Annotated in this window: 55 protein-coding genes (2 of these 55 only partly in view); 34 read left to right on the forward strand and 21 right to left on the reverse strand. The window is 67.7% G+C overall.

Annotated elements, in window-relative coordinates; translation table 11 throughout:
* Positions 1-357, forward strand: the 3' portion of a protein-coding gene (locus SMN802W_RS0105705; protein WP_026325794.1) for a penicillin-binding protein activator. Its footprint begins 852 nt before the window's first position; the window shows 357 of its 1209 coding nt (coding positions 853-1209); its start codon lies beyond the left edge, outside the window; its stop codon occupies positions 355-357.
* Positions 358-370: 13 nt separating this feature from the next.
* Here SMN802W_RS0105705 and hemW read toward each other — a convergent pair whose 3' ends face one another.
* The gene (hemW, locus tag SMN802W_RS0105710) at positions 371-1558 is read right to left on the reverse strand and encodes a radical SAM family heme chaperone HemW (RefSeq protein ID WP_019515937.1); all 1188 of its coding nucleotides are present in this window, start codon (positions 1556-1558) and stop codon (positions 371-373) included.
* A gap of 11 nt (positions 1559-1569) precedes the next feature.
* On the opposite strand from hemW, the gene SMN802W_RS0105715 reads away from it, so the two are divergent.
* The 5 genes from SMN802W_RS0105715 (at position 1570) to SMN802W_RS0105735 (ending at position 5331) form a co-directional block, all read left to right on the forward strand.
* Positions 1570-2151, forward strand: coding sequence for a CAP domain-containing protein (locus SMN802W_RS0105715; RefSeq protein WP_019515938.1), 582 nt, complete (start codon positions 1570-1572; stop codon positions 2149-2151).
* Between the two features lie 62 nt (positions 2152-2213).
* Positions 2214-3701 (forward strand): aminotransferase class I/II-fold pyridoxal phosphate-dependent enzyme, encoded by a 1488-nt coding sequence (locus tag SMN802W_RS0105720; RefSeq protein WP_019515939.1) that lies wholly within the window; start codon positions 2214-2216, stop codon positions 3699-3701.
* Positions 3702-3991: 290 nt separating this feature from the next.
* The gene (locus tag SMN802W_RS0105725) at positions 3992-4183 is read left to right on the forward strand and encodes a hypothetical protein (RefSeq protein WP_156818737.1); all 192 of its coding nucleotides are present in this window, start codon (positions 3992-3994) and stop codon (positions 4181-4183) included.
* Complete coding sequence (locus SMN802W_RS0105730; RefSeq protein WP_156818738.1) at positions 4168-4389, forward strand: hypothetical protein; 222 nt, start codon at positions 4168-4170, stop codon at positions 4387-4389. The genes SMN802W_RS0105725 and SMN802W_RS0105730 overlap by 16 nt, the downstream gene beginning before the upstream one ends.
* A gap of 57 nt (positions 4390-4446) precedes the next feature.
* Complete coding sequence (locus SMN802W_RS0105735; RefSeq protein ID WP_238560113.1) at positions 4447-5331, forward strand: alpha/beta hydrolase family esterase; 885 nt, start codon at positions 4447-4449, stop codon at positions 5329-5331.
* A 42-nt stretch (positions 5332-5373) separates the two neighbouring features.
* On the opposite strand, the gene rdgB is transcribed toward SMN802W_RS0105735, so the two are convergent.
* Both rdgB and rph read right to left on the reverse strand, forming a co-directional pair.
* A complete protein-coding gene (rdgB, locus tag SMN802W_RS0105740; protein WP_019515943.1) occupies positions 5374-6000 on the reverse strand; it encodes an RdgB/HAM1 family non-canonical purine NTP pyrophosphatase in 627 nt (208 codons plus the stop codon).
* Positions 5997-6710: a ribonuclease PH gene (gene rph / locus SMN802W_RS0105745; RefSeq protein ID WP_019515944.1), complete on the reverse strand. Its 714-nt coding sequence runs from the start codon at positions 6708-6710 to the stop codon at positions 5997-5999. The genes rdgB and rph overlap by 4 nt, the downstream gene beginning before the upstream one ends.
* Positions 6711-6824: 114 nt before the next feature.
* Between rph and SMN802W_RS16510 the strand changes: the two genes are divergently transcribed.
* From SMN802W_RS16510 to SMN802W_RS0105770, 5 genes are all read left to right on the forward strand, one after another.
* A complete protein-coding gene (locus SMN802W_RS16510) occupies positions 6825-7319 on the forward strand; it encodes a DUF6438 domain-containing protein (RefSeq protein ID WP_019515945.1) in 495 nt (164 codons plus the stop codon).
* A gap of 43 nt (positions 7320-7362) precedes the next feature.
* Entirely contained in the window at positions 7363-8418 is a 1056-nt protein-coding gene (hrcA, locus tag SMN802W_RS0105755) for a heat-inducible transcriptional repressor HrcA (protein WP_026325795.1), read from the forward strand.
* Between the two features lie 30 nt (positions 8419-8448).
* Positions 8449-8994 carry a nucleotide exchange factor GrpE gene (gene grpE / locus SMN802W_RS0105760; protein WP_019515947.1) on the forward strand — a complete coding sequence of 182 codons (546 nt, stop codon included), beginning with the start codon at positions 8449-8451 and terminating at the stop codon, positions 8992-8994.
* Positions 8995-9101: 107 nt separating this feature from the next.
* The gene (locus tag SMN802W_RS0105765; RefSeq protein ID WP_019515948.1) at positions 9102-10325 is read left to right on the forward strand and encodes a threonine synthase; all 1224 of its coding nucleotides are present in this window, start codon (positions 9102-9104) and stop codon (positions 10323-10325) included.
* A 64-nt stretch (positions 10326-10389) separates the two neighbouring features.
* Positions 10390-12168: an aspartyl protease family protein gene (locus tag SMN802W_RS0105770; protein ID WP_019515949.1), complete on the forward strand. Its 1779-nt coding sequence runs from the start codon at positions 10390-10392 to the stop codon at positions 12166-12168.
* A gap of 12 nt (positions 12169-12180) precedes the next feature.
* Here the strand turns inward: SMN802W_RS0105770 and SMN802W_RS0105775 are convergent, their stop codons facing one another.
* Positions 12181-13179 (reverse strand): Gfo/Idh/MocA family protein, encoded by a 999-nt coding sequence (locus SMN802W_RS0105775; protein ID WP_019515950.1) that lies wholly within the window; start codon positions 13177-13179, stop codon positions 12181-12183.
* Positions 13172-14137: an MDR/zinc-dependent alcohol dehydrogenase-like family protein gene (locus SMN802W_RS0105780; protein ID WP_202951006.1), complete on the reverse strand. Its 966-nt coding sequence runs from the start codon at positions 14135-14137 to the stop codon at positions 13172-13174. Before SMN802W_RS0105780 ends, SMN802W_RS0105775 begins: the two co-directional genes overlap by 8 nt.
* A gap of 253 nt (positions 14138-14390) precedes the next feature.
* On the opposite strand from SMN802W_RS0105780, the gene SMN802W_RS0105785 reads away from it, so the two are divergent.
* The 3 genes from SMN802W_RS0105785 to SMN802W_RS0105795 all read left to right on the forward strand — a co-directional run bounded on the left by SMN802W_RS0105785 (position 14391) and on the right by SMN802W_RS0105795 (position 16356).
* Positions 14391-15512: a PAS domain-containing protein gene (locus SMN802W_RS0105785; RefSeq protein WP_026325797.1), complete on the forward strand. Its 1122-nt coding sequence runs from the start codon at positions 14391-14393 to the stop codon at positions 15510-15512.
* Positions 15509-15961, forward strand: a complete 453-nt coding sequence (locus SMN802W_RS0105790; RefSeq protein WP_019515953.1) for a response regulator — start codon at positions 15509-15511, stop codon at positions 15959-15961. The genes SMN802W_RS0105785 and SMN802W_RS0105790 overlap by 4 nt, the downstream gene beginning before the upstream one ends.
* A gap of 101 nt (positions 15962-16062) precedes the next feature.
* Positions 16063-16356, forward strand: a complete 294-nt coding sequence (locus SMN802W_RS0105795) for a CsbD family protein (RefSeq protein WP_019515954.1) — start codon at positions 16063-16065, stop codon at positions 16354-16356.
* A gap of 39 nt (positions 16357-16395) precedes the next feature.
* Here the strand turns inward: SMN802W_RS0105795 and SMN802W_RS0105800 are convergent, their stop codons facing one another.
* Together SMN802W_RS0105800 and SMN802W_RS0105805 are read right to left on the reverse strand one after the other, a co-directional pair.
* A complete protein-coding gene (locus SMN802W_RS0105800; protein WP_019515955.1) occupies positions 16396-16947 on the reverse strand; it encodes a hypothetical protein in 552 nt (183 codons plus the stop codon).
* 11 nt (positions 16948-16958) lie between these two features.
* On the reverse strand, positions 16959-18776 hold the full coding sequence (locus tag SMN802W_RS0105805) for a YhjD/YihY/BrkB family envelope integrity protein (RefSeq protein WP_238560114.1): 1818 nt from the start codon (positions 18774-18776) through the stop codon (positions 16959-16961).
* Between the two features lie 196 nt (positions 18777-18972).
* On the opposite strand from SMN802W_RS0105805, the gene SMN802W_RS0105810 reads away from it, so the two are divergent.
* From SMN802W_RS0105810 to SMN802W_RS18165, 3 genes are all read left to right on the forward strand, one after another.
* On the forward strand, positions 18973-19269 hold the full coding sequence (locus SMN802W_RS0105810; protein ID WP_019515957.1) for a hypothetical protein: 297 nt from the start codon (positions 18973-18975) through the stop codon (positions 19267-19269).
* Between the two features lie 76 nt (positions 19270-19345).
* Positions 19346-19618 (forward strand): DUF1488 family protein, encoded by a 273-nt coding sequence (locus SMN802W_RS0105815; RefSeq protein WP_026325798.1) that lies wholly within the window; start codon positions 19346-19348, stop codon positions 19616-19618.
* A 41-nt stretch (positions 19619-19659) separates the two neighbouring features.
* On the forward strand, positions 19660-19824 hold the full coding sequence (locus tag SMN802W_RS18165) for a hypothetical protein (protein WP_019515959.1): 165 nt from the start codon (positions 19660-19662) through the stop codon (positions 19822-19824).
* A gap of 69 nt (positions 19825-19893) precedes the next feature.
* Here the strand turns inward: SMN802W_RS18165 and SMN802W_RS18170 are convergent, their stop codons facing one another.
* Entirely contained in the window at positions 19894-20070 is a 177-nt protein-coding gene (locus SMN802W_RS18170; RefSeq protein WP_019515960.1) for a hypothetical protein, read from the reverse strand.
* A 283-nt stretch (positions 20071-20353) separates the two neighbouring features.
* Between SMN802W_RS18170 and SMN802W_RS16515 the strand changes: the two genes are divergently transcribed.
* The 3 genes from SMN802W_RS16515 to trhO all read left to right on the forward strand — a co-directional run bounded on the left by SMN802W_RS16515 (position 20354) and on the right by trhO (position 27122).
* Positions 20354-22768: a DUF3772 domain-containing protein gene (locus SMN802W_RS16515; RefSeq protein WP_019515961.1), complete on the forward strand. Its 2415-nt coding sequence runs from the start codon at positions 20354-20356 to the stop codon at positions 22766-22768.
* A 40-nt stretch (positions 22769-22808) separates the two neighbouring features.
* Positions 22809-26237 carry an amidohydrolase family protein gene (locus tag SMN802W_RS0105835; RefSeq protein WP_019515962.1) on the forward strand — a complete coding sequence of 1143 codons (3429 nt, stop codon included), beginning with the start codon at positions 22809-22811 and terminating at the stop codon, positions 26235-26237.
* 66 nt (positions 26238-26303) lie between these two features.
* Entirely contained in the window at positions 26304-27122 is an 819-nt protein-coding gene (trhO, locus tag SMN802W_RS16520) for an oxygen-dependent tRNA uridine(34) hydroxylase TrhO (RefSeq protein WP_019515963.1), read from the forward strand.
* A 69-nt stretch (positions 27123-27191) separates the two neighbouring features.
* Here trhO and SMN802W_RS0105845 read toward each other — a convergent pair whose 3' ends face one another.
* The 3 genes from SMN802W_RS0105845 to SMN802W_RS0105855 form a co-directional block, all read right to left on the reverse strand.
* Positions 27192-27809, reverse strand: coding sequence for a glutathione S-transferase family protein (locus tag SMN802W_RS0105845; RefSeq protein WP_019515964.1), 618 nt, complete (start codon positions 27807-27809; stop codon positions 27192-27194).
* Positions 27809-28678 carry a glutathione-dependent disulfide-bond oxidoreductase gene (gene yghU, locus SMN802W_RS0105850; RefSeq protein ID WP_019515965.1) on the reverse strand — a complete coding sequence of 290 codons (870 nt, stop codon included), beginning with the start codon at positions 28676-28678 and terminating at the stop codon, positions 27809-27811. Before yghU ends, SMN802W_RS0105845 begins: the two co-directional genes overlap by 1 nt.
* A 76-nt stretch (positions 28679-28754) precedes the next feature.
* A complete protein-coding gene (locus SMN802W_RS0105855) occupies positions 28755-30617 on the reverse strand; it encodes an ABC-F family ATP-binding cassette domain-containing protein (RefSeq protein WP_019515966.1) in 1863 nt (620 codons plus the stop codon).
* A gap of 67 nt (positions 30618-30684) precedes the next feature.
* Here SMN802W_RS0105855 and uvrC point away from each other — a divergent pair, with 67 nt between their 5' ends.
* Genes uvrC through leuB form a run of 5 tightly spaced genes read left to right on the forward strand, consistent with a single transcriptional unit; the run spans position 30685 to position 36362 of the window.
* On the forward strand, positions 30685-32610 hold the full coding sequence (uvrC, locus tag SMN802W_RS0105860) for an excinuclease ABC subunit UvrC (protein WP_019515967.1): 1926 nt from the start codon (positions 30685-30687) through the stop codon (positions 32608-32610).
* A gap of 52 nt (positions 32611-32662) precedes the next feature.
* Positions 32663-33616 (forward strand): hypothetical protein, encoded by a 954-nt coding sequence (locus SMN802W_RS0105865; RefSeq protein WP_019515968.1) that lies wholly within the window; start codon positions 32663-32665, stop codon positions 33614-33616.
* Positions 33613-34494 (forward strand): GNAT family N-acetyltransferase, encoded by an 882-nt coding sequence (locus tag SMN802W_RS0105870; protein WP_238560115.1) that lies wholly within the window; start codon positions 33613-33615, stop codon positions 34492-34494. The genes SMN802W_RS0105865 and SMN802W_RS0105870 overlap by 4 nt, the downstream gene beginning before the upstream one ends.
* 58 nt (positions 34495-34552) lie before the next feature.
* A complete protein-coding gene (gene recO, locus SMN802W_RS0105875; RefSeq protein ID WP_019515970.1) occupies positions 34553-35284 on the forward strand; it encodes a DNA repair protein RecO in 732 nt (243 codons plus the stop codon).
* Positions 35285-35312: 28 nt separating this feature from the next.
* Entirely contained in the window at positions 35313-36362 is a 1050-nt protein-coding gene (leuB, locus tag SMN802W_RS0105880; protein WP_037523413.1) for a 3-isopropylmalate dehydrogenase, read from the forward strand.
* Here leuB and SMN802W_RS18710 read toward each other — a convergent pair.
* Positions 36359-36625 carry a hypothetical protein gene (locus SMN802W_RS18710; RefSeq protein ID WP_238560116.1) on the reverse strand — a complete coding sequence of 89 codons (267 nt, stop codon included), beginning with the start codon at positions 36623-36625 and terminating at the stop codon, positions 36359-36361. The genes leuB and SMN802W_RS18710 overlap by 4 nt on opposite strands.
* A complete protein-coding gene (locus SMN802W_RS16525; protein WP_238560117.1) occupies positions 36601-37611 on the reverse strand; it encodes a phospholipid carrier-dependent glycosyltransferase in 1011 nt (336 codons plus the stop codon). Before SMN802W_RS16525 ends, SMN802W_RS18710 begins: the two co-directional genes overlap by 25 nt.
* Positions 37612-37710: 99 nt before the next feature.
* On the opposite strand from SMN802W_RS16525, the gene SMN802W_RS0105890 reads away from it, so the two are divergent.
* From SMN802W_RS0105890 to SMN802W_RS0105900, 3 genes are read left to right on the forward strand one after another with little or no spacing between them, the layout of a single operon-like run.
* Positions 37711-38916: a trans-sulfuration enzyme family protein gene (locus SMN802W_RS0105890; protein WP_019515972.1), complete on the forward strand. Its 1206-nt coding sequence runs from the start codon at positions 37711-37713 to the stop codon at positions 38914-38916.
* A gap of 11 nt (positions 38917-38927) precedes the next feature.
* The gene (apaG, locus tag SMN802W_RS0105895) at positions 38928-39326 is read left to right on the forward strand and encodes a Co2+/Mg2+ efflux protein ApaG (protein WP_026325800.1); all 399 of its coding nucleotides are present in this window, start codon (positions 38928-38930) and stop codon (positions 39324-39326) included.
* The gene (locus tag SMN802W_RS0105900; protein ID WP_019515974.1) at positions 39323-40114 is read left to right on the forward strand and encodes a LysR family transcriptional regulator; all 792 of its coding nucleotides are present in this window, start codon (positions 39323-39325) and stop codon (positions 40112-40114) included. Before apaG ends, SMN802W_RS0105900 begins: the two co-directional genes overlap by 4 nt.
* A 37-nt stretch (positions 40115-40151) precedes the next feature.
* Here SMN802W_RS0105900 and SMN802W_RS0105905 read toward each other — a convergent pair whose 3' ends face one another.
* Both SMN802W_RS0105905 and SMN802W_RS0105910 read right to left on the reverse strand, forming a co-directional pair.
* Positions 40152-40529, reverse strand: coding sequence for a hypothetical protein (locus SMN802W_RS0105905; RefSeq protein WP_019515975.1), 378 nt, complete (start codon positions 40527-40529; stop codon positions 40152-40154).
* 76 nt (positions 40530-40605) lie between these two features.
* Positions 40606-41457, reverse strand: coding sequence for an ABC transporter permease (locus SMN802W_RS0105910; RefSeq protein ID WP_037523185.1), 852 nt, complete (start codon positions 41455-41457; stop codon positions 40606-40608).
* 62 nt (positions 41458-41519) lie between these two features.
* On the opposite strand from SMN802W_RS0105910, the gene SMN802W_RS0105915 reads away from it, so the two are divergent.
* The 3 genes from SMN802W_RS0105915 to SMN802W_RS0105925 all read left to right on the forward strand — a co-directional run bounded on the left by SMN802W_RS0105915 (position 41520) and on the right by SMN802W_RS0105925 (position 44525).
* A complete protein-coding gene (locus tag SMN802W_RS0105915; protein ID WP_019515977.1) occupies positions 41520-42245 on the forward strand; it encodes a GcrA family cell cycle regulator in 726 nt (241 codons plus the stop codon).
* Between the two features lie 163 nt (positions 42246-42408).
* The gene (locus SMN802W_RS16530) at positions 42409-42849 is read left to right on the forward strand and encodes a TadE/TadG family type IV pilus assembly protein (protein WP_019515978.1); all 441 of its coding nucleotides are present in this window, start codon (positions 42409-42411) and stop codon (positions 42847-42849) included.
* Complete coding sequence (locus SMN802W_RS0105925) at positions 42846-44525, forward strand: pilus assembly protein TadG-related protein (protein ID WP_019515979.1); 1680 nt, start codon at positions 42846-42848, stop codon at positions 44523-44525. The genes SMN802W_RS16530 and SMN802W_RS0105925 overlap by 4 nt, the downstream gene beginning before the upstream one ends.
* 34 nt (positions 44526-44559) lie before the next feature.
* On the opposite strand, the gene SMN802W_RS0105930 is transcribed toward SMN802W_RS0105925, so the two are convergent.
* A complete protein-coding gene (locus tag SMN802W_RS0105930) occupies positions 44560-45315 on the reverse strand; it encodes an outer membrane protein (protein ID WP_019515980.1) in 756 nt (251 codons plus the stop codon).
* 235 nt (positions 45316-45550) lie between these two features.
* Between SMN802W_RS0105930 and parE the strand changes: the two genes are divergently transcribed.
* Positions 45551-47545, forward strand: a complete 1995-nt coding sequence (gene parE, locus SMN802W_RS0105935; RefSeq protein ID WP_019515981.1) for a DNA topoisomerase IV subunit B — start codon at positions 45551-45553, stop codon at positions 47543-47545.
* 123 nt (positions 47546-47668) lie between these two features.
* Positions 47669-48796 (forward strand): MlaA family lipoprotein, encoded by a 1128-nt coding sequence (locus SMN802W_RS17535; protein WP_019515982.1) that lies wholly within the window; start codon positions 47669-47671, stop codon positions 48794-48796.
* A gap of 48 nt (positions 48797-48844) precedes the next feature.
* On the opposite strand, the gene SMN802W_RS0105945 is transcribed toward SMN802W_RS17535, so the two are convergent.
* Both SMN802W_RS0105945 and SMN802W_RS0105950 read right to left on the reverse strand, forming a co-directional pair.
* Positions 48845-50821 carry an OPT family oligopeptide transporter gene (locus SMN802W_RS0105945; protein ID WP_051083485.1) on the reverse strand — a complete coding sequence of 659 codons (1977 nt, stop codon included), beginning with the start codon at positions 50819-50821 and terminating at the stop codon, positions 48845-48847.
* Between the two features lie 48 nt (positions 50822-50869).
* Complete coding sequence (locus tag SMN802W_RS0105950) at positions 50870-51265, reverse strand: (R)-mandelonitrile lyase (RefSeq protein WP_019515984.1); 396 nt, start codon at positions 51263-51265, stop codon at positions 50870-50872.
* A 113-nt stretch (positions 51266-51378) separates the two neighbouring features.
* Here SMN802W_RS0105950 and SMN802W_RS0105955 point away from each other — a divergent pair, with 113 nt between their 5' ends.
* Positions 51379-52665, forward strand: coding sequence for a homoserine dehydrogenase (locus SMN802W_RS0105955; RefSeq protein WP_019515985.1), 1287 nt, complete (start codon positions 51379-51381; stop codon positions 52663-52665).
* A 90-nt stretch (positions 52666-52755) separates the two neighbouring features.
* Here SMN802W_RS0105955 and ctrA read toward each other — a convergent pair whose 3' ends face one another.
* The 3 genes from ctrA to SMN802W_RS16540 all read right to left on the reverse strand — a co-directional run.
* The gene (ctrA, locus tag SMN802W_RS0105960; RefSeq protein WP_026325804.1) at positions 52756-53457 is read right to left on the reverse strand and encodes a response regulator transcription factor CtrA; all 702 of its coding nucleotides are present in this window, start codon (positions 53455-53457) and stop codon (positions 52756-52758) included.
* Positions 53458-53577: 120 nt separating this feature from the next.
* Positions 53578-54678 (reverse strand): AI-2E family transporter, encoded by a 1101-nt coding sequence (locus SMN802W_RS0105965; protein WP_019515987.1) that lies wholly within the window; start codon positions 54676-54678, stop codon positions 53578-53580.
* Between the two features lie 79 nt (positions 54679-54757).
* Positions 54758-56013: the 3' portion of a hypothetical protein gene (locus tag SMN802W_RS16540; RefSeq protein WP_051083487.1), read on the reverse strand. The gene runs 202 nt beyond the window's last position; the window shows 1256 of its 1458 coding nt (coding positions 203-1458); its start codon lies off the right edge, out of view — the gene reads right to left on this strand; it ends in the stop codon at positions 54758-54760.

Below are 56013 nucleotides of genomic sequence, written 5' to 3' on the forward strand. Positions count from 1 at the left end.
TCCGATCGCGCGGTGGCGACGCAGGCCGCGCTGAACGGGGCGTGGTTCGCGAGCGTGCCCGACAATCTGTATCGCCAGTATGCGCAGAACTATCGCGCGCGGTTCAGCGCAGGCCCGTACCGGTTGTCGAGCCTGGGTTACGATGCGGTGCTGCTGGTCGTGCGGATCTCGCGCGACTGGCGCGTCGGCAGCGCCTTTCCGCAGAACCGGTTGCGCGATGCGGACGGTTTCGCGGGCATCGACGGCGCGTTCCGCTTCGGTCGCGACGGCGTCGCCGAGCGCGCGCTGGAGGTGCAGGAGGTGCGCGGCGGCACGACGGTGACGGTGTCGCCCGCGCCGACGCGGTTCGACGATTGAGGCGGGCGCGGTTCTAGGCCGCCGCCTCGTCGGCGCGGACGACGCGCGGCAGGATCGCGTCGAGCAGTAGCATGCCCGCGTCGGTGACCGTCAGGTGATCCCCGTTCAGGCGGATCAGATCGGGTAGCTGCTGGACGGCGCGGCGGTCGATCAGCGCGTCGATCGGCAATCCGGTGCGGCGCGTGATGCGCGAAAGGTCGACACCCTCCGCCAGTCGCAGCCCCATCAGCAACGCCTCCGATGCGCGCGTGGCGGGAGTGAGTGGTTCCTCGAGCTCGATTCCGTGCCGGTTGCGGTCGACGGCGTTAAGCCAGTTCTCCGGCTTGCGGCGACGCTGCGTCGCGAGATTGCCGCGGCGGCCGTGCGCGCCGGGGCCGATACCGGCGTAATCGCGGTAGCGCCAATAGGCGAGGTTGTGGCGGCTCTCCGCGCCGGGCCGCGCGTGGTTCGACACCTCATAGGCGGGAATGCCTGCGTCGGCGGTGATCGCGCGCGTGAGCTCGAAAAGGTCGGCAGCGGCGTCGGCATCGGGAATGACGAGGCGGCTGGCCGCGGCCTCGGTCGCGAAACGCGTGCCTGGCTCGATCGTCAGCTGGTAGAGCGAAAGGTGTTCGGTGCCGAACGCCAGTGCGCGGCGCAACTCCGCCTGCCACGCATCGATCGGCTGGTCGGGGCGGGCGTAGATCAGGTCGAAGCTGACGCGCGCGAAGGCGCGTTGCGCGGTGTCGAGCGCACCAAGCCCCTCCGCCACGTCGTGGGCGCGGCCGAGGAAGTGGAGCGCGCAGTCGTCGAGCGCCTGCAAGCCCAGCGAGACACGGTTGACGCCCGCTGCGGCGAGGTCGGCGAAGCGTGCGGCCTCGACCGAGGACGGGTTCGCCTCCAGCGTGATCTCGAGATCGGGCACAGGCGTCCAGGCAGCGGCGGCTGCATCGATGATCGCGGCGACGGTCTCGGGCGGCATCAGCGAGGGGGTGCCGCCGCCGAAGAAGATCGAGCCGAGCCGGCGGCCGGGCAGCGCGGCGACCTCATGCGCGAGGTCGAGCAGCAGCGCATCACGCCAGCGCGCCTGATCAACTGTTTCGCGCACGTGGCTGTTGAAGTCGCAATAGGGGCATTTGGAGACGCAGAACGGCCAGTGGACGTAGAGCGCGAGCGGTTCGTCTTGGCTCAACACGGGGGAAGCAGGATTGTCGGGCGTCATGCCGCGCCCATATGGCGTTGATGATGCCGAAACGCCACGTCGCGCTGCTTGCGCTCGCTTTGTCGGTGATCGGGCTGCCGGCATGTTCGGCGGGCACGAGCGCGCCGGCGCCCGAGCGGGTAGTGGAGGCGCGGACCAGCGGTTCCCCGGCGGCGCGGGGGAGCGGGCTGCTGCGACGCGTGATGCTCGCGCGGCACAATGCGGCGCGTGCCGAGCTTGGGCTGACACCGCTGGCGTGGGACGAGGCACTTGCGCGTGATGCGCAGCGCTACGCCGAGCAGATGGCGCAGAGCGGCCGCTTCGCGCACGCCGACCAACATGGGCAAGGCGAGAATCTGTTCACCGGCACGCGTGGCGCATACTCCTACGCCGAGATGATCGACCTGTGGCTGGCGGAGCGGCGCGACTTCGTCAACGCGCCAACGCCGGGGTTCAGCCGTACCGGGCGCGCGGGCGATGTGGCGCATTACACGCAGATCGTCTGGCGCGGCACGCGCGCAATCGGCTGCGCGCTGGCCGCGAACGCGAGAGACGACTTCCTCGTGTGCCGCTACTCGCCGCCCGGCAATGTCGTGGGTGAGCGAAGTTACTGATTTATTTTCATGACATAGGTGGAACGGTAGGACACGTCGGCATGGGGCGGCGTTCGTGCCGCATGGATCAGACCCAGGCACCCATTATCGACTCGCTGCAGCAGATCGAGCGTCGCAAGGTTCACGGTTTCGGCGCGCCGGGGCATCATCAAGGTGCAGCGCTGCCGCGTGACTTGGAGAAAGTGCTGGGCAAGCGCGTGTTCGAGGCCGATGTGATCACGCCCAAGGGGCTGGATGACCGGACCGAAGGCGCACACGTGCTGCAACGCGCGCACGAGATTGCAGCGGAAGCCTGGCAGGCGGATTTCTGCCGCTTCGTGACGGGTGGATCGACACAGAGCCTGCACACCGCGCTGGCGGCGGTGGCGGCGCCGGGCGACACGGTGCTGCTCGCCGCAAACGTCCACAAGGCCGAGCGAGCCCATGCGCTGGCCGTAGGCTTGAACGCCCGGATCGTGCCGGTGATGATCGACGACGCGTTCGACATCGAGCACGGTGTCGCGCCGGAGGCGCTCGCCGCGGCGCTCGACGCGAACCCGGATGCGAAGGCGTTCGTCGTCGTCTCGCCGACCTATTTCGGTGTGACGAGCGACATCGGTGCGCTGGCGGCGATCTGTCATTCGCGCGGAGTGCCGCTGATCTGCGACGCCGCATGGGGCGGTGCGTTCGCCTTCTGCGAGGCGCTGCCCGACGATGCGCTGACCAAGGACGCCGATGTCGCGGTCTACAGCGTCCATAAGACCATGGGCGCACTGACGCAGGGGTCGGCGCTGCTGGCGCAAGGCGAGTTGGTCGATCGTCAGCGACTGTGGATGGCCTACGAATTGTTCGAGACGACAAGCCCGTCGGTGCCGATCTTAGCCAGCCTGGATGTCGCGCGACGCGAGCATGCGCTTTACGGCGAGGCGATCTGGGGCAAGGCACTGGAGCGGGCGGCGGACCTGCGGGCGCGGCTGAACAAGATCAAGGGCGTGCGCGTGTTCGGTCGCGAAGACCTGCCGGCGGGCAGCGACCTGGACGAGACCAAGGTGCTGGTCGACGTGAGCGCGCTGGGTGCGTCGGGCTATGCGATCGATGATTGGCTGAACAAGGAATACCGTGTCAGCGTCGGACTGTCGGACGCGCGGCATCTGCTCGCGATCGTTGCGCCGGGCACGACGGCGGCGGACGTGCGTGCGTTGGCGCGCGGGCTGGCGGCGTGCGCGAAAGGCTTGCGCAAGGGCACGCTGTCGCTGGCGCCGACCGGCGATGCGCCGCCACTGCGTATGCTAAAGGTCGAAATGGCGTTGGATGCAGGCGAAGCGTTGTTTGGTGCGGTCGAGCAGGTGCCGCTCGAGCAGGCGGAAGGCCGCATCGCGGCGGAGACGATCGCGCCTGCGCCGCCGGGCGTGCCGCGGCTGGTGCCGGGACAGCGGATCAGTGCGGCGCACGTCGCCTGGCTCACCGCCAATCGCGACGCGGGCGCATTCTTCCTCGATCCGATCGACCCGAGCGAGCGGACGATCCGCGTCGTGGCGGAAGCACCGGCGCAGGCGATCGCGGCAGAATAGGTACGCCGTCGCTGTCGCACGTGTGCGATCGACGCGTCACCAGCGGGATCGTAGAAGAGGGAGCAGCGACTCCGTTGTCGACTTGGCCCGGCAAGTCGAACCCCGCCGAAAGGCGCGCGATCCTATCGATATGACGCTTAGGTGGATGCTGGGGGGGGCGCGTCGGAAGGCTGCCGGCGCGCGATGTGGCGCGGCATGTCGGATCAGCGCCAAATGTGGTCGACCCGGCATACGACAGGCGCAAACATCATCCCGGGGGACGACATATGTGCTGGTTCTTGATTGCGGGCATGACCATGTTCGCCTCCGTGTCGACGGCGCAAACGCCACTGCCAAACTTTTGTGAGCGTCTGGCGCCGCAGATCGGCCTCAAGCCGAAGCCGCCGACCGGCAAAGAGAAGGTGCCGGTATGGGAGGTGAACACGCTTGGCGGGCTGAAGACCGCGCTGCTCGGGGGGCGACGCTGGTGTCGTTCGGCGTGACCCCGGTCGGGACTGCCAGCCCCGCCGATTATCAACGATTGCAGAAAACCTGCGCGCAGGCCGGCAAGGAACTGGTGTGCCGCGTGGCAGAGCCGCTACACCTGACGGTGACGACGAAGAACGGGAATGGCGAGGTCGAGGCTGCGCCGGGAGAAACGGCGACCGTGTCGATGCGGGGAACGCGGATTACCTGTCGCAACAGCTGATCGGATGCGCGGTCAGCGCGCTTCGATCGTTGAGTAAAGTTCGCTAGGCTGATGCACATGATCGCTCGTCTTATGTACGCCTTGCTTCTGGGCATCCTGTCCATTCCGTTCGCACCTCCGGTCGCTGCCGCGCCGGTCTGTCGCGCCGGCGCGCTGGCCGCGCTACCCGAGCATGCGCTGGTGCATCTGCCGGCCACGGCGACTGACGAAGCGTTGCCGCTGGTCATCCTGCTTCACGGCAGCACCGGCACGGGCGCGCAGATGCTGCGCGACAGCGGGCTTGCCGCGACTGCCGACCGGCACGGCTTCGTCGTTGTCGCGCCCGACGGCGGGATTGCGGCGGGGCATGGCTTCGTCTGGAATATTCCGGGCGTGCAGACCGTCACGGGTGCGATGCCGCCGGCGGACGCGCGCGACGACGTTACGTATCTGACCCGGCTGATCGATCGGCTGGCCGCGACCGGCTGCGTCGATCCGGCGCGCGTTTATGCGACGGGGTTGTCGGGCGGCGGGCGGATGGCCTCGTGGCTGGGCTGTATCGCCGCGCGCCGCTTCGCGGCGATCGCGCCGGTGGTGGGGCTGCGCGCTGGGCGGCCGCTCGCCGGTGAGCCGATGCGGCCCGATCCGGCGACGTGCCGCCCAGACGCACGGATGCCGGTGCTCGCCTTCTCTGGCGATGCCGACACGACCAATCCGATCGCGGGCGGCGGCGCGCCATATTGGCAATATGCGCAGGCCGCGGCGTTGCAGCGCTGGGCGACGATCAACGGCTGCAGCGAGCCCTACGCGCGCGTGATCGACATACGGACCTACGAACAGGGCTATGCACGCTGCCCGGACGGGGCGAGCGTCGCGGCGCGGGTGGTGCGCGGCGGCACGCACAGCTGGTCGGTGGTCAACAATGAGGCGATGTGGGCGTTTCTGTCGCGACATCGCCGCTGACGGGAACGGTCGGGGCGCAGCAACCGCCGCACCCCGTTTGGATCAGAACACCGCAGCCACCATCTGGCGGAATGCGTCGCCGCGATGGCTGATCTCGTTCTTGGCCGGCTCTTCCATCTCGCCGAAGGTCACGTCATGGCCTGCGGGCACGAAGACGGGATCGTAGCCGTGGCCCTTGTGCCCACGCGGTGGCCAGACGAGCGTGCCGTCGACGCGGCCCTCGAACCACTCAACGTGTCCATCGGGCCAGGCGAGCGCCAGTGCGCAGACGAAATGCGCGTCGCGGGGCGGATCGTCCTGCGCGGCGAGCTTGTCCTCGACCAGCCGCATCGCATGGCCGAAATCCTTGTTCTCGCCGCCCCAGCGCGCGGAGAAGATGCCGGGATCGCCGCCCAGCGCATCGACGCACAGCCCGCTGTCGTCGGCGAGCGCGGGGAGGCCGGACAGATCAGCAGCGGCGCGCGCCTTCAGCTCCGCGTTCATGACGAAGGTGGTGCCGGTCTCCTCCGGCTCGGGCAGGTCGAGCGCGCCCGCGGAGACGACGTCGAGCCCGCGGCCCTCGAGCAGTGCGGCGATCTCGCGCACCTTGCCGGCGTTATGACTGGCGATCACCAGCTTGCCGGGCTGGAGCTTGCGGATCGCCTGCGGCTCTTTGCCCTCACCACTCATTGCGTGGCGCGGTCCTGCGCCGCGAAGATCTCGGTGCAGCCGATGCGGGCGAGGCGGAGCAGGCGGAGCAGTGCTTCCTCGTCGTAGGTGGCGTGTTCGGCGGTCGCCTGTGCCTCGGCGATGTTGCCGTTGCCGAGCAGGACGAAGTTGCCGTCGGCGTCGGCGTTCGAATCCTCGTCATAGTCGAGGTCGAGCACCGGCTGACCCTGATAGATGCCGCACGACACCGCCGCGACCTTTTGCGTGATCGGGTCGGCGGTAAGTTTACCCTGCGCCATCAGCGTGTTGACCGCGAGGCGAAGCGCGACCCACGCGCCCGAGATCGCGGCGGTGCGCGTGCCGCCGTCGGCCTGGATCACGTCGCAGTCGAGCGTGATCTGCCGCTCCCCCAGCAGCTTCATGTCGGTGATCGCGCGAAGCGAGCGGCCGATCAGCCGCTGAATCTCCTGCGTGCGGCCCGATTGCTTGCCCTTCGCCGCCTCGCGGCTGCCGCGGGTGTGTGTGGCGCGCGGGAGCATGCCATATTCGGCGGTGACCCAGCCCTGGCCCTTGCCGCGCAGGAACGGCGGCACGCGTTCCTCAACGCTCGCCGTGACGAGCACGCGCGTGTCGCCAAAGCCGATCAGCACCGAACCCTCGGCGTGGCGGGTGAAATGGGGCTCGATCGTGATGGCGCGCATCTGGTCGGGCGCACGGCCGCTGGGACGCATGAGAACTCCTTGGGTAGATAGTTGGCGATGGCCGTAGCGGGTGGCGGGAGGCGACGCCAGAGCGGGCGGGGATGTTCATGGCCGTGACACGATCGCGAGGGTAGGGCTGAAACGATGCGAACCCCGATTCTGCTCGCCGCCGCCGCGTTGACGCTGTCAGCCTGTGTTACCACGCGAACCGCGGCGCCTGTTGCTGCACCCACCGCGGCGATGCGGATCACCTATGACACCAGCGCGTGCTTCGGCACCTGCCCGGTCTATTCGGTGACGGTCGATACGAGCAGCGGAGCGGGCGAGTTCATCGGCACGCAGCACACGGCGGCGAGCGGCATCACGCGGTTCCAGGCGACGCCGGCGCAGGCACGCGCGTTCGGCGAGGCGGTGGCTGAGCTGCGCACGGTTGCGGGTGAGGGGATCCTTCCGGAGTCACCGCGCTGCCATACCCTGGCGAGCGACATGCCCGGACTGACGGTAATGTGGCAGGCGGGCGGTGAGCGCTCGGTCAAGCGGGTCGATTACGGCTGCTTCGACGAGGCGAACAAGGCGTTGTTCGCGCGGTTGCGTGCCGCGCCACGGCTGCTGCCGATCGCTTCGCTGATCGGGAAATAGCCGCGGCTTGTCGCGGGGCGGCGGGCGTGCCTACATCATGGCCATGAGCGCGACCCCGCCGATCGCCGAACTCTCCGACCGCGCGCGCGACATCTTTCGCCGTGTCGTCGACGGCTATCTGCACGACGGGCAGCCGGTGGGATCGAAGACGCTGGCGCAGGCCGGGCTCAACCTGTCGCCCGCCTCGATTCGCGGCGTGCTGGCGCAACTGGAGGCGATGGGGCTGCTCGCGGCGCCGCACACCAGCGCGGGACGGATGCCGACCGAGCGCGGGTTGCGGCTGTTCGTCGACGGCATGATGCAGGCGACCGAGCCGAGCGCAGAGGAGCGCGCGCAGATCGAGGCGCGCGCGGCCAATCGCGGGCCGGTGGAGGAAGCGCTGGCGGCGACCACCGCGGCGCTGTCGGGGCTGTCGGCGTGCGCGGGGCTGGTGATGGTGCCGAAGCGCGAGGCGGTGCTGCGCTCGATCGGGTTCGTGCCGTTAGGGCCTGGAACGAACGGGCCGCAGGCGCTCGCGGTGCTGGTGGCGGAGGACGGTGGGGTCGAGAACCGCGTCGTCGACCTGCCGCCGGGCGTTTCTGCGTCGGCGCTGGTCGAGGCAGGCAATTACATGACCGCGACGCTCGGCGGGCTGACGCTGGCCGAGGCGCGCACGCGGATCGAGCGCGAGCTGGGCGAAGGGCAGAGCGCACTCGATGTGGCGGCACGCACGCTGGTCGAGCGTGGTCTGGCGGTGTGGAGCGAGGACGGCGCTAGGCGATCGGTGCTGATCGTGCGCGGGCAGGGACGGCTGCTCGACGATGCGGCGGCGGCGGACCTGGAGCGGGTGCGCGAGCTGCTCGACGACCTGGAGGGCAAGCAGGAAGTGGCGGCGCTTTTGGGGGCGGCGAGCGCGGGCGACGCGACGCGCATCTTCATCGGCGCGGAGAACAAGCTGTTCGCGCTCAGCGGCTCGTCGGTGATTGCGAAGCCGTTTCGCGGTCTCGATGGGCGCGTCGTCGGTGTCGTGGGCGTGATCGGGCCTACGCGGTTGAACTACGCGCGGATCGTGCCGATAGTGGATTTCACCGCGGCGACGCTCGCCCGCCTGATGGGTTGAGCGAAGCCGGCATCTATCACAGGGGCAACAATGGCCGACGAGACGACGGAAGACCTGCGCGAACAGACCGCCGAGTCAGCACCCGAGCTGGCCGAGCACGACGGACAGGCCGCGCGCATCACCGAACTGGAAGAGCAGCTCGCTGCCGCGCAGCAGGAGACGCTGTACGCGCGCGCGGACATTCAGAACGTGCGCCGCCGCGCGGAGAAGGACTCCGCCGACGCGCGCGCCTATGCCGCGACCAATTTCGCGCGCGACGTGCTGTCGGTCGCGGACAATCTCGAGCGCGGGCTCGCCGCGATCCCGGCCGAGTTGCGCGAGGACGACAAGTTCAAGGGGCTGGTCACCGGGCTTGAGGCGACCGGTCGCGAGCTCGAAAAGGTGTTTGAGCGCAACGGCATCACGCGCATCGTCGCGATGGGCGAGCCGCTCGACCCCAACAAGCATCAGGCGATGATGGAGATGCCGAGCGACGCCGCGCCCGGCACGATCGTGCAGGAGATGCAGTCGGGCTGGATGATCAAGGATCGGCTGCTGCGCCCGGCGCTGGTCGCGGTGGCGAAGAAGCCGGATTGAGCATTCGCATTTCGAAAATTTGATGAGGGCGAGGACGATGTCCTCGCCCTTTGTCGTTTCGGCGGCAGGCATTGTTTCGGGGCGGGGGCGCTCTAGAACCTGCGCCCATGAACGAGAATCTCACCGCCGATCGCCCGACGTTTGTCACGCACCTCGAATGTTCGATGACGGGGGAGCGGTACGGGGCCGACCAGCTTCACAATCTGTCGCGTGTCGGGCGACCGTTGCTGGTGCGCTACGATTTGGAAGCGGTGGGTCAGGCACTATCGCGGGATGCACTGGTCGCGCGCGAGACAGATCTGTGGCGGTGGCGCGAGCTGCTGCCGGTCCGCCACACCCGCGACATCGTCAGCCTGGGCGAGATTGAAACGCCGCTGATCCCGGTGCCGAAAAGCGGCGGCGCCAACGTGCTGGTGAAGGACGAAGGACGGCTGCCGACTGGCAGCTTCAAGGCACGCGGGCTCGTCATGGCGGTGGCGATGGCGAAGGAGCTGGGCGTCACGCGGATCGCGATGCCGACCAACGGCAATGCGGGCGCGGCATTGGCGGCCTATGCGACGCGCTGCGGAATCGAGACGATCGTCTTCTGCCCCGAGGACACGCCCGAGATCAACGTGCGCGAGATCCAGGCGCAGGGCGCGCGGGTGTGGCGCGTCAACGGGCTGATCGACGATTGCGGCGCGATCGTCGGCAAGGGGGCAGGCGAGGGACGCTGGTTCGACTTCTCAACGCTGAAGGAGCCGTACCGGATCGAGGGCAAGAAGACGATGGGGCTGGAGCTCGCCGCGCAGATGGGTTGGCGGTTGCCTGATGCGATCTTCTACCCGACCGGCGGCGGCACGGGCCTGATCGGGATGTGGAAGGCGTTTGACGAGCTCGAGCGGCTGGGATGGATCGGGTCGGAGCGCCCGCGGATGTACGCGGTGCAGGCGTCGGGCTGCGCGCCGATCGTGCGCGCGTTCGAGGCGGGTGAGGAACATGCCGAGCGCTGGGAGGACGCGCACACCGTCGCTGCAGGTATTCGCGTGCCGCGCGCGGTGGGCGACTTCCTGATCCTGCGCGCAGTGCGCGAAAGCGGCGGCAAGGCGCTGGGCGTCGGTGATCCTGCGATCCTGAAGGCGGTCGACGAATGCGCACGGCGCGACGGGTTGCTGCTGTGCCCCGAAGGCGGTGCGACGCTGGCGGCGTACAGGCAGGCGCTCAAGGACGGCGAGGTGGACGAGGACGAGCAGGTCGTGCTGTTCAACTGCGCGACCGGGCTGAAATACCCGATGCCGGAGGCGCCCAACTGGCTCGACCGGCACGGCGCGATCGACTTCGATCAATTGTAATGTTCCGCCAATTGCGCCGTCACGTGGCGGCGCTAGGCTCTTGCCGACAAAAGGGTGAGGGCAGATGGGGCGCAACAGGGTAGCGGGCGTCGCGATCGGCGCGCTGGCGGCAGTCACGGGCGTGACGATGCCTGGGCGCGCGGCGGCCGAGTGCAAGGTCGCGGTCGCTGCGGAGCTACCGGTGACGATGGCGGGCCAACGCCCGATGGTGAACGCGAAGTTCGGCGATAAGACCGCGCGCTTCATCCTCGACAGCGGCGCTTTCTATAGCACGCTGTCGCTTGCCTCCGCGCAGGAGTTCGGACTGCCGGTCACCGATCTGCCGTTCCTTCACGTGCGCGGTGTCGGCGGATCAACGAACGCGGGTGCTGCCACCGCGACTAATTTCTCGATCGCGGGCATCCCGCTGCGCAAGGTCGATTTCGTCGTCGCGGGCAGCGACACGGGCACCGCCGGGTTGATCGGGCAGAACATTCTTGGCGTGCTCGACGTCGAATATGATTTGCCGCACGGCGTTGTCCGACTAATCCAGACAAAGGGCTGCGGCAGCACCAATCTCGCTTATTGGGCGAAGGGACGCCCGATCAGCGCGCTGAAGCTGATCGGGCGGACCGGCGGCATGTTCAAGCCGCATACGGTCGGCAAAATCCAGATCAACGGCGGCGACGTCAACGCGACCTTCGACACCGGCGCAGAATCGTCGCTGCTGTCGCGTTCGGTCGCCAAGCGGCTGGGCGTGACGCCCGACAGTCCGGGGGTGACGAGCATCGGCTTCGGCGGCGGCATCGGACGCCAACGAGTGCAGACATGGCGTGCGCCGTTCACGAACATCGATATCGGTGGCGAGAAGCTGAACCATCCTATTCTTCACATTGCCGACATGGAGATGGGCGACACCGACATGCTGGTCGGGATCGACTTCTTTCTGACGCACCGCGTGTTCGTGTCGAATGCGACCAAGACGATGTTCTTCACCTACGAAGGTGGGCCGTTGTTCGGGCAGAATCCCAGGCGTGCGGTAACCGAGACGGGAACGGTGATCGACCTGTCCGACCGCTCGCCCGCGCCGACCGATGCGGCGGGGTTCAGCCGGCGGGGTGCCGCCTTCGCCTCGAACGGCAAGCGCGCGGCGGCGCTGGCCGATTTCGACAAGGCGGTCGCGATGGCGCCGGGCGAGGGGCATTATTACTATCAGCGTGCGATGTTGCGGCTGTCGGGAAGCCGCGACGAGCTCCTCAAGGCGCGCGGCGACCTGGATCACGCGATCACGCTGGCGCCGGACGATGCCGAAGCGCGGCTGACGCGCGCGGCGGTGCGGATCAGGGCCGACGAGCGCGCAGGCGCGTTGGATGACGTGCGCGCCGCCGATCGCGCGCTCGCGCCCTCGGCCGATCAGCGGCTGCGCGTGGCGGCGATGCTGACCGAACTGGGCCAGCCCGGGGAGGCGGTCGGCAACCTCGATCGCTGGTTGAAGAGCCATCCCGAGGATAGCAGCCGCGCAACAGCGTTCAACGCGCGTTGCTGGGCGCGTGCGGTCGCGAACACCGCGCTCGACGAGGCGCTGTCGGACTGCGACCGCGCGTTGAAGCTTCGCCCGAACGTGGCGACGTATCTCGACAGCCGTGCGCTCGTCTATCTGCGGCAGGGCGCGTGGTCGCGTGCGATCGCCGACTATGACGAGGTGGTGAAGCGCGAACCGGCGAACGCCTGGCCGCGGTACGCGCGGGCGGTGGCACTGAAACGCAGCGGCGACACGGCGCGCGGCGACACCGAGCGCGCCGCCGCAATCAAGCTAAACGAACACGTCGAGGTGCGCGCTAGGCGGTACAATCTGATCTACTGAGCCGGCGCGCGCTCACGCTCCGGCGTAGATGCGGTCGAGCGCGCGCGCGGTGGCGACGAACTCGTCCGCCTGCGCGTCGAAGCGCGGATTCTGGGCGAGGCGGCGCGCCCAGTCGATCGCGGCGCGGCCGCCCCATTCCTCCGGCGGGCTGGCGATCGTCGTCGCCTGCGTGCCGGTGTTATGGGTGGTGGTGAAATCGTAGAACGAGCCGCTGACGTTGCGCATCGTGGCGCCACCGTTGGTGCCGTAGAAGCTAGCCTCGATCACCGCATCCTGCCCGGCGTGGAGTCGCCACGAGCAGGCGAGGCGTACCGCCACATCCTGATCGAGCGTCAGCGTCGCGATGGCGTAATCCTCGACCGTGTCACGCGCGCCGAGTGGCTCGCCACCGGCGAACAGCGACGACGACACCGATTTCACGTCCTGTCCGGTCAGCCACATCGCGAGATCGACGAGGTGGATGCCGAGATCCATGACGCAACCGCCGCCCGATTGCGCGCGGTCGTAGAACCATGGCTTGTCCGGGCCGTAGGCGTTGTGGAAGACGAGATCGACCGCGAACAGCCGGCCGAGCGTGCCGCCGCGGACCAGTTCGGCGATCCGCTCCATGCCCGCGGTGAAGCGGTAGGACAGATCGACGCCGAGCAGCCGGTCAGCGGCGCGCGCGGCAGCGACGACAGCCTCGGTCTCGGCGGCGTCGCGGCCGAGCGGTTTCTGGCAGAACACTGCCTTGCCTGCCTCCAGCGCCCGGATCGACTGCGCGGCGTGGAGTGCGCTGGGGCTCGCAATCACAACGCCGTCGAGATCGAGTGCCAGCATCGCGTCGAGGTCGGCAACCACCTGCGCGTTGGGCGCGAGTGCGGCGGCGTCGCGGATCATGTCGGGCGAGGGATCGCTGATCGCGGCGGCCTCGACCAGTCCGGTGCCGAGCATCGCTTCCATGCGGTGACGACCGATCCAGCCGACGCCGAGGAAGCCGAGGCGCGGGCGGCGCGTGAGCGGCTCACTCATAGGTCACCAGCGCCTTGACGAAGCCCGCCGGCTTGTCGCGCGTCGCAAGAATCGCATCGGCGACCTGCGACAACGGGTAGCGGTGGGTGAGCAGCGCGGGCAGGTCGATCTGCCCCGAGACGACCGCGGCGATCGCTTCCTCGACGCCGCGGCGCTGGACCGCGGGGTCGCGCTCGTGCGCGTTGACGACGTCGATCCCCTTCCAGTTCCACTCCTGCATGTTGACCTGCCGCGGGCCGTCCTGATGATAGCCGGCGACGATTAGCCGTCCGCCGAAGCCGACCAGCGCGGTGGCGAGGTCGAGCGGCCATTGCTTGCCGACCGCCTCGATCACGCGCTCGCACATCGCCTCGTCGGTCAGGCGCTTGACCTCCTCGATGATCGCCCAGTGGTCGTGCATCGGCACCGTCTCGGCCGCGCCGAAGCGGCGCGCGAGGTCTAGCGACTCTTCGCGGCGCGAGATGGCGATGACGCGCGCGCCGGCATTGGTTGCGAGCTTGGCAAGGACGGCGCCGAGGAAGCCGATGCCGATGATCGCGACGGTCTGCCCGGCGCGGATGTCGGCGCGGCGGAAGATGTTCATCGCGCAACCGAGCGGCTCGCCGGGGAAAGGCTGGTCGCCCAAGGCGGGGGGCAGCTTCACTACCATGTCGGCGGGGGCGACGTCGTACCGCGCGAAACTATGGCCGGCGAGGAAGGCGACGCGGTCGCCGGCCGCAAGCGTGCTCACGTTGTCGCCGAGCGCGTCGACCACGCCCCAGCCCTCATGCCCCATCCCGCCGGGCGCGCCGGGGAAAGTCGACCACGGCTGCCCTTCGAAGGGTTCGACGTTCGACGCGCAGACGCCGCAGCCCTCCAGCCGGATGCGAACCTCGCCCGCGGCGGGCACGGGCAGGTCGACCTCGGCGATCGTCATCTCTCCGGGCGCGGTCAGCACCGCGGCCTGCATCGTCGTCATGTTGATCTCCTGCGCTGTCGTTGCGCGTTGTCTGGTCGCGCTGACGCGCGTGCCGAGGGCTCGATGCCCAATCATACGGCTTGCGTCCAGCCGCGGCGATGAGGCCGACCGTATCGGCAACGAGGGAGCGCGCAGAGCGGTGAGGCGTTGTGCGACAAAACTTGGCTCGGCCACGTGTCTGGCGCATAGCGAACTAACCTAGGTTTGTTGCGCGCTGGGCCCACGTGCAACCGCGCCAGGTGCGGGGGAAATGATGGATCAACGCGACAACTGGCACCTGACCGACGTGGTCGAGCATGAGAGCGGACGTGGTGACCCGTTCGCCGCGGCGGTGCGCGCGACGCGAATGCCGATGATCATCACCGACCCGCGCCGTGACGACAACCCGATCGTGTTCTGCAACGAGGCGTTCCAGCAATTGTCGGGCTATGATCGTGCCGAGATACTGGGAACGAACTGCCGCTTCCTGCAAGGCCCCGGAACCGATCGCGCCAAGGTGGCGGAGGTGCGCGCAGCGATCGAGGCTGGAACCGATGTGGCGGTCGACCTGCTCAATTATCGCAAGGACGGCTCGACCTTTTGGAACGCGCTGTACGTCAGCCCGGTGCGCAACCGCGACGGCGAGATCGAGTTCTTCTTCGCCAGCCAGATGGACGTGAGCGACCGGATCGAGGCGCAGGAGCGGATCGCGCGGCAAAAGGCGGAGGTCGAGCGCGAGGTCGAGGCGCGCACCGCCGACCTGAAGGCGGCGCTGGACGACAAGACGCTGCTGCTCCACGAGGTCGACCATCGCGTGAAGAACAACCTGACGATGATCGGGTCGTTGTTGCGGTTGCAGGCACGCGGCATTTCGGACGAGGACATTCTCGCGCGGCTGAACTCGATGCTGGAGCGGATCGACGCGCTGGCGAGCGTGCATCGCCGGTTGTACCAATCGGACGACGTGACCCGGTTCGACGCAGGTGCGTTCGCGCTGAACCTTGCGACCGACGTTGTCGGTGCGAGCGGGCGGACCGACATCGACGTGCAGTCGGACGTCACCGCGATCGATATCTCGTCGACCAACGCGTCGGCGCTGGGGCTGGTGTTGAACGAGATCGTGACCAATGCGGTCAAGCACGGCTTCGCGGAAGGGCGGGGCGGTGTGCTGACGGTCACCGCGCGCGCCGAGGGTGACACGGGCGCCATCAGCATCGCGGACGATGGTCCGGGTTTCGATGCGGCGAACACGCCCGAGGACGGGCTTGGCCGCGTGCTGATCCGGCGGTTGTCGCGGCAGGTCGGCGCAGACGTCGCATGGTCGCCGGCCGAGCCGGGCGCGCGCGTGACGATCCGCTTCCCGCTCGACCAGGGCGCGACGGGATTGGCGACTTGATCCGCCTCAAACGTCCGTTCCGCGTCCTGATCGTCGAGGACGAGGCGCTGCTGGCAATGGATATCGAGGCGTTGGTGGAGGATGCCGGCCACACGGTCGTCGGCGAGGCGGCCTCGCTGCATGAGGTCGAGGCGATGGAGATCGAGGCCGCGCCCGATCTTGCCTTCGTCGACCTGCAACTGGCGCACAACACCAACGGGCTGGATGCGGCGCGGCTGATCCATGCGCGCTGGGCGCGAACGGCGGTGATCTTCGTGACCGCCAATCCGAAGAAGATACCGGAAGACTTTGCGGGCGCGCACGGCGTGATTCCGAAACCGTTCTCGCGCGCCGGGCTGACCGCGGCGTTGCGCTACATCGAGGAAGGGTTGAGCGATCCGCCGCCAACCAGCCCGATGCCGGCGAGCTTCATCGCCTCGCCTGCCTTTGCCGCTACCTGGAACAGCTGACCGCGCGTTTCTCACTCGTGAATGAACCCGGCCGGCGTTTCGTCGTTACGACGAACCTGAGGCGTATGCTGCGCCCGCGTCACCGACAAGGAGGTTTAGCGATGAATACCGACGAGCTGAAGGGCACCGGCAACGACGTCAAGGGTGAGGTCAAGGAAGCGATCGGCAACGCCACGGGCGATCAGGACACCAGGGCCGCGGGCATCGCCGATCAGGTGACCGGTTCGGTGCAGAAGACCGTTGGTGCCGCCAAGGAAGCCGTGGCGGACAATGTCGCGCCGCTCGCCGGGCAGGCAAGGGGGTTTGCGAAGCAGCGGCCGTTCGCGACCGCGGCGCTGGTCGGCGTGGTCGGGCTTGCGCTCCTCAACACGCTGCGCGGCAAGAAGGCCGCCTGAACTACAGGGCGCGCGGGTCTTCGCCCGCGCGCCCCATCTTTACGGCACTTCGGCCAGTGCCAGTTGTGTTATCCCGGATACGTTCAGGTCTGTGTCGAGCGAGGTATCGCGCACGCGAACGATCTCGCGCGGCAGCCGACGCAATGTCTCTCCGACGCCCGCCACGCCGCCCTCGCGAACGATAAAGAAGTCGATCGTGCCACCCGCGCAGGTGGCGAGTGCATCGACCGCATGGGCGATCACCTGACCATCGGCTCCTCTGACCGGCAGTCCGTCGATCCGCGAGATCGAGAACAGGGCTTCATGCTCGGCACGTCCACTGCGTGCCTGTTCGGCGTTGGCCGCATCGCTGAACTTCGCGCGTCGGCCCAGCCAGCGCCAGATGCCGAACACGTCGACCACGCCGAGAAAGATGTTCGACCACAATAGCTGGGTCTGTCCGGTCTCGAGCCCGACGACGATCCATGCGACTGCGCCAATGGTGAACACGACAAAGCCCCAGCCGGTCACCCGCGCGCCCAGGTTCGATGCGGTCATCAGCGCGGCGATGCAGGTGGCGACGAGCGCGACCCATCCGGCGATATCCTCCATGACGGCGTCTCCTATCGTGCGAGCGGCGAGCGGCGGTAATCATCGAGGATCGCCGCCACATCGTCATAGAGCGAGACCGCGCCGGCGCGCCTGAGCGTACGGTCGGCGAACCCGCCGGAGCGGACCGCGACGGTGGCGATGCCGCATTTGGCTGCGGCGGTGGCGTCATAGGGCGTGTCGCCGACGACGCGTGCTGCGGCGGGTGAGACGCCAAGCTTGTCACATGCGGCGGCAAAGATGTCGGGCGTGGGTTTGGTCGTGTCCGCATCCTCCTTGCTCGTCGTCACCGAGAGGATGTCGCGCACGCCGAGCAAGTCGATGTAATGGTCGAGTTCGTCCTTGCTGGCGGAAGAGGCAAGCGCGACCTGCTGGCCCTGTGCGGCGACGTGGCGCAGCAGGTCGGCGGCGTGTGGAAAGGGGCGGACGCGATCGAGGTAGCGCGTCTTGAAGATGTCACCATGACGGTTGGAAAGAGCATCGATCTCGGCATCGCTTGCGCCGGGGATCAGCGCGGGGACGAGCAGGTCGCCGCCCTTTCCGATCTGATCGTGGATGCGCGCGGGTGCGATCTCGTGGCCGTATTCGCGAAGGGCGTGCTGCCATGCCCAGACATGGTAATCGTTGCTGTCGACGAGCGTGCCGTCGAGGTCGAAGATCACGGCCTCAACAGATGGGGTTGCTGCTCGCCGTGACGCCCAGGCGAGCAATCCCGCGCCGGCAAGCAGCGCGGCGCCGGGCAGCGCCCGACCTTGCCGGCGGAGCAATGCGAGGCCGAGCGTCGCGGTGGCAGCCTGAGTCACGCCGACCTTCTCGAACCCGGCAAGCCGTGTGATGCGCGTCGTCGCTCGTGCGGTGGCATAGTCCTTGACCGGACTACCCGCGGGCGCATCCGCCGTCGCCGGGGTGGACGAGGCCGAACTGGGGTTTGTGCCGTTCGCGACATGGTCGGCGACCCATGCACCACGATCGCCCAGCGGACGATCGCCGTGGGTGGTGTCGCGTGCGGTCTGATGCTCAAGCTCCGAATTGAGCTCCGCGCCGAACAGCAGAATGTAGCTCGACAGGTACATCCACGTCAGCAGCACGACGACCGTGCCGATCGAGCCGTAGGTGGCGTCGTAATTGCCGAAATTGGCGACGTAGATGCCGAAGCCGATCGTGAGCATCAGCCACAGCAATGCGGCAAGCAGCGAGCCCGGCGTCAGCCACGTCCAGCGCGCGTGCTGGCGGGCAGGGCCGTAGCGGTAGAGCGTCGCGGCACCCGCCGACCCGGCGGCGGCGAGCAGGAGATAGGTGACGACCTTGCCCACAGCAGCGACCCAGTTAGGCAGCGTAGGCAAGAGCGTCTGCAGGAAGCCGAGCACGGTCACTGACACCATCGCGAGGATGGCGACCAATACCGCGCAGGCGGTGATGCCGAGTGCCAGCAGCGTCACGTGGATGAAGCCGCGCGTTTCCTCTTCCTCATAGGCGATGTTGAGTGCGGTGATGACCGCGCCGGCCGCGTTGCGCGCGCCGAACAGCGCGATCGCGAGCGCAACGAGCAGGCCGAAGCCCTTCTTCCCGTCCGAGGTATGGACGACGTTGAGCAACTGTTCGCCGATCAATTGCGCCGCCTGTTTGGGCAGGACCGAGGTGAGCGTCGCCATGTTGCTGGACACCGTCTGCGGATCGGCGACCAAGCCATAGGTCAGCACGATCGCGCCGAGCAGCGGCACGAGCGCGAGGAAGCCGTAGAAGGCGACACCGGCGGCGATCAGCCCGACATTGTCGTTGCCCGTTTCCTTCCACGTGCGGAGCGCAACCTGCTTCCAGGCCGGCCACGGCATCTGCCATGGCGATTGCGCGTCCCTTCCGTCTGCTTGCGCGTCGATGTCGGCCCCCTGTCGTTCGCTTCGCCTGTCGGGCAAGAACCGTCGCGTTCGCGCCTCGTTCCGGGGTTGATCGGGATCAGCCTGCTGCGTTTGCGGGAACCGGCGCGTCATCGCACGCGCTTGCTGATGGAAGAGAGCAGGAGAATTGTGGATGACCGAGGCAAGCTGGAGCGGTGCAGGGTCGATCGAGTGGACGATGAGCGCATCGCTGGAGGATGTCACCAGGGGCGGCGAGCAGGTTCCCGAGGTCACCAGCCTGGAGCGCGCCACACGCGCATGGCAGGCGCTGCCACCGGCGCAGCGCAGCGAGGCGGTGTTGACCGCGGAGCGACCGGTGACGCTGCCGGGCGAACTGCCCGCAGACCGCTATGTCGGGGATGCGATCGGCCGGATCGCCGCGCTGTTGCCAAGCGGGAACGACGATGAGCGTGGCGACACGGCGGCGTAAGTCGCCAAGCACACGCGCGGGAACACGTACGCGTGACGAGGCTTGTACCCCTGCCAAGCAGATCAAGAGGTAGATGATGGCCACGAGCCAGTTGGAAATCGATCATTCGAGCATCCTCGACAACATCGAGGGCGAGCAGGTGGAGTTCACCGGCGAGGTCGATGCCGAGGAATATGAATTCGCCGTTCAGTATGACGTACTCGAGGCGCTGAGCGGCGATCGACCCGACGGCGATGCGGCGGACACGTTCCAGCGCTTCATCGACCAGATCAGCGATGCGGCGCTGTCGGCGCTGTCGCGCAACGCCGATCAGGGCATGATTATCGTGAGCGAAAACGACCTCGAATAAGTTCAAGCGCTACCAATGGATCGAAGCGAAAGGATCAAGGCATGAGCGGCAGTGATACCGACAAAGACGAACTAGCCAGCTACAACAACGCAGCAAAGAAGACCGTCGACGCTGGCGTTGCCGACGAGGTGGCAGGTTATGACCAGGAAATCGTGCCGACCGAGGATGGTAAGTCGGCGCAGGATAGTGAGGCACATCCCAACTAAAACACGTTGTCACGGGTGGTGGTCAGTCGACCGCCTCCTGTATCAGCGAGGTGAACCGCAGCTGTTGTCCTAGTAGAGGCGGCGCGGCTCCGCCACCGGGCGTGCCATGTCGACCTGATCGAGCTGGCGCAGCAGATCATCGAAGCTGTTGTCGCGCGGGACGGGAAAATGTCGTGTGAAGCTGGTGCCCAGCACGTCAAGGTCGCGCTGCGTCAGCAATCCAACCGAGACGATCTTGTCAGTCACCGCGTTCCTCCTGTGTTAGGGAACGGGCTTGAACGGCTTTGGTGCCGTGGTGCGCGAATAAAGCGTGATCAAGAGCTTCACGGAGAAGCAGCGTTGATTTTTCGTCAACAGACTGTTGTTCCCGTTACCGAATAAGCTGGGTCCCGATGCCGGCCTCAGCGTGGCTCAGACCATCATGTCTATGTAACCGCGCAAACATGGTACGCCGACTTGAGCGCTCCGGTGCGATGATGCGATTGTCGCGGCCTTCACAAGCGGGCGCACTCTTGGGTACGGCCTGCCGATGGTCCTGCAACTTATCTCGCGCGCGCTGGTAGCGCTGCTGCTGCTCGTCAGCTTGCCCGCGTCCGCGCAAGGAACGTCGGTCGCCGCGCTCAGCCAGCAGATCGCCCAGGCGGAGCGCGATGTCGGCGATGTCGATCGCGCGCTCGACCAGCAGGTTGATGACGACCAACGCGACGATTTGCGCGCGAAGGCGCTGGCGGCGAAAGAGGCGGCAACCGACGCAGCGACACAGTTGCAGACGCAGTTGACGCTGATCGATGCCAAGGTGGCGCAGCTAGGCTCGCCGGCGGCAGGAACGAGCGAAGCCGGAGACATTCGCGCGCAACGCGCCGCGCTGGCGCGGCAGCACAGCGCGCTCGACTCGGCGGTGAAGCGCGGTCGGCTGCTCGGCGTCACCGCGCAGCAGCTGATCGACGAGATCGCGCAGGGGCAGGCGGCGCAGTTCGGCGAGCGGTTGTCCGCACACAGCCCGTCGCCGCTGTCGCCGACGTTCTGGCGCGCGATCCTGCTGTCGGCGCCGCGCGACCTGCGCCGGGCGAGCAGCTTCGTGACCAGCGGTGTCGCGCAGGCGCGGGCGCAGTCGCGCGGCAGCGTGCCGTGGCAGGCGCTGGCGGGTGTTATCGTCTTCGTCGCGGTGTTGGGGCCGGGGCGACTGGCGCTGCGTCGGCTGGGACAGCGGTTTCTGATCGAGGGCGCACCGGGACACCGCGTGCGCCGGTCGGGTTATGCAATCTGGCGCATCATGATCGGTACGTTGACCCCATTGTGCGCCACGTTTGCGCTGGTACAGGGTATCCGCTGGGGTCGGCTAGAGGCGGCGAGCTGGAGCTCGGTGTTCGACGGGCTGATCGCGGCGATGACCTTTGCCGGGTTGACGCTGTCGGCGACGGGGGCGCTGCTGATGCGCAACCAGTCGTCGTGGCGGGTAGCGGCGATCGGGGATACGACGGCGACGCGGCTGCGTCCGTTCTCGATCCTGCTGGCGGCGCTGTCGTTCGCGACCATCATCGTCGACACGGTCAACCGCGCGGTGAATGCGAGCGGCGCGGCGCGCGTCGCCGCGCAGGCCGCCGAAGCCTCGCTCCACCTGCTGCTGCTCGCCGCGACGCTGCTGGCGCTCGGCCGGTTGCGCGCCGAACAGGCGGACGACGAGCAGGGCGAGACGACGCGCGCCGGACTGGGCGCGGTGACGCTGCTCGCTTGGGGAATCGTGCTGGTCGCCGGCATTGGGCTGCTGTTCGGTTATGTCGGGTTCAGCCTGTTCCTTGTGCAGTTGGTGTCGTGGGGCACAGTGCTCGGCTCGGCGACCTACCTGTTGACGACCGCGATCGACGATGTCGCGACCACGCTGTTCAAGCGCAGCAGCGCGACCGGGCGGACGCTGGTGCGCGCGCTGGGACTTCGGGGCAGCAGCGTCGATCAGTTCGGGGTGCTGTTGTCGGGTGTGTTGCGGCTGATCGTCGCGGTGACGGCGTTCGGGCTGCTGCTGTCGCCGTTCGGTGCGGGCAACGGCGTCACGTCGCTGTTCGGGCGCGTCGGCACGTTGGCGCAGGGGATCGAGATCGGCGGCGTGTCGGTGTCGCCAGGCACCATCGTGCGCGGGCTGGTGGTGTTGTTCGTCGGGCTGGCGCTGGTGCGCGGGTTCATGGGGTGGCTGGAGGGGCGCTACCTGCCCGCGACCGATCTGGACGGATCGGGGCAGAATTCGGTCAGGCTGGTCGCGCGCTATGTCGGGATCGCGCTCGCGGTGATCTGGGCGCTCGCGTCGCTGGGCATCGGGGTGGAGCGGATCGCGCTGCTGTTGTCCGCCTTGTCGGTCGGCATCGGTTTCGGTTTGCAGGCGATCACGCAGAATTTCGTCTCCGGGTTGATCCTGCTGGCCGAGCGGCCGATCAAGATCGGCGATCTGGTGCGCGTCGGCACCGACGAGGGCGATGTGAAGCGGATCAGCGTGCGATCGACCGAGATCGAGCTCGCCGACCATTCGACGCTGATCGTGCCCAATTCGGAGCTGATCACCAAATCGGTGCTCAACAAGACGCTGGCGAGCCCGCTGGGTCGCATGCAGATCCAGTTCTCCGTCCCGCTCGGCACCGAAGCGGCGCGGGTGCGTGAGTTGGTGCTGGAGAGTTTCGCAGCGGAAAGCGCGGTACTGGATGATCCCGCGCCATCGGCGTTTGTCGATTCGATCGCGGATGGGCGCATCCTGTTCAACTGCTTCGCGCATGTCGCCACCCCGCGCGCAGCGTATGGCGCGCGCTCGTCCGTGTTCATGGCGCTGCTCGGCCGATTTCACGAGGAGGGGATCGACATTGGCACGGTGCCGCAGCGGCTGGAGATGGTCGCCGCGCCCACGCTCGCGGACGGTCGCCCAGAGAAGAAGAAAGACGCTTCGGAATCAGGTGACGAATGAAACCGATCGGCTAGAAAGGCGGCAAAAGAGGGGAACTTGCATGACCTACCGTGCCGCCACCGCCGTCGCCTTGTGCCTGATGGCGGCGCAACTATCGGCTCAGGTCGCGCCGACCAACGCGCCGACCCCGATCGAGCGGACACAGGCGCCCGAGAACCAGATCACGCAGCCGAGCCCCGAGGTGGTCACCGATCGCCCGATGGTTGCGCCGCCTGCGACGCCCGCGCCCAACGCCAACGCGCGAACGGTCGCCGCTGCCCCTGCGAAGGCTCCGAAGTGGGACGTGAACGCGCCGCCGGGCATGCGCACGCGTGAGGTGGCGATCAACACCGATAACGGCAGCTGGATGAACGTCGACGTATCACCTGACGGGCGGTTGATTGCGTTCGACATGCTGGGCGACATCTACACCATGGGAATCGCGGGCGGCACGCCGACGCGGATCGCGCAGGGGCTGGCGTATGAGCATCAGCCGCGCTTCTCACCCGATGGGCGCCGGATCGCCTTCACCTCCGACCGCGGCGGCGGCGACAACATCTGGGTGATGAACGTCGACGGCAGTGACAAGAGGCAGGTGACGAAGGAGGACTTCCGCCTGCTCAACCAGCCGTCGTGGAGCCCGGACGGACGCTTCATCGCGGCGAAGAAGCATTTCACCACCGGCCGCTCATTGGGCACCGGCGAGGTGTGGCTGTACCATGTCTCGGGCGGCGGTGGGGTGCAGCTGGTCAAGCGCAAGAGCGAGCAACTGCAGAAGGAACTGGGCGAGCCGATCTATGCGCCCGACGGCAAGAGCATCTTCTACACCCGCAACGTGACGCCGGGTCCGATCTTCGAATATGCGCAGAACTCGCGCACCGACCTGTTCAACATCGAACGCTACGACATCGACTCTGGCGAGGTGACCACCGCGGTGTCGGGCGTCGGTGGATCGGTGCGCCCGACGCTGTCGCGCGACGGCAAAAGGATCGCCTTCGTGCGGCGCGAGAACAACAAGACCAAGCTGTGGGTCAAGGAGCTGTCGACCGGCATCGAGCGCGTCGTCTACGGCGATCTCGACCGCGACGTGCAGGAAACCTGGGCGGTGACCGGCGTCTATCCCAACATGGCGTGGACGCCCGACGGTACGGCGATCATGATCTGGGCGGGCGGGCATATCCAGCGTGTCGCGGTCGATGGCTCGGGCGCACGCGTGGTGCCGTTCCGGGTCAACGACACGCGCGTGGTGATCGACGCGACGCACCCGCAGGTCGAGGTGTCGCCCGACCGCATTCAGACCAGAATGCCGCGCTGGGCGAGCGTCTCTCCCGATGGGGGGCAGGTCGTGTTCGAGACACTGGGGAAGCTGTGGGTCAAGCCGATGGCGGGCGGCGCGGCGCGGCGGCTGACCCGCGCGACCGACGAGTTCGAGCTGTGGCCGAGCTGGTCGCGCGACGGCAGGCAGATCGTCTTCGTCGGCTGGACCGACGCCGGGCTGGGGCAGGTCAAGACGGTCGCGGCGGCTGGCGGCGCGGTGAAGGTCGTGACCAATGCGGCGGGGCTGTATCGCCGGCCGCACTTCTCGCCCGATGCCAAGGTGATCGTGTTCGAGCAGGGCGAGGGCGGCGGGCTGACCGCGGCGCGCGGACCCGGCGGATCGGGCGCGTACCGCGTGGCGGCGACGGGCGGCGCGCCGGTCAGGATTGCGGACGGCGCGGCCGAGCCGCAGTTCGGCGACCGGAACGACCGCGTGTTCCTGCTGACCAGCGAGAAGGACAAGCGCCAGCTCGTCAGCACCGACCTGAATGGTGAAGCGAAGCGGGTGCACGCGCAGGGCGAGCTGGTCAGCGATTATCAGGTGTCGCCAACGGGCGAGTTCGTCGCGTTCAAGCAGAATTACCAGGCATTTGTCATGCCGCTGATGCCCGGCACGCAGGGGGTTGAGACCGACAAAAAGGCCGGGCCGCTGCCCGTCACGCAGGTGAGCGCGGACGGTGCGGACTTCATCAATTGGTCTAACGATGGACAGACGCTGAACTGGAGCACCGGGCCGACGCTCTATACCGCGCAGGTCAATACCTTGTTTTCGCAGGCGCCAGCGGGCGAGAACGCGCCCAAGTTCGCCGCACCGCGCACCGGCGTGTCGCTGTCGATGGACGTGCCCGCGGCCAAGCCTACGGGCACGGTCGCACTGACCGGCGCGCGCGTGGTGACGATGGCGCGCGCGGACGGCGGGATCATCGACGATGCGACGATCCTGATCCGCGGCGACCGCATCGTCGCGGTCGGCCCGCGCGCATCGATCGCGATCCCTGCCGGCACCAAGACGATCGATGTCGCCGGCAAGACGATCATCCCCGGGCTGGTTGATGCTCACGCGCACGGGCCGCAGGGCGACGACGAGCTGGTGCCGCAGCAGAACTGGAATGCGATGGCGAACCTCGCGCTCGGCACGACGACGATCCACGATCCGTCGTCGCGTTCGGCCGAGATCTTTCCCGCCGCCGAGATGCAGCGTGCCGGCATGATCCTGACGCCGCGCATCTTTTCCACCGGTGAGATCATCTACGGCGCGAAGTCGCCTGACGTGTACGCGGAGATCAACGGCTACGACGACGCGCTCGCCGACGTGCGGCGGTTGAAGGCGCAGGGCGCACACAGCGTCAAGAACTACAACCAGCCGCGGCGCGAGCAGCGTCAGATGGTGGTCGCCGCCGCGCAGGCCGAGGGGATGGAGGTCGTGCCCGAGGGCGGGTCGCTATTCACGCAGGACGTGACGCTGATCCAGGACGGCAACTCGACCGTCGAGCACAACATCCCGCTTGAGCATTTCTACGACGATCTGATCCAGCTGTGGACCCAGACGAAGACCAACTACACGCCGACCTTGGTCGTCACCTATGGCGGGCCGGCAGGCGATCCGTACTGGCGCGCGCATACCGACGTGTGGCGTCACCCGATCCTGTCGCGCCACGCGCCGCAGGCGTTGCTCGCGGCGCAAAACGCGCGGCGTGAACTGGCGCCGGAGGAGGATTACGTCGACGGCGAGAGCGCGCGCGAGGCGAAGAAGCTGGCTGACAAGGGCGTGCAGGTGTCGATTGGCGCGCACGGGCAGCAGCCCGGGCTGGGCGCGCATTGGGAGATGTGGAGCTTTGCCAAGGGCGGCTGGTCGCCGATCGAGGCGCTGCGCGCGGGCACGATCATGCCGGCCACCTCGCTCGGTTACCAGAAGGACGTCGGCTCGCTCGAACCCGGCAAGCTCGCCGATCTGGTCGTGCTCGACGCCGATCCGACGGTGAACATCCACAATTCGGATAAGGTGTCGCGCGTGATGCTTGGCGGGCATCTGTACGATGCCGCGACGCTCAACGAGGTCGGAACCGGCAATCGCCAGCGGATGCCGTACTGGTTCGAGGGCGCGAACGGCGCAGGCGGCACGGGCACGCGGATGACGACCGGTCACGGCTACGGCGACGCGGATCAGGATTGATCTGACGCGTGGGCAACCGATCTGCTAGGGGCACGCGCGAGCCAGTGTGCCCCCAAGTGGATGAGAATGACCGAGACTTCGCTCCAGCCGCCGATCCTCGTTGCGGCGCTGTACCAGTTTACGCGCTTCGACGACGTGGCGGCTATCAAGGCGACCCTGCTGCCGGTGTGCGAGGTCGCGGGGGTGCGCGGATCGCTGCTGCTCGCCGACGAAGGACTGAACGGGACGATCGCGGGCAGCGACGAGGGTATCGCCGCAGTGCTGGCGCATCTGCGCGCGCTGCCGGGGTGTGCGGGGCTGGAGGTCAAGTTTTCGCGCGCTGGCGTGATGCCGTTCGGGCGCATGAAGGTGCGGTTGAAGCGCGAGATCGTGACGATGGGGCAGCCCGACCTTGATCCGGTCGGCGGCGTCGGCGCTTACGTCGAGCCGGCGGACTGGAACGCGCTGATCGACGATCCCGACACGGTGCTGATCGACACGCGCAACGATTACGAGGTCGCGCTCGGCAGCTTCGTGGGCGCGATCGATCCGGGCACGCGGAGCTTCCGCGACTTTCCGGCGTGGTTCCGCGCTCAGCGTGAGGCACTGATCGAGAAAGGCCGAACGCCGAAGATCGCGATGTTCTGTACCGGCGGCATCCGCTGCGAGAAGGCGACCGCGTTCGTGCGGAGCGAGGGGCTAGAGGACGTGTTCCACCTGAAAGGCGGCATCCTCAACTATCTGGAGCAGGTGCCCGAGGCGGAGACGCGCTGGCACGGCGAGTGTTTCGTGTTCGACGAGCGGGTGAGCGTGACGCACGACCTGTCGCCGACACACCGCGCGATGTGCAAGGCGTGCCAGCGGCCGGTGGGTGCGGACGGATGCTCGTGTGGAGATATGGTCTAGATCGACCCCGCTAGATCGACCCCGGCACCCCGGATCACGTCGAGGGTGACGACTGGACGCGACTGCCCGCTACACGCCCGTGCTGGCCGCCGGACGTTCGCGCATCGCTTCGATCCAGCGTGCAACGTGGACGTGTTCGGGCGCGGGCGCGAACTTGACCATGCGCGCGAAATCGATGCCGGTGAAGGCGACCACGTCGGCGATGGTCACGCGGTCGGCGGCGATGAACGCGCTTTCGCCCAAGCGGCGGTCGAACAGCTTCATCGCGCGCGTCGCCGCGGCGGTGTTGGTCTCGGCAATGGCGGGCACCTGCGTCTCGATCGCCGCCAGCGCGGGATGGCCGTGGCGGACCGACATCATCAGCGGTGTGGCGAGCAGCATCTCGGCGCGGCGCATCCACATCTCGATCACGGCGATCTCGCGCGGGTCGCGGCCGAAAAGGTTCGGCTCGGGATAGACGCTTTCGAGATAGCGGCAGATCGCGATCGACTCGGTGATCGTCGTCTCGTCGTCGATCTCCAGCGCAGGGACGTTGGCGAGGCCGGCGCGGGCGAGATAGTCGGGGGTGCGGTGTTCGCCGGCAAAGATGTCGATCTGGACGATCTCGATATCCTCGATCCCCTTTTCCGCCATGAACCAGCGCACGCGGCGCGGATTGGGGGCGCGGCGGCTGTCGAACAGGCGCATCAGGCTTCCTCGCCGATCTTGTCCTGCGTCTTCGTTTCGAAGTCGCTCGCGTCGTGGCGTTCGTGGAGCTGGCTGGCAGGGTCGCCCATGAGGCGGTTGACCATGCGGCCGCGCTTGACCGCGGGACGTTCGGCGATCCGGTCGGTCCAGCGCAGCACGTTCTTGTACTCGTGTACCTGCAGGAAGGTGCCCGCGTCGTAGACGAGGCCCTTCACCAGCGCGCCGTACCAGGGCCAGATTGCCATGTCAGCAATCGTGTAATCGGCACCGGCGATATACTCGCTCTCGCCCAGCCGGCGGTCGAGCACGTCGAGCTGGCGCTTCACCTCCATCGCATAGCGGTCGATCGCGTACTCGATCTTGGTCGGCGCATAGGCGTAGAAATGTCCAAAGCCGCCGCCGAGCAGCGGCCCGGAGCCCATCTGCCAGAACAGCCACGACAGGCATTCCGCGCGCGCTGCGGGTTCGGTGGGAAGGAACGCATCGAACTTCTCGGCGAGATAGACGAGGATCGAGCCCGATTCGAACACGCGGACGGGCGTGTCGCCGCTGCGATCGACCAGTGCAGGTATTTTAGAGTTGGGGTTGGCGGCGACGAAGCCGCTGCCGAACTGGACGCCCTCGTTGATGCGGATCAGCCAGGCGTCATATTCAGCGCCCGCGTGGCCGGCGGCGAGCAGTTCCTCCAGCATCACCGTCACCTTCACACCATTAGGCGTGGCGAGTGAGTAGAGTTGCAGCGGGTGGCGCCCGACCGGCAGCTCCTTGTCGTGGGTCGCACCCGCGGTCGGGCGGTTGATGTTGGCGAAGCGCCCGCCGTTTTCCTTGTTCCAGGTCCAGATCTCGGGCGGCGTATAGCTGTCGGTCACGGGTGGCTCCTCTCAGACGACGTTCGCCCGAGACTAGCCGCGCGTGCGGCGCGGGTCCAATCGCCCGCGCCGCCGATCAGGCCGCGATCGCCTCCAGTTGCTCGCTCAGCTCGAGCCAGCTCTGCTCGGATGCGTCGATCTGCTCCTGCACGCTGGCGCGGCGCTTCATCAACTCGGTCATGCTGAGCTTGGCGAGCGGGCCCTGCGTGGTCGAGGGATCGAACATCGCGCGGTCGAGTGCGCTACGCTGCTCCGTCAGTTTCGCGAGCGCGGCCTCGGCGTCGCGCGCCTGCTTGCGCAAAGCCTTGTCCTGTTCGCGCTGCTCGGCCTGCTTGCGCGCGTCGGCTTTCGCCTTGGCCTTGGACTGCTTGCCCGAGCCGTCGCCTGACAGGATCAGCTTGATATAGTCCTCGATCGCGCCGTCGAAGTCGCGCGCGGTGCCTCCATCCACCAGCACGAGGCGGTCGGCGGTCATCTCGAGCATGTGGCGGTCGTGGCTGACGATCACGACGGCGCCGGTGTAGCCGTTCAACGCCTGGATCAGCGCCTCGCGTGCGTCGACGTCGAGGTGGTTTGTCGGCTCGTCGAGGATTAGCAGGTGCGGCGCGTCGCGGGTGATGAGCGCAAGGGCGAGGCGGGCGCGTTCGCCGCCCGAGAGCTTGCCGACCTTGGTGATCGCCTTGTCGCCCTGGAAGCCAAAGCGGCCGAGCTGCGCGCGCACCGCGGACGGCGATGATCCCTCCATCAGCGCGGACATGTGCTGGAGCGGGGTCTCGTCGCGGTCGAGCTCCTCGACCTGATATTGCGTGAAATAGCCGACGCGCATCTTGCCGCTCGCCTGCATCGCGCCCTCCATCGGGGTGAGCTGCGCGGCGAGCAGGCGGGCGAGCGTGGTCTTGCCGTTGCCGTTGCGCCCGAGCAACGCGACACGCTCGTCGGGATCGATGCGCAGGTTCAATCGGCGGAGGATCGGCGTCTCGTTATAACCGACGGTGGCGAGGTCGAGCGTGATGAGCGGCGGGCGCAGCGCGGTCGGATCGGGGAAGTCGAACGACAAGGACGGATCGTCCATCACCTCGGCGATCGGCTGCATCCGCGCCAGCGCCTTGACGCGCGACTGCGCCTGCTTCGCGGTCGAGGCGCGGGCAGAGTTGCGCGCGACGAACTCCTTCAGCTTCTCGCGCTCGGCCATCTGCTTCTCGCGCGCGGCGGCCTGCTGCGCCTGGCGCTCGGCCCGCTGGCGCTCGAACGCGTCATAGCCGCCGGGGTAGAGCGTCAGCTTGCCGCGATCGAGGTGAAGGATGTGGTCGACGACGTTGTTGAGGAAGTCGCGTTCGTGGCTGACGACGACGATCGTCGCCTGATAGGATTTGAGGAAATCCTCCAGCCACAGCACCGCTTCGAGGTCGAGGTGGTTCGACGGCTCGTCGAGCAACAGCAGGTCGGGGGCGGAGAACAGCAAGGAGGCGAGTGCGACGCGCATCCGCCAGCCGCCCGAGAAGCTCTCGAGCGGGCGGTTCTGCATCTCCTCGTCGAAACCGAGCCCGACGAGGATACGCGAGGCGCGCGAGGGTGCCGACCAGGCGTCGATCGCCATCAATCGCTCGTGGATGTCGCCGAGCCGGTCCATGTCCTCCATGTTCTCGCTCTCGGCGAGGAGCGCGGTGCGCTCGACATCGGCGGCGAGCACGGTCTCGATCGGGGTGGAGTCGCCGCCGGGTGCCTCCTGCGCGATATAACCCAGGCGCGCGCCGCGCGGCATGTCGGCGCTGCCGGTGTCGGGCTCCAGCATCCCCGCGATCACGCGCACCAGCGTCGACTTGCCCGCGCCGTTGCGGCCGATCAGCCCGATGCGCCCGCGCGGCGGCAGCGCGGCGGTGGCGCGATCGAGGATCGTCCGCCCGCCGAGGCGAACGGTGATGTCGGAAAGATTGAGCATGCGCGCGCGCTTAGCAGATGCAGCATCGGATTTCGAGCCGGTTGCCGCTGACTCCGCGTTTACCTAGATGGAGCGCATGTCAGGCTACGGCCCCCCCGAACGGTTCAACGAAGAAGCCGCCACCTTCACGATCCGCGGCAGCGACGCGCCCGACCTTCAGGCCGGTGTGGCGGCGATCCGTAACGTGCTGAAGACGCTGTCCCTAAAACCCGGCGTCTACCGGATGCAGGATGCCAAGGGCGAGGTGCTGTACGTCGGCAAGGCGCGCGCGCTGAAGAACCGCGTCGGCAATTACGTCCAGATCGAGCGGCTGAGCAAACGCATCCAGCGGATGGTGTCGCAGACGCGGTCGATGACGATCGTGACGACCAACAACGAGGCCGAGGCGCTGCTGCTCGAGGCGCAGCTGATCAAGCGTTATCGCCCGCCGTACAACGTGCTGCTGCGCGACGATAAGTCGTTCCCGTTCATCCTGCTGCGCGCCGACCACGACTTTCCGCGGGTGCAGAAGCACCGCGGCGCACGCAAGGCGAAGGGTGATTACTACGGCCCGTTCGCGAGCGCGGGGAGCGTCAACAATACGCTGAATGCGTTGCAGAAGCTGTTCCTGCTCAGGAGCTGCACCGACGGATTCTTCAAGACGCGCGACCGGCCGTGCCTGCTGTATCAGATCAAGCGCTGTTCGGCGCCATGCGTGGGGCGGATCGATACGCCGGGCTATGCCGAGTTGGTGAGCGACGCGAAGAAGTTCCTAGCTGGCAAGACCACCGACGTACAGGCGAAGCTGGGCGCGCAGATGCAGGCCGCGGCGGAGAACATGGACTTCGAGCTCGCCGCGGTGCTGCGCGACCGGTTGAAGGCGCTGACCTTTATCCAGGGGACGCAGTTCATCAACGCGGAAGGGGTCGGCGACGCCGACATCTTCGCGCTGGCGTGCCTGGAGGGCGTGATCGGCATCCAGGCCTTCTTCATTCGCGGTGGGCAGAATTGGGGGCATCGCAGCTTCTTTCCGTCGCACACCGCCGAGGTGAGCGAGGAAGAGGTGCTGCAGCTGTTCCTGATGCAATTCTACGAGGAGGTGCCGCCGGCGCGGACGATCTTCGTCGATCGCGACCTGCCCGAGGCGGCACTGCTGATGGAGGCCTTGTCCGAGCAGGCGAAGCGCAAGGTCGAGATCACGGTGCCGCAGCGTGGGACACGCCGGCGATTGCTGGACCAGGCATCGCGCAATGCGAAGGAGGCGCTGGAGCGCAGGCTGGCGGAGAGCACGACCCAGTCGAAGCTCAACCGCGAGGTCGCCGACCTGTTCGAACTCGCCGAGCCGCCCGAGCGGATCGAGGTGTACGACAACAGCCACATTCAGGGGACCAACGCGGTCGGTGCGATGGTGGTCGCGGGGCCGGAAGGCTTCCGCAAAGGCCAGTATCGCAAGTTCAACATCAAGCAGGCGGCAACTGACGACGATTTCGCGATGATGCGCGAGGTGCTGACCCGTCGTTTCGCGCGCGCGTTGGAGGAGGACCCCGATCGCGACTCGGGCGAGTGGCCCGATCTGGTGCTGCTCGACGGCGGGCGCGGGCAATTGAACGCGGCGAAGGCGGTGCTGGAGGATCTCGGCATCGAGGACGTGTGCCTCGTCGGCGTCGCCAAGGGCCCGCATCACGGTCGCGAGGGGCGCGAGGTGTTCCACCTGATGGACGGGCGCGAGCTGACGCTGCCGGTCAACGCGCCGGTGCTTTTCTACCTGCAACGGCTACGCGACGAGGTGCACCGCTACGTCATCGGCGCGCACCGCGCGAAACGCGCCAAGGCGATCGGCGCGAGCCCGCTCGACGAGGTGCCCGGCATCGGTCCGGCGCGCAAAAAGGCGTTGTTGATGCATTTCGGCACCGGCCGTGCGGTCAGGAACGCCAGCCTGGAGGATCTGCAAAAGGCGCCGGGCGTGTCGGCCAGCGTCGCGCAGACGGTGTACGACTTCTACCACGCGCATTGAGGCCTAGGTTGCGTAAGCGCCGCGTTTACGTCTGATCGGTACAGCGAGCGCCATGACGGCCGTGTTCCTGACCATCGATACCGAGTTCGCGTGGCGCCATCATGCCGCGGGGCTCGACGCGGCGACGATCCACGCGCGCTCGGTCGAGCCGGCGGGGGTGGGTCTGACGTGGCAGCTCGGCGTGCTGGCGCGGGCGGGCTTGAAGGCGACCTTCTTCGTCGATCCGCTGCCGGCGCTGATCTACGGCGATGAGTGGGCACGGCGGATGATCGAGCCGGTGCTGGCGGCGGGGCAGGAGGTCCAGCTGCACTGCCACCCCAATTGGATCGGTGCAGTGGCGGGTGACCATGGCGCGGCGCACGGTGCGTTCGAGCTGATCGATCTGTCGGCGGACCGGCAGCTAGTGGTGCTGGCGCGCGCGATCGAACTGCTGGTGGCCGCGGGCGCGCCGCGCCCGGTCGCGTTTCGCGCCGGTAGCTACTCGGCCAGTGACGACACATTGTGCGCGCTCGCCGCGCTCGGGCTCGCCTATGACAGCAGCCACAATGGCGCGCATCATCCGTGGCCGAGCGCGATCACGCTCGATCCGGCGCAGATCGCGCCGGTCGTGCGGCGCGGCGTGGTCGAGGTGCCGGTGACGGTGATCGAGGACAAGCCCGGCTGCTGGCGCAATTTCCAGATCTGTGCGCTATCGACGCGCGAGATGCGCGCCGCGCTGGACCACGCGATCGCTAACGATCATGCCGCGGTGACGATCGTCGGGCACAGTTTCGAGCTTGCCAACCGTGCGGGCACCGCGCCCAACCGCGTTCACGTCCATCGATTCGAGGCATTGTGTGCGATGTTGGCGGAGCGGCAGGACGCGGCGCGTACGTGCCACTTCGCCGATCGCCCCGCGCTGCCGCTCGGGCGCGCCGACCGTCCGCTCGCGCCCGACGCGCTGCGGCTGCGATGGCGGCAGGCGGAGCAATTGTGGTCGACGCTGGTCGCGGAACGCGCGGCGTGAGTGCGAGCGCGCTCAAGCTGCAGGTCGGTGCGCGGACGCTGATGAGCTTTCCGCGGCAATTGCGGCGGGTCGCGTGGTCGCTGGAGCAGGCGCTGACGGGTGCGGGACCGAGCTTGCCCGCGCTCGATGCAGCGGACGATGGGTATCTGGTGACCTCGTTGCCCGAGACGGTCACGCTCGACGCCCCCGGCCTGCGTTTCGTGCGGCAGCGCTACACGCGTTATTACGTCGATCTGGCGGGCGGGCGTGAGGCGTGGTTGGCGGCGCTGTCGGGGCAGGCGCGATCGGGATTGAAGCGCAAGGCAAGGAAGCTGGCGGCGGCGAACGGCGGTACGCTCGACGTGCGGCGTTATCGTTCGCCTGAGGAGATGGCGGTTTTCCATCCGCTGGCGCGCGCGGTGTCGGTGACGACCTATCAGGAACGGCTGCTGGGATCGGGGTTGCCCGGGGACGCGGACGCGCTGATCGCGGCGGCAGGCGAGGATCGCGCGCGCGCGTGGCTGCTGTTCCTGGGCGACGCGCCAATCGCCTATCTGTGGTGCGGGGCGGATAGAGAGACGCTACGCTACGATTATGTCGGGCACGATCCCACGCACCAGGCGCTGTCGCCCGGCAGCGTGTTGATGGCGGAAGCGCTCGGCGATCTGTTCACGGACCGCTTTCGCTGGTTCGACTTCACCGAAGGCGAGGGACAGCACAAGCGTGGTCTGGCGAGCGGCGGCGTGGCCTGCCGCGACGAACTGCTGCTGCGCCCAACCATCGCCAATCGCGTGGCGGTTGCGGCGGTCGGCGGTTTCGATGCGGCGATGGTGGTGGCGAAACGCTGGAGCGAGGCGCCCGCGTTGAAGCGCTTCGCGCAGCATGTGCGGCGGGCTTAGCGTCACACGGGTAATCGCGCCCGATGACCGCGGGCGGCGCATGCCCTATCTTACGTCCATGCACCTCGTCGCCGACGCCATCGTCCTGTCCGTGCGCGCGCACGGCGAGCATGGGGCGGTGGTGCGCGCCTTCACGCGGACGTCGGGCGTGTGGCCGGGCTATGTCCGCGGCGGACATTCGCGGCGGCTGCGGCCGATCCTGCAACCCACCAATCTGGTGCGGGCCGAGTGGCGCGCGCGGACCGACGAGCAATTGCCCGCGCTGACGGTCGAGTTGATCCACAGCCGCGCGCCGATGTATGCCGAGGCGCTGCCCGCCGCCGCGCTCGAATGGCTCGCCGCGCTGACCGCCGCCGCGCTGCCCGAGGCGCAAGGCTATCCACGGCTGCACGATGCGCTGTCGGGCGTGCTCGACGCAGTCGAGGCGGCGCCGAGTGCGAAGGGCTGGGCCGGTGCGCTCGCGCGCTACGAGTTGCTGCTGCTCGCCGAACTGGGCTTCGGGCTCGACCTGTCGGCGTGCGTTGCGACCGGCGTGGTCGATGATCTCGCGTTCGTCAGCCCGAAAAGCGGTGCGGCGGTCAGCCGAGCGGCGGCGCGCGGATATGAGGCGCGGCTGCTTCGGTTACCGCGCTTCCTCATCGATGGCGGCGAGGCGGGATGGGACGAAGTGGCCGATGCGCTGGCGATCACCGGCCATTTTCTTGAGCGCGACGTGCTGGTCGATCGTCGGCGCGAGACGCTGGCGGCGCGCGACCGGCTGGTCGACCGGTTGAAAAGGGCAGTTGCCTGACCGCGCCGCACGCGCCATGCGGGCGCGCATGAGCACGCCCCTGATCGCGATCCTCGCCGGAGACGGCATCGGCCCCGAAGTCACCGCACAGGCGCGCCGCGTGCTTGATGCACTCGGCCTCGATCTGGCGTTCGAGGAGGCGGCAGTGGGCGGCGCGGCGTATCGTCAGCACGGCCATCCGCTACCGCCCGAGACACTCGACCTCGCGCATCGCGCCGATGCGATCCTGTTCGGCGCGGTTGGTGACCCCGCATTCGATGCGCTTGAACGCGCATTCCGGCCCGAGCAGGCAATTCTCGGGCTGCGCAAGGAGCTGGGAACCTTCGCCAATCTCCGCCCGGCGCGCATTTTTGAGGGGCTGGAAGATGCCTCGACGCTCAAGCCCGAGGTAGCGCGCGCGATCGATTTGGTGATCGTGCGCGAGTTGAACGGCGATGTGTATTTCGGCGAGAAGGGCCGGCGGACGACCGCGGCGGGCTTGCGCGAGGGGCACGACCTGATGCGCTACGACGAGAGCGAGGTGCGCCGCATCGCACGGGTCGGGTTCGAGACCGCGGCCAAGCGTCGCGGCAAATTGTGCTCGGTCGACAAGGCCAACGTGCTGGAAACCTCGCAGCTGTGGCGCGACGTGGTGATCGAGGTTGCGGCGGACTATCCGCAGGTCGAGTTGACCCACATGTACGTCGACAATGCCGCGATGCAGCTGGTGCGCAATCCGGGCGCGTTCGACACGATCGTGACCGGCAACCTGTTCGGCGACATCTTGTCGGATCAGGCTAGCATGTGCGTCGGCTCGATCGGGATGCTGCCATCGGCGTCGCTGGATGCCGTGGGCAAGGGACTGTACGAGCCGATCCATGGCTCCGCGCCCGATATCGCCGGGCAGAGCAAGGCGAACCCGTGCGCGGCGATCTTGTCGGCGGCGATGCTGCTGCGTCACTCGCTGAACGAGGCGGAAGCGGCAGACCGGGTCGAGGCGGCGGTGGCGGCGGCGCTGCGGACGGGCGTGCGGACACCCGATCTGGGCGGCGACGCGTCGACGCAGGCGATGGGCGACGCGGTACTCGCGGCGCTTTAGATCCAGCTGGAAAACCACGTCCAGCGGCGGAACGCGCCCGCGTCGGTCAGCGGCTCGGCACACAGCACCGGCAGGAAATAGATGAGCAGCGCGAAGCAGGCGAGCAGATAGAACTCGTCCCAGCCGCGTAATTCTGCGCGCCAATGATCGAGCGCGACCGTAAGCGCGACGACCAGGAAGATGCCGCTGGGATAGTAATAATAATAGAAGCCGAGCGATTTGGGGATCAGCGCCCAGATCAGCAGGCTGGCGACCCACAACAAAGGGGGAACAGCAGCTGCGCCGAGCCGGTCTTGACCCAGGCCCAGAACAGCGCCGCGACGGCGACCAACCCGCCCCACATGATCGCGGGATTGCCGATCATCCAGATGCCGCGCTGCACCCCGTCGACGGGTTCGTAGAGGTACCAGATCGGGCGCTGCATCAGCGGCCAGGTGTACCAGTTCGACTGGTAGGTGTGCGGCGGCAGCACCTGCGTCTGGCGCGCGTACATGTCGAGCTGGAACGGGATCAGCCGCGACCAGGTCATCGGATCGCTGGTGTAGAAGAACGCCGGCGCGAACGTCAGCAGATAGGTGCCGACCGACACGATGCCGAGCAGCGCGACCGCGACGAGCGGGTTCAGCCCGCGCCATCGTTCCGGATGACGGTGGCGCAGCCGCAGATAGGCGAACGCGGCAAAGGCGACATACGGCCCCGCGGTCCACTTGCACGCGGTGGCGAGCCCGAGCAGCGCAGCGCCCGCGCACCAGCGGGCATGGACCTGCCGCCGCGTCAGCGCGCGCGCCGACCACGCCAGCATGACGATACCCCACAGCAGGAACGCAGCCAGGAACGTGTCGAGCATCGCGATCCGCGCCTGCACGAGCACTGTGAACGACATCAATGCGAGCGCTGCGCCGATCAAGCTGGCGCGCAATCGCCCGGTCAACAGCTGCACCAGCGCGAAGACACCCGCGATCGTCGCCGCGCCCGCGACCGTCGAGGCGAAGCGCCAGCCGAACGGTTCGTCGCCGAACCAGCGAAGCGACAATGCGATCAGTTCCTTGGCGAGCAGCGGATGCTCGATGTTGGTGGGGCCGGCCAAGTCGCGCATCGCGCGCGCGGCGGGAACGTAGTGGACCTCGTCGAACACCAGCTTGTTCGGCACGGCCAGACGGATGAGGAAGATCAGCTCGCTCAACAGCGCGATCAGCGCACCAACCAGCATCGGACGTTTCAGCAGCGCGATTCGTTCGGGTTCGGACACGCGCCTTCTCTCGATCGCGCGCGCGTGTCGGGCAAGAGGCAAGGTGTACGGGGCAGGCGGGGGTTGAGTAAGGCTCTGCGCGGGGGCAAAGCGGGCGGCATGAAGCGTCGCACTGGCCAGGACCGTTCGATCACCCATAATTGGCGTCCCGCCACCCAGGCGATCCGCGGCGGCACCGCCAGGTCCGAGTGGGGCGAGACCAGCGAGGCGTTGTTCCTCACCTCGGGCTACAGTTACGACCGCGCCGAGGATGCCGCAGCGCGCTTCGCGGGCGAGCAGGCGGGCATGACCTATTCGCGGTTGCAGAACCCGACGGTCGAGATGCTGGAGGAACGCATCGCGCTGCTGGAAGGCGCGGAGGCGTGCCGGACGATGGCGACCGGCATGGCGGCGATGACCGCGGTGTTGCTGTGCCAACTCGAACAGGGCGATCACGTCATCGCGGGACGCGCGGCGTTCGGGTCGTGCCGCTGGCTCACCGACACGTTGCTGCCGAAATTCGGCATCCAGACGACGATCGTCGACGCGCGCGATCCGCAGGCGTTCGCCGACGCGGTGCGGCCCGAGACCAAGGTCTTCTTCTTCGAAACGCCCGCCAATCCGACGATGGACGTGGTGGACCTGCGCGGGGTGTGCGGGATCGCGCGCGAGCGCGGCATCCGCAGCGTGGTCGACAACGCGTTCGCCACGCCCGCGCTGCAACGGCCGATGGAGCTGGGCGCCGACATCACCGCTTATTCCGCGACCAAGATGATGGACGGGCAGGGGCGCGTGCTGGCGGGCGCGGTGTGCGGCAGCGCGGACTTCATCAACAACACGCTGCTGCCGTTCACGCGCAACACCGGGCCGACCTTGTCGGCGTTCAATGCCTGGGTGGTGCTGAAGGGATTGGAAACGCTCGACCTGCGCATCCGCCGACAGTCGGACTCGTCGGTAAAGGTGGGCACGTTCCTCGAGCAACGCGTGCCCCGCATCCTTCACCCCGGGCTCGCCAGCCACCCGCAGCACGCGCTGGCGATGAGCCAGATGGAGGCGGCAGGACCGATCTTCGCGTTCGAGGTGGCCGACCGCGCGCAGGCGCACGCGTTGCTCGACGCGCTGACGTTGATCGACATCTCGAACAACATCGGCGACTCGCGCTCGCTGATGACCCATCCGGCCTCGACCACGCACTATGGCGTCGCGGAGGACAAAAGGCTGGAGATGGGCGTGACCGACGGGCTGCTGCGGCTGAACGTCGGGTTGGAGGATCCGCGCGACCTGATCGACGATCTTGATCAGGCGCTGACGCAGGTTGGGCTGTGACCTCCTCAGCGGTGAGGGCGCTGTTCGACGTTGCGGAAACGACGCGCGGGGTCACCGTGCGCGTGTCGGTCAGCTACCTCGCCGAACAGTCGGAGCCGGCGCGCGGCCGCTGGTTCTGGGCTTATCACATCCGGATCGAGAATGACGGCGCGGGCGCGGTGCAGCTGTTGACGCGCCACTGGATCATCACCGACGGTCGCGGCGCGCGCCACAGCGTGGAGGGCGAGGGTGTCGTCGGCGAGCAACCGCTGATCGCGCCGGGTGCGAGCTACGATTACGTGTCCGGCTGCCCGCTCTCGACCACGACGGGCATGATGCAGGGCAGCTACCGCATGGTCGATGAGGACGGCGCGACGTTCGACGTCGTCATTCCCAAGTTCGCGCTCCATGCGCCGACGGTGGCGGGATGAAGCGGACGCACCTGCCGCTCAACGGGCTGCGCGTGCTCGATGCCGCGGCGCGTCACCTGTCGTTCACGCGCGCGGCCGACGAACTGGCGGTGACGCCCGCCGCGGTCGGGCAGCAGGTGCGCGCGTTGGAGGATACGCTTGGCGTCGTGCTGTTCCGGCGCACGACCAAGGGGCTGGAGTTGACCGATGAAGGCGCGGCCGGGCTCGGACCCTTGCGCGCTGCATTCCTGCACTTCGAGGAGGCGGTGCGGGCGATGCAGGCGGGGCAATCGTCCAAGTCGCTGACAATCGCCGCGCCGCGCGACCTGACCGAGAAATGGCTGTTGCCGCGTCTGGCCGAGATCGCCGCGGGTGATCCCGATCTGCGCTTTTCATTGATGGCGGCTGACGAGGGGCTCGATTTTACCGAGGCGAACCTCGACCTTGCGATCCGCTGGGGCGAGGGGCCGGGCGCGCACGAGGGGGAGGCGATCGAAAGCGACGGTCTGGTGAAGGTGGAACGGCCGGGCGGCGGGGCGGACAGGCTGATCGCGTGGCCGGGTTCGCCCGATGTCGGGGCGACGCCGGTCATCCGTGTCGGCGACGCCGGGCTGGCGATCGACGCGGCGGCGGCAGGGCTGGGGCGTGCGATCGTGCCCGAACTGCTTGCCGCACGCGATGTGAATGAAGCGCGGGTCGCGATCGTCGGGGCGGCCGAACCCTCGCGGCTCGGTTATTGGCTGGTCGCGCCGACGCCGCAGTGGCGGCAGAAGAAGGTGCAGGCGCTGGTCGAGGCGTTGGCGAAATAGGTGTCGGTGGGGGCGGTGTGACCCGCCCCCGATCACGTTACTTCTTGCGCGCGCGCTTGGGGGCGGCGGCGGCTTCCTTGTCCTCTTCCTCGTCGTGATCTTCCTCGCCCGCCTCGGTCAGTGCCTCGCCAAGCGCCTTCAGCTTGTCCTGCGACTTGTCGGCCTTGTCGGCGATCTTGGTGGTCGCGGCACCCAGGCGGTGGAGCAGCGCGTGGACACGGTCGGCGTCGGGCGAGTCCTTCTCCAACTGCTTGCGCAGCGAGGCGAGGTCGCGAAGGATGCCTTTCGCGCCCGACACATCGCTGTCGGCCAGTGCGGCTTCCCAATCCTCGACCATGTCGGCGCCCTTGGCAGGCTTGGTCGATTCCAGTCCGCGATTGATCGCGTTCATCGTTCCAGCGAATTTGACGGCCATGTGACGAACTCTCCTGACGGGCGAATGCCCGCGCGTGGAAACGAGAGTGCGCCGCTAAGTGTCCGCCCCGGCTCGATCAGTTCTTCAATTTCCAGCCACGCTTGAGCAACGTGTAGCAAAGCAGCCCCATCGCCACGTCGATCGCCAGGATGACGATGCTGCCGAGCATGACGGACGAATCGGCGGTGCCGAGGAAGCCGTACCGGAAGCCCGAAATGACGTAGAAGAACGGGTTGACGTGGCTGAACGCGCGGAATGCGGGTGCCAGGTGGTCGACCGAGTAGAAGGTGCCCGACAGCAAGGTCAGCGGCGCGATGACGAAATTGGTGACCGCCGCGGCGTGATCGAACTTCTCCGCCCAGATCGAGGTCAGCACGCCCGCCAGGCTGAGGAACAGCGCGCCGAGCAGGCCGAACCACAAGACCGCGAGCGGATGCTGCGGCGTGACGTGGACGTCCGGCCACAGCGACATCGCCAGCCACACCGCCGTGCCGACGCAGAACGCGCGCGTCACCGCACCGCCGGTCAGCGCCGCAAGCAGCTCGCCGGTCGATAGCGGCGGTTGCAGGTAATCGACGATCGTGCCCTGGATCTTGCCGACCAGGAGCGAGAAGCTGGCGTTGGCGAAGGCATTCTGCATCATGCCCATGATGATGAGGCCCGGCGCCACGAAGTCGGCGAAGGGGACGACCGTGCCGCCGACCCGCACCGGCGCACGCGCACCGTTCGCGACCGTGAAGATGACGAGGAACAGCAAGGTCGTGATCGCGGGCGCCCACACGGTCTGGAGCTGCACCTTGAAGAAACGGCGCACCTCCTTCACATAGAGGGTTCGCAGGCCGCCCCAGTTAACGTTCCGGATGACCGGAACGCCCGGTGCGTTCCTGACTGCCGATTGGACTTGGCCGATTGGGGGCTGGCTGCTCATGGCTCTGGCGGGTAACCGCTGCCGACACCGCCCGCAACCGGCACGCTTGAGGGATTACACGAATGTCCTGGACCGACGAGCGCATCGACACGCTCAAGACCATGTGGGAAGCGGGCCAGACCGCAAGCCAGATCGCCGACGCGCTGGGCGGGGTCAGCCGCAATGCCGTGATCGGCAAGGCCCATCGCCTGGGGCTGCAGTCGCGTCCCTCGCCGGTCGTCAGCAAGGAGGAAGCGCGTGCGCAGGCCGCGGCGGCGCAGGAGGCTGCACCGGCTGACGACATGGAAGAAGGGACCGGCGCAGAGCCGGTCGTGATCGCCAAGCCGGAGCCGGTGGTCGCCGCGGCCCCGTCGCCCGCGCCGGAGCCGGTCGTCGATGAAGACGAGGAGGACGAAGAGGCAGAGCCCGTCGTTGCAGCACCGGCCGCGCGCGAGCGTCCGGTCGAATCGCAGCAGCCGATCCTCCGCTCGGTCGGACCCGGCGGTTTCGTCCGCCAGTCCCCGGGCGAGCAGCAGGCGCCGAGCACGCCCGCACCGCCGCGCCGGCTGGTGCCTGCACGCACCGCGCCCGAATATGCCGACAAAACCTCGCTGCTCGACCTGAGCGACAAGGTCTGCAAATGGCCGCTCGGCCACCCGGGCGAACCTGATTTCCACTTCTGCGGCGACAAGGTGAACCCGGGTTTCCCTTATTGCGTGACCCACTGCGGCCACGCCTATCAGGCGCAACTGCCGCGTCGCGATCGCCGCGCGCCGCCGCTGCCGTTCGGCGGTCCGCGCATGCGCTGAGCGGCGCGCTACGTCAGTACTTTCCGAAGGGTCGGTCCAATCCGGTGGGATGGGCCGGCCCTTTGTTGTTGAAGTCGCTATGTAGTTTTCGCATTGTAGTGGTTTGATCTCGTTTTAATTGTCCACCACCCATGAGTGATACCCGACCCGAAAGGGTTAGATCATGGTGGGAATACTCCCTCGTTTCACGGGTCGGCGGCAGGCCAGGCTGGTCGGTCAACGCCGCGGCGCGGTGCTGGTCGAGTTCGCGCTGGTGCTGCCGATCCTGATCACGCTTGTGATGGGGGTGCTGTGCTACGGCCAGTACATCTGGCTGGCGCATAGCGTGCAGACGGCAGCGAATGATGCCGCGCGCGTGATCGTCGCAGGGATTACACCGGCAGAGCGACTGACGCTCGCCCAGGCCGCAGTCGCGAACGACATCGCAAGCATGCCCGAATTGACGCGCGACAAGGTTGCGGTCGCAATCGATGAGGCGGGGACGCGAGCGACGGTCAGGTTGCGGGTCGATGCGCGTGCAGTGACGCTGCTTTCTACGGGCATGGTGCCGCTGCCGGAACCGGTGATCGAGCGGCGCGCGGTGATTGCGCTGGCGCCGCTGTGACACGGATCGTGGGATCGGCCGTGACGTCGGCGCGGCGATCATTCTGGCGCGACTCGCGTGGCGGCCTGGGCGTCTTCATCGCTGGCGCGTTGCCATTGCTGCTCGGGTTTGCGGCCTTCGCGGTCGATCTGGGCACGATGCAGCTCGATGCCCGCCGGTTGCAGGGCGTTGCCGACAATGCGGCGCTCGCTGCCGCCAGCAGCTCGGGCAGCGGTCCGGGTGATGTCGAAGGGGTGGCGCGCGACCTTGTTGCCGCGAGTTGGGGCGAGGCGACCGTCGTGCGCGCGGTGCCCGGCCGCTACCGCGCCGATGTCGCGGTGCCGGTCGCGCAGCGCTTCGTGCCCGGTGCGGGTGGCGACGCGGTGCAAGTGCAGGTGCGGACGCGATCGCCGACCTTCTTTGCGCGCATCTTCGGCTACACGTCCTTCCTGATCGCGCGACAGGCGACCGCGCAGCGCCGTGCGGTGACGAGCTTCTCGATCGGATCGCGTCTCATCGCGGTAAATGGCGGGGTCATCAACGCATCGCTGTCGGCGCTGACCGGGCGGACGGTGTCGCTCGGCGTGCTCGATCACCGCGCGCTGATCGACGGCAGCGTCGATGTCCTGCAAGTGCTTGCCCGCTTGAAGCTGAGTGCGCGCATATCGGCCAACAACTACGGCGAGCTGTTGGCGGCGGACGTGCGCGTTGACGATGTCTTCGCCGCCTTGAGCGAAACATTGAGGACGTCCGGGCAGGCGGAGGCGGGCGACGCCGTTGCCCGCGTCGGCGCGGCGCTCGGCGGACAGACGGTCCGGCTCGGCGCGCTGATCGATGTCGGGCCGCTCGCCGGCCAAGCGGTCGGCAGCGGCGGGGTGGCACGTGTGCCGGTGCTGCCGTTCATGACCGCGCTGCTCGAGACCGGCGGAGCGCGGCGGCTTGCGCTCGATCTGGATGCGGGCGTGCCGGGCATCGCGTCGACCAAGGTCAGCGTCGCGATCGGCGAGCGCGCGCAATCCTCACCGTGGCTGGCGATCACCGACAGCGGCGACACCGTGATCCGCACCGCGCAGGCGCGAATCTACGCGCGGGTCCGGCTGGCACCGACGCTGCTGCCCGGTCTGTCCAGCCTGGCCTCGATCGACCTGCCGCTGTTCGTCGAGGCTGCGGGCGCGGAGGCACGGTTGAAAAGCATCGGGTGCGGCATCAACCCGCGCGCGGTAACGATCGAGGCGCGGGTCGATCCGGTACAGGCGGCGATCGGGACGGTAGACGAGACCAGGCTGTCCGACTTCTCACGCGCGATCACACCGGTGACCGCGCGGATCCTCGATACCCTGCTGGTCGATGTGACCGGCAGCAGCCGTGTTTCGCTCGGTGCGGCGGAGCCGTGGCAGGCGCGACGCTTCACGCAGGGGATGATCGCTACGGGCGCGACCGAGACGATCCGCACGACCGCGCCGATCCAGGGGATCGCCAGCTCGCTTATCGCGCAGGCTTCGTTGAAGGTGACGCTGCTCGGGCTGCCACTGCCGGTCGATCCGCTTTTGCGCGCGGTCGGCGGCGTGCTGGCAGGGGTAGCGGCCCCGCTCGATACCTTGTTGATGACGGTGACGGGTACGCTGGGGCTCGGGCTCGGGGAGGCCGATGTGCAGGTCAACGGTCTTCGGTGCGGGAATGCGGTGCTGGTAGGCTGACCGGCCGACGCGAGCGCCGGCCGGTCGTCGAGACCTAGAAGCGGAAGGCGGCCGTGGCGCGCATCGAATGCCAGCGGAACTTGCTGTCGCTGCGGGCGAAGTCGGTGCCGGTCGTGTTGGGTGCGAGGATGAACGGATTGCTCGCGGGCGTCGTCCCGGTCGACCCGGCACGGACGCGGTAATCGTCGTCCTGATACTGGTGATACATGTACTCGAGCCCGATCGAGAAGTTGTTTCCGATCCGCTGCTCGATGCCGCCGCCGCCCTGGATGCCGAACTGGTTGCGCTTACCGCGTTCCGAGAAGGCATTGGCGGTGTTGGTGGTGGTGAACTCGCGGTCGATCCGCGCATAGCCGGGGCCGAACGTGCCGTAGAACAGCGTCGAGTCGTTCGGCGTGTAGCCGGCGCGCGCGCGGATGCCCGCCTCCCATTGCAGGTCGCGCGTCATGACGTAATTCGCCGGTGTGGTGGAGAATGCCGACACGCTGTCGCTGATCTCGCTCTTGCCGAACTCGCCGACGACGCCGACGACGAATCGGCCCATCTGTTGGTCGAGACCAATACGACCGTAATAGGCCCAGCCGTCCTTGTCGTTGCGGCAACCTGCGCCCGTCGGCAGCGTCGGTGCGGCGGTCGAGGTACGGCCCGGCGCGTTCGCGCTGATCGCGCGGCCGTTGCAGAAGCCCGGTGAAAAAGCGTTGGCGCCCACAGCCGTCGTCACCGTGTCGCCGAAGCGTCCGTCGAGGTTGCGGTCGAACAGGATCGACGAACCGCGATCGTTGCCCTGCACGTCATAGCCGCCGGCCGCGCCGACGTAGATGCCGCTGAACCCGGTGGTGACTTCCTGCGCGACGGCAGGAGTAGCGATGGAGCAGCGCAGCCGCGCCGGCGAATAGATGGATCTTCATGTAAAACTCCCGTGAACTCGGGCGGCGAACGGACCGGTACGGCGATATGTTGCGTGACGTTTGGTTGCTGCGCTGTGCCCCTTCTGTTCGCGTCGACGCTGGCCTATAGCCGTTCGCATGGCCGACGATCTCTTTGCCTCATCGACCGCAAGTGTCGGCAGTTACGATGCGTCATCGATCGAGGTGCTGGAAGGGCTCGAGCCCGTCCGTCGTCGCCCCGGCATGTACGTCGGCGGCACCGACGAGCGCGCGCTGCACCATCTCGCCGCCGAGGTGCTCGACAATGCGATGGACGAGGCGGTCGCGGGCCACGCGACGCGGATCGAGGTGACGTTGGAACCGGGAAACCGCCTGACCATTACCGACAACGGCCGCGGCATTCCGGTCGACCCACACCCCAAGTTTCCCGACAAATCGGCGCTGGAGGTGATCCTGTCGACGCTCCACTCGGGCGGCAAGTTCGCGGGCAAGGCATACGCGACCAGCGGCGGGTTGCACGGCGTCGGCGTGTCGGTGGTGAACGCGCTGTCGGCGGAGACGGTGGTCGAGGTCGCGCGCGAGCGGCAGTTGTACCGCCAGCGGTTCAGCCGCGGGCAGACGATCGGTGCGCTCGAGCATGTCGGGGCGGCGCCCAACCGGCGCGGCACAGCTGTGTCGTTCGTGCCCGATCACGAGATCTTCGGACCCGAGCTCAGCTTCAAGCCGGCGCGGCTCTACAAGCTGGCGCGGTCAAAGGCGTATCTGTTCGCGGGCGTCGAGATTCGCTGGAAGTGCGCCGCGTCGCTTATTTCTGACGATACGCCGGTGGAGGCGGTGTTCCAGTTTCCGGGCGGGCTTGCCGATCATCTGCGCGAACAGCTGGGCGGGCGTGAATGCGCCACCGCCGACGCGTTCGCGGGCACGCAGGACTTCGCCGATGGCGCGGGCGGCACCAAGATGGGCAAGGTCGAGTGGGCGGTCGCCTGGCCATTGTGGAGCGAGGGCAGCTACAGCTGGTATTGCAACACGATCCCGACCCCCGATGGTGGCACGCACGAGCAGGGATTGCGCCAGGCGCTGGTCCGCGGGCTCCGCGCGTTCGGCGACCTCATCAACAACAAGCGCGCAAAGGAGCTGACCGCAGACGACGTGATGGTTGGCAGCGAGTTGATGCTGTCGGTGTTCATCCGCGATCCGCAATTCCAGAGCCAGACCAAGGACCGGCTGACCAGCCCGGAGGCGGCGGGGCTGGTCGAGAAGGCGGTGCGCGACCATTTCGATCACTGGCTCGGCCACAACATGGAGCGCGGGCGCGCGCTGCTCTCCTATGTGCTCGAGCGGATGGACGAGCGGCTCCGGCGCAAGCAGGAGCGCGAGGTCAAGCGCAAGACCGCGACGAGTGCGCGCAAACTGCGTCTACCCGGCAAGTTAACCGACTGCTCGGCCGATGCGCCCGCGGGCACCGAACTCTTCATCGTCGAGGGCGATTCGGCCGGCGGCAGTGCCAAGCAGGCGCGCGACCGCAAGACGCAGGCGATCCTGCCAATCCGCGGCAAGATCCTGAACGTCGCCAGCGCAACCAGCGCCAAGATCCTCGCCAATCAGGAGATCGCCGACCTCGGCCTCGCGCTCGGTTGCGGGACGCGGAAGGACTGCGTGGCCGACAATCTGCGGTATGAGAAGGTCATCATCATGACCGACGCCGACGTCGACGGCGCGCATATCGCGACGCTGCTGATGACCTTTTTCTTCCAGGAAATGCCCGACATCGTGCGGCGCGGGCACCTTTACCTCGCGCAGCCGCCGCTTTACCGGCTGACGCACAGCGCAAAGAGCCTGTACGCGCGCGACGATGCGCACCGCGCTGAGCTGGAACGCACGGCGTTTCGCGGCAAGAAGGTCGAGGTCGCACGCTTCAAGGGACTGGGCGAGATGAACCCGGGGCAGCTGCGCGAGACGACGATGGACCCCGCCTCGCGCGCGCTGATCCGCATTACGCTGCCGCAGGAATACGAGGAACGTGCGGGTGTGAGAGACCTGGTCGACCGGTTGATGGGGACGAACCCCGCGCACCGTTTCGCCTTCATCCAGGAAAATGCGGCGCGGATGGACGAGGAAGCGATCGACGCCTGAGAGCCCTATGCCGCTCATCGGAAGGCCGGTTGTGCGCCGCAACGAGGCTTTGTACAGCCAACGTTCGCGGTGTCGCCGCGGCCGTCGATCGGTTGCGTGGAGGCGGATGCTAGGAGCCGACGATTGAGCCTGTTGCTTTGGACCAGCGTGTCGGTCGCCGCGATGACGCCAACGGCGTTCGAGACCACGCTGTTCGCCGATCAGCCGCCGGTCGCCCTGAGCGTGGCCGAGATGTCGGATGCGCAACCCGCCCCGATGCAGACAGCTGCCGCCGAGCAGGAGATCGTGCCGCCGCCGGTCGTCCGCACGTTGCCACCAGCCAGCAACGGCGGGGCAACGCCGGGTACCGACATCGTCGTCACCGGAGAGCGGCGCGGTCTTGCGCCCGATCCGCTGCGATCGGTCAACGAGACCGCGTTCAAGGCGACACAGGCGATCGACGATGCGATCACCGGCCCCGCTGCGCGCGCGTACAAGAAAACGCTGCCGCGCGAGGTGAGAAAGGGCATCCACAACTTCCTGTACAATTTTCGCGAACCGGTCGTGTTCGTGAACTTCCTGTTGCAGCACAAGATCGGCAAGGCGGCGGAAACCTTCGCGCGGTTCGCGATCAATACGACTGCAGGTGTGGCCGGCATCTTCGATGTCGCCAAGAAGAAGCCGTTCAAGCTGCCGCGACGCAGCAACGGCTTCGCCAATACGCTCGGCTTTTATGGCGTGCCAAACGGTCCGTTCCTATTCCTGCCGATCACGGGGCCCACGACGCTGCGCGACCTGTTCGGCGGCGCGATCGACCGGCTGATCCTGCCGTTCACCTACGGCAGCCGCGTGACCAAGCCCGCGTTCGTCATACCCTTCGCGACGCTGAGCGTGCTCGACCACCGATCCGAGTTCGACGGCACGCTGAAGAAGCTGCACGACAATGCGGCCGATCCGTACGCCAACTCGCGCACCTTCTACCTGCAACGCCGCCAGGCCGAGATCGACGCGCTGAAGCGCGGTCAGCCGCTGGTCGGCGGGATGACCGAGCCGCCCAAGGATGTCGACGAACGCGGGCGTCCGATCCGGGACGAGGATGCGATCACGCCGCCGCCAGTCGTGCGGACGATCACGAAACCAGCGCCTGCTGCCGACCCGCCCCGCGATACAGGCTCTGAAGCACTAACTCCGGCTCCATCGGCCGCCAACGACAATGCTGGCGCAAAGACTGATGGGGCGGAAACGGCAGCGGATCGCGCACCGGCGGCGTGACCCACCACCGCGCTGCGGCTTCGTTATACTAGCAGCTCGCGCGTAGGCTCACGCCGCCTCGCGCCGGGTGCCGCGGTAAAGCCACCATATCAGCGCCAGGAACAGGATCGTCCCGCCGATCAGCGCCACGTGAGCGAAGGCCGGGCCGACCACCGCCAGCGGCGCGTCGCTGCCGGTGCCGGCGACGATGCCGGCGAAGACGACCTGCCACAGGCTTTCGCCGACGATCATGCCGGTTGCGACCAGCACGCCAAGCCGACGCGCGAACTCAGCGTCGCGGGTCCGGTCGGCCCAGCGATCGTAGAAGTGGCCGACCACCGCGCCGATCGTCACCGGCAGGATCACCGCCATCGGCAGGTAGATGCCGATCCCGACCGCGAGCGGCGGCAGCCTGAGCCGGCCCGCTCGCCCAAGCGCTGCATCCAGCGCGATGAAGATCACGCCCGCGACCGCGCCCCAGCCGAGCATCGACCAGTTGAGGTTGCCGCCCAGCACGCCTTGCGCCAGCGCCGAGATCAGCCCTGCCTGCGGTGCGGCGAGCGCGTTGGGACCGGCACCGGGTGCGCCTGCGAAGCCGAACGCGGTCTGCAGCAGGTCGAGCACCGGCGCGATCACGATCGAGCCGAAGATGACGCCGATGATGAGCGCGACCTGCTGCTTCCACGGCGTCGCGCCGACGAGCTGTCCGGTTTTCAGGTCCTGCAGATTGTCGTTGGCGATCGTCGCGATGCCGAAGACGATACCGGTGACGATCAATGCGTAGGCGACGAGCGCCTGCGTCTGTTCCGGTGCGCCGCCGCGTCCGACCAGGCCCACGAGCAGCAGTGACGCGGCGAGTACCGCCAGGATGCCAATCCCCGATACCGGCGAGTTGGACGCGCCGATCAGCCCGGCCATATACCCTGTCACCGCAGCGATCATCAGCCCGACGACGACGACGAACACCAGTGCGCCCGCGATCAGCAGCAGCGCCGATCCGGCCAGCGGTCCGCCCGCCAGCACGCTCCACAGCAGCCACGCAATCGGCAGCAGGATCGCGACTGCGCCACCCGCGACGATGCCGATCGGCAGGTCGCGCTCCTCCAGCGCCAGCGTCTCGCCACCGGCGCGGGCGGCGCTGGCGGCGAGTGCACTGCGGATGCCGCCGACGACCGGCCTTGCGATTTTAAGCAGGGTCCAGATTGCCGCCACGCCGATCACGCCAGCGCCGAAGAAGCGCACATCCTGGCGGAAGATCGTGCTCGCCCATTCCTCGACGCCGGTCGACAGTGGGTGCTGCGCAGTCAGGAACGGCAGCAGGATGAACCAGCCGGTGATCAGTCCGGCGAGCTGCGCCAGGCCGACCGACAGGCCGACCAGATGCCCGACGCCGAACAAGGCGAACGACAGCCCGCCGGCGATTCCCGTCGCGCCCGAGCCGACGCGAAACCACGTTGCGGCCTCGGCGGCGGCGAGCTTCATCTGCGTCAGGATGGCGAACAGCGCGGAGACGATCGATCCGCGCACCAGCACGCGCAAGCCTGCCTCGCTCTCCTTGGCACCCGCTTGCGTGTTCGATCCCGCCTGCAACACCTCAGCCGCGGCGCGCCCTTCGGGGTAGGGTAGGTCGTCGCCGATCACCAAGGCCCGACGCAGCGGGACCGAGAACATGACGCCGAGGATGCCGCCCGTCGCGGTGATCGCGCTGGTGGTCCAGAACGGAAAGCCGCTCCACCAGCCAACCATGACCAGACCAGGCAGCACGAAGACGATCGCGGCGAGCGTGCCGGCGGCCGAGGCGATCGTCTGCACGATGTTGTTTTCCAGCATGTTGCTGCCCGGCAGGAAGCGCAGCACCGCCATCGAGATCACCGCGGCCGGGATCGACGTCGCAAAGGTCAGCCCGACCTTCAATCCCAGATACGCGTTGGCGGCGGTGAACAGCAGGGTGATGACGCCGCCCAGCACGATGCCGCGGAGCGTCAACTCGGGCAATCCCTCAGTAGCAGCAGAAGTGGGCGAGGGCGCGGCGTTCGATGGGGTCATGCCGCCGTCATTGCGGGCGACGCTTCGCAACGCAACCGGGCGCGTTACTCAGCGCGCGTAATCCGCATCGCTGACCGGCTCGAGCCACGTCACCGCACTGCCGTCCAAGCTTTCCTGAATCGCAATGTGCGACATCGCTGTGTCCACGCTCGCGCCGTGCCAGTGGCGTTCGTCGGGCGCGAAGCGGACGACATCTCCGGATCGGATCTCTACACGCGGCTCACCATCGCGCTGTACCCAGCCGCACCCGAACGTGACGATCAGCGTCTGGCCGAGCGGATGCGTGTGCCAGTTGGTCCGCGCGCCGGGCTCGAAGGTGACGTGCGCGCCGGCGACTCGCGAGGGTGCCTCCGTCGGGAAGAGCGGGTCGACGCGGACCGTGCCGGTGAACCACTCGGCTGGCCCCTTGTTCGACGGGTTGCTGCCGCTTTGAATGATTTGCATGTGTCGCCTCGCGCCTCGTTCGACATCAAACAACGCTTGGGTGTGCGAAAGGTGCGCCTGCTCGACACCTGCGTGGCAGTGGCTTACGCGCGGGCACGCAAAGGGGTGAGATAATGACGGAAGCGTTGAAGGTCGCGCTGGCGGGGTTGGGCACGGTGGGTGGCGGGGTCATCCGGCTGCTGGGCGAGAACCGTGAACTGATCGCGCGCCGCGCCGGACGGCCGATCGAAGTCGTCGCAGTCTCCGCGCGCGACCGTGGCAAGGACCGCGGGCTCGACCTGTCGCAGCTTGCCTGGGTCGACGACACGACGCAGCTGGCGCATGCCGACGCCGACGTGGTGGTCGAGCTGGTCGGCGGTGCGGACGGCCCGGCGCTGGCATTGGCGCGCGCGACGCTGGCGGCGGGCAAGGGCTTCGTCACCGCGAACAAGGCGATGCTGGCGCACCACGGGCTCGAACTGGGCGCAGCGGCGGAGCAGGCGGGCGTGCCGCTCAAGTTCGAGGCGGCGGTCGCGGGCGGCATTCCGGTCATCAAGGGACTGCGCGAGGGCGCGGCGGCGAACGCGATCGGGCGCGTGACGGGCATCCTGAATGGCACATGCAACTTCATCCTCACCCGGATGGAGGCGCAAGGCCGCGACTTCGCCGACGTGCTCGCCGAGGCGCAGGCGCTGGGCTTTGCCGAGGCCGATCCGTCGTTCGACATCGACGGGGTGGATGCCGCCCACAAGTTGTCGATTCTCGCCAGCATCGCGTTCGGCACGCGCCCGGCGTTCCCGAACGTGCAGGTCAGCGGCATTCGTCACGTCCTCGCCGCCGACATCGCCGAGGCGGCGGCGCTCGGCTACCGGGTACGCCTGGTCGGCGTCGCCGAGGCGGGACCAGGCGGGCTGTTCCAGCGCGTCCACGCGCATCTTGTCCCCGCCGACCATCCGCTGGCGCACGTCACCGGCGCGACCAACGCGGTGGTGGCGGAGGGCAATTACGTCGGACGGCTGCTGTTCCAGGGGGCGGGCGCGGGGGCCGGGCCGACCGCGAGCGCGGTGGTCGCCGACCTGATCGACATTGCGCGCGGTGAATTTGGCACTGCCTTCGCGATGCCGGTCGACGCGCTCGCCGTGGCTGAACCCTCCGACAGTGGTGAGCGGCGCGGGCGCGCCTATCTGCGCTTCGCCGTGGCGGACCGTGTCGGCGTGCTGGCGGAGATTGCGGCGTCGATGCGCGACGCGGGCGTCTCGATCGAGAGCCTGATCCAGCGCGGCGCCAATCCCGGCGGCGACGTGCTGGTCGCGATCGTCACGCACGAAGGGCCTGAGCGCTGCGTCGCTGCGGCACTGGAGCGGTTGCGCGGATCGCAGAGCCTGACCGGCGAGCCGCTATTGATGCATATTCTCGGCTGAGGCTGGGTAGTTGAAACGTAGAAGGCCGCGGCATCCCCCCGGAAGCCGCGGCCTTCGTGTCCGATTACGCCGGAACAAGCAGGTAGAGGATCAGGCGACCTCGGCGGTCGCGACCTCGTCCGGTTCACGCAGCACGTAGCCGCGGCCCCAGACGGTCTCGATGTAGTTCTCGCCATCGCATGCCATGCTTAGCTTCTTGCGCAGCTTGCAGATGAACACGTCGATGATCTTGAGTTCGGGTTCGTCCATCCCGCCGTAGAGATGGTTGAGGAACATCTCCTTGGTCAGTGTCGTGCCCTTGCGAAGCGAGAGCAGCTCGAGCATTGCATATTCCTTGCCGGTCAGGTGGACGCGCGCGCCGTCTACCTCAACCGTCTTCGCGTCGAGGTTGACCGCCAGCTTGCCGGTGCGGATGACCGACTGCGAATGACCCTTCGAGCGGCGGACAACCGCATGGATGCGCGCGATCAGCTCCTCGCGGTGGAACGGCTTGGTGACGTAATCGTCCGCGCCGAAGCCGAACGAGCGCACCTTTGAGTCCATCTCGTTGACGCCCGACAGGATCAGCACCGGCGTCGACACGCGCGCGACACGTAGCTTCTTCAGCACGTCGTAGCCGTGCATGTCGGGCAGGTTCAGGTCGAGCAGGATAATGTCGTAGTCGTACAACTTGCCGAGGTCCAATCCCTCCTCGCCAAGATCGGTCGAGTAGACGTTGAATCCTTCGGTCGAGAGCATCAGCTCGATCGCCTTGGCAGTGGTCGGCTCGTCTTCGATCAAGAGTACGCGCATCTGCTGTTCCCCGGTTTTCAGACCCACGCCGCCGTCCCTGTCGCGGGTGCAGGTCTGCCAGATAAATTAACTATCCCGCTTCTGAACGCAAAAGGTTAATTCCCGCTTAAGCGCACTCGTTCATTCATCTTTCTCGTGCTCGCTTGCCAGCCGGCGCGTTCCCTTGGCGGTGAACAGACGCCGCTCGCGCGTGGTCGGGATCGGCTCGCCCAGCATCTCGCGCAGATAGAGGCTGCGGGTCAGTGTAAAGGCGACGACCAGGATGCCGCCGGAGAAGAACAGCCCGAACAGGCCGAACACCGCGCCCGTTCCGATGATCGCGAACAGGCTGAGCGCGGGCGGGATCGAGATCACGCGGCTGGTGACGAATGGCGTGACGAAATTGGTCTGGATCACGCGCACCGCCGCGAACACGACCAGCGCCCAGATCAGCTGATCGGTGCCTGCGGTTGCGGCGAGGCCGAGCGCTGGCAGCATTGCGCCGAGCGGGCCGACATAGGGGATGAACTCGCTGATCCCGGTCAGCAATCCGAGCAGCGCGGGCGAGGGGACGCCCGCGATCCACAGGCCGATGCCCACCATCAACCCCATCGCGGTCATCTGGATCAGCTGCGCGCGCAGCCACAGCAGCAATGTCGAGCCAACGTCGCCAAGCGCGTCTTCCGCCGCGGCGCGCTTGGTCGGCGGCACCAGCAGCAGCGCACCGCGCTCGTACACCTTGGGGTCGACCGCGAAGAAGATTGCGCCGAACAGCACCAGCACTGCATTCAGCAGCAGCTCGCCTGCACCGCGTGCGAGGCTGCCAATGTCCTGCGCGACGCGGCTGCCTGCAAACGCGGCACGCGCCGCGTCGGCGATCTTCGCGCCGACCGGCGACTGCGACATATAGTCCTGCAGCTTCTGGATCAGCCCAGGCAATGACACGACCAGCGTGTTGACCTGTTGCCGAAACTCGACACCGAACAGCCAGCCGAGCAGGCCGAGGAAGCCGAGCACGGAGGCGACGCCCAGCCCCAGCGCGACCTTGTGACGGACCTTCAGGTGCGTCTCGTAGAGTTCGGCGATCGCGTGGATGACGATCGCGATCAGCATCGACCCGAAGGCGAGGATCAGCAGGTGCCGAGCCAGGTACAGCGCGGCAATGACCGCGACGATCGCGATCAGCCAGAGCACGCGCCGGATGAAGCGGGCGTCATCGGCGTCGGGGCTCAGCCGGTTCATGCGGCGCGGGCGGATCGTTGCATCTGCGGCACAACGTGCGTTCGCGGGAAAAGTGACGGTCCCCAATCGCGAAAACGGATCAGTTGCGCAACAGGGCGATCGAACCGGCATCCCACGTCAGCATCGCCTGGTAGGTCGTCGGCGCGGCAGGCAGCAACGCGCGTGCCGTGAGGCCTGGCAGCATGACGGCGAGAGCGACGGTTCCGGCGACCACAACTTTGCGCCGGCTGATCTCGAGTCGTGGTGCGACAAAGCCAGCAACGCCGGTCGCGAGCATGGGCCAGAGGTGATAGCGTAGGTCGGACGCGATCGATACGAAGAGGAAGCTCGCCTCCAGCGCGATCGCCGAGGCGAGCAGGCCGAGGGCGAGGCGGTGCCGCGCGCCAGCGTTCGGCGTGTCGTGGGGCGTGCGCACAATGCCGAGCGCGAGCAGCATTGCCGCGGCGAACCACGCGATCGGCCAGCCGAGCGGCGTGTCGGCAAGTGCCGCCGCCACGCGCTGCCACCCAGCGGCCGCGCGGCCAGGCGGAACGAGGCCCAGATCGTTCGGCTCGTTGTCGGTCGGCGGCGCGGCGCCGGTCAGACGGGCCGGGACCAGCCAGCGCTCGGTTACGTTCCAGTGCGAGAGGCGCTGCTCGGCATAGGCAATTGGGTGTCGCAGCACCGCGCCCGCGAGCCTGACGTACAATCCTCCGCTCGGAACCGCGTTGAGCGGCGCCATCACATCGGCGCAGAGGGACGGCTCGCCGAGCGGATCCCAGAAGAAGGGCGACACGCAGCGGCGAGCGCGCAATTGCGCGACCTGGGTCGGAGACAGGCCGGTCTCAGCAGTCGCATCGGTACGCGCGGCGATGCCGGCAAGGTCGAACAGCGGCTGTGTCTTCTCGACCCCGCTCGCCGATGCGCCGAGCAGGCGGTGATTGACCGCGCCCGACGCTGCGAGCACTGCGACGGTTATCGCGACGGTGGTGATTGCGCGCCGGACGATCCCGCCGGTCGGCAGCAGCGCTGCAATCAGCGGAGCGAGCGCGAACACGGCGTTGGCGCGTAACAGCAGCGCATACAGGAACAGCGCTGCCGCGATCGCCACGGCGGCTAGCGGTATCGGTCGGCCGCGTAGCTGGAAGGCGGCGACGATCCCGAACGCGGCGATGGCGGCCGCAACCATTTGCGCGTCCTTGAGCACGACGACCTGCCAGCCGAGGAACAAGGGCGACGCGCCGAGCGCGAGCACGCCCGCCTGCCGCCACCTGCCGGGCAGGGCGGCGGCGATCAGGCCAAGCCCGGTCCAGTATAGCAGCACCTGTGTGGCGAACACTGGCGCAGTGCCGCGGG

The organism is Sphingomonas sp. Mn802worker (assembly GCF_000382485.1).
Lineage (GTDB): Bacteria > Pseudomonadota > Alphaproteobacteria > Sphingomonadales > Sphingomonadaceae > Sphingomonas.

Coding starts and splice junctions, on each gene's coding strand:
- SMN802W_RS0105910 (WP_037523185.1), bottom strand. CDS start 41,457: ATGAGCAGCCAGCCCCCAATCGGCCAAGTCCAATCGGCAGTCAGGAAC.
- trhO (WP_019515963.1), top strand. CDS start 26,304: ATGACCGAGACTTCGCTCCAGCCGCCGATCCTCGTTGCGGCGCTGTAC.
- SMN802W_RS0105965 (WP_019515987.1), bottom strand. CDS start 54,678: ATGAACCGGCTGAGCCCCGACGCCGATGACGCCCGCTTCATCCGGCGC.
- SMN802W_RS0105865 (WP_019515968.1), top strand. CDS start 32,663: ATGACGGCCGTGTTCCTGACCATCGATACCGAGTTCGCGTGGCGCCAT.
- SMN802W_RS16530 (WP_019515978.1), top strand. CDS start 42,409: ATGGTGGGAATACTCCCTCGTTTCACGGGTCGGCGGCAGGCCAGGCTG.
- SMN802W_RS0105955 (WP_019515985.1), top strand. CDS start 51,379: ATGACGGAAGCGTTGAAGGTCGCGCTGGCGGGGTTGGGCACGGTGGGT.
- recO (WP_019515970.1), top strand. CDS start 34,553: ATGCACCTCGTCGCCGACGCCATCGTCCTGTCCGTGCGCGCGCACGGC.
- hrcA (WP_026325795.1), top strand. CDS start 7,363: ATGAGCGCGACCCCGCCGATCGCCGAACTCTCCGACCGCGCGCGCGAC.
- SMN802W_RS0105810 (WP_019515957.1), top strand. CDS start 18,973: ATGACCGAGGCAAGCTGGAGCGGTGCAGGGTCGATCGAGTGGACGATG.
- SMN802W_RS0105855 (WP_019515966.1), bottom strand. CDS start 30,617: ATGCTCAATCTTTCCGACATCACCGTTCGCCTCGGCGGGCGGACGATC.
- grpE (WP_019515947.1), top strand. CDS start 8,449: ATGGCCGACGAGACGACGGAAGACCTGCGCGAACAGACCGCCGAGTCA.
- SMN802W_RS16510 (WP_019515945.1), top strand. CDS start 6,825: ATGCGAACCCCGATTCTGCTCGCCGCCGCCGCGTTGACGCTGTCAGCC.
- SMN802W_RS0105720 (WP_019515939.1), top strand. CDS start 2,214: ATGGATCAGACCCAGGCACCCATTATCGACTCGCTGCAGCAGATCGAG.
- SMN802W_RS0105800 (WP_019515955.1), bottom strand. CDS start 16,947: ATGGAGGATATCGCCGGATGGGTCGCGCTCGTCGCCACCTGCATCGCC.
- SMN802W_RS0105945 (WP_051083485.1), bottom strand. CDS start 50,821: ATGACCCCATCGAACGCCGCGCCCTCGCCCACTTCTGCTGCTACTGAG.
- leuB (WP_037523413.1), top strand. CDS start 35,313: ATGAGCACGCCCCTGATCGCGATCCTCGCCGGAGACGGCATCGGCCCC.
- SMN802W_RS0105715 (WP_019515938.1), top strand. CDS start 1,570: ATGGCGTTGATGATGCCGAAACGCCACGTCGCGCTGCTTGCGCTCGCT.
- parE (WP_019515981.1), top strand. CDS start 45,551: ATGGCCGACGATCTCTTTGCCTCATCGACCGCAAGTGTCGGCAGTTAC.
- uvrC (WP_019515967.1), top strand. CDS start 30,685: ATGGAGCGCATGTCAGGCTACGGCCCCCCCGAACGGTTCAACGAAGAA.
- SMN802W_RS0105950 (WP_019515984.1), bottom strand. CDS start 51,265: ATGCAAATCATTCAAAGCGGCAGCAACCCGTCGAACAAGGGGCCAGCC.
- SMN802W_RS0105805 (WP_238560114.1), bottom strand. CDS start 18,776: ATGCCGTGGCCGGCCTGGAAGCAGGTTGCGCTCCGCACGTGGAAGGAA.
- SMN802W_RS0105775 (WP_019515950.1), bottom strand. CDS start 13,179: ATGAGTGAGCCGCTCACGCGCCGCCCGCGCCTCGGCTTCCTCGGCGTC.
- SMN802W_RS0105785 (WP_026325797.1), top strand. CDS start 14,391: ATGGATCAACGCGACAACTGGCACCTGACCGACGTGGTCGAGCATGAG.
- SMN802W_RS0105725 (WP_156818737.1), top strand. CDS start 3,992: ATGACCATGTTCGCCTCCGTGTCGACGGCGCAAACGCCACTGCCAAAC.
- SMN802W_RS0105890 (WP_019515972.1), top strand. CDS start 37,711: ATGAAGCGTCGCACTGGCCAGGACCGTTCGATCACCCATAATTGGCGT.
- SMN802W_RS0105815 (WP_026325798.1), top strand. CDS start 19,346: ATGGCCACGAGCCAGTTGGAAATCGATCATTCGAGCATCCTCGACAAC.
- SMN802W_RS0105835 (WP_019515962.1), top strand. CDS start 22,809: ATGACCTACCGTGCCGCCACCGCCGTCGCCTTGTGCCTGATGGCGGCG.
- SMN802W_RS16515 (WP_019515961.1), top strand. CDS start 20,354: ATGGTCCTGCAACTTATCTCGCGCGCGCTGGTAGCGCTGCTGCTGCTC.
- SMN802W_RS0105780 (WP_202951006.1), bottom strand. CDS start 14,137: ATGACGACGATGCAGGCCGCGGTGCTGACCGCGCCCGGAGAGATGACG.
- SMN802W_RS0105900 (WP_019515974.1), top strand. CDS start 39,323: ATGAAGCGGACGCACCTGCCGCTCAACGGGCTGCGCGTGCTCGATGCC.
- SMN802W_RS0105770 (WP_019515949.1), top strand. CDS start 10,390: ATGGGGCGCAACAGGGTAGCGGGCGTCGCGATCGGCGCGCTGGCGGCA.
- SMN802W_RS18165 (WP_019515959.1), top strand. CDS start 19,660: ATGAGCGGCAGTGATACCGACAAAGACGAACTAGCCAGCTACAACAAC.
- SMN802W_RS0105915 (WP_019515977.1), top strand. CDS start 41,520: ATGTCCTGGACCGACGAGCGCATCGACACGCTCAAGACCATGTGGGAA.
- SMN802W_RS0105765 (WP_019515948.1), top strand. CDS start 9,102: ATGAACGAGAATCTCACCGCCGATCGCCCGACGTTTGTCACGCACCTC.
- hemW (WP_019515937.1), bottom strand. CDS start 1,558: ATGACGCCCGACAATCCTGCTTCCCCCGTGTTGAGCCAAGACGAACCG.
- ctrA (WP_026325804.1), bottom strand. CDS start 53,457: ATGCGCGTACTCTTGATCGAAGACGAGCCGACCACTGCCAAGGCGATC.
- SMN802W_RS0105795 (WP_019515954.1), top strand. CDS start 16,063: ATGAATACCGACGAGCTGAAGGGCACCGGCAACGACGTCAAGGGTGAG.
- SMN802W_RS0105905 (WP_019515975.1), bottom strand. CDS start 40,529: ATGGCCGTCAAATTCGCTGGAACGATGAACGCGATCAATCGCGGACTG.
- SMN802W_RS0105735 (WP_238560113.1), top strand. CDS start 4,447: ATGATCGCTCGTCTTATGTACGCCTTGCTTCTGGGCATCCTGTCCATT.
- SMN802W_RS0105845 (WP_019515964.1), bottom strand. CDS start 27,809: ATGCGCCTGTTCGACAGCCGCCGCGCCCCCAATCCGCGCCGCGTGCGC.
- rdgB (WP_019515943.1), bottom strand. CDS start 6,000: ATGAGTGGTGAGGGCAAAGAGCCGCAGGCGATCCGCAAGCTCCAGCCC.
- rph (WP_019515944.1), bottom strand. CDS start 6,710: ATGCGTCCCAGCGGCCGTGCGCCCGACCAGATGCGCGCCATCACGATC.